The organism is Pontibacter sp. JAM-7, assembly GCF_048548695.2.
Taxonomy (GTDB): Bacteria; Pseudomonadota; Gammaproteobacteria; order Pseudomonadales; family Balneatricaceae; genus Neptuniibacter.
Genome location: NZ_JBLYIF020000007.1, coordinates 1 through 57,671, shown reverse-complemented (window position 1 = coordinate 57,671; position 57,671 = coordinate 1). Strand labels below are relative to the sequence as shown.

At 52.0% G+C, this 57,671-nt stretch carries 56 protein-coding genes (1 of these 56 running past the window's edge); 47 read left to right on the top strand and 9 right to left on the bottom strand.

Annotated features, from left to right (window positions below):
• The 6 genes from ACFVYJ_RS10620 to ACFVYJ_RS10595 form a co-directional block, all read right to left on the bottom strand.
• On the bottom strand, positions 1-276 hold the beginning of the coding sequence (locus ACFVYJ_RS10620) for a sigma-54 interaction domain-containing protein (RefSeq protein WP_419415003.1). 1,098 nt of this gene lie to the left of the window's left edge; 276 of the gene's 1,374 nt are visible here — the first part of the coding sequence; its start codon is at positions 274-276; the stop codon falls past the left edge of the window.
• Between the two features lie 78 nt (positions 277-354).
• The gene (locus ACFVYJ_RS10615) at positions 355-702 is read right to left on the bottom strand and encodes a hypothetical protein (RefSeq protein ID WP_419415004.1); all 348 of its coding nucleotides are present in this window, start codon (positions 700-702) and stop codon (positions 355-357) included.
• Positions 695-1,105 (bottom strand): flagellar export chaperone FliS, encoded by a 411-nt coding sequence (gene fliS / locus ACFVYJ_RS10610; RefSeq protein ID WP_419415005.1) that lies wholly within the window; start codon positions 1,103-1,105, stop codon positions 695-697. The genes ACFVYJ_RS10615 and fliS overlap by 8 nt, the downstream gene beginning before the upstream one ends.
• A 14-nt stretch (positions 1,106-1,119) precedes the next feature.
• On the bottom strand, positions 1,120-2,526 hold the full coding sequence (gene fliD, locus ACFVYJ_RS10605; RefSeq protein WP_419415006.1) for a flagellar filament capping protein FliD: 1,407 nt from the start codon (positions 2,524-2,526) through the stop codon (positions 1,120-1,122).
• Between the two features lie 31 nt (positions 2,527-2,557).
• Positions 2,558-2,932: a flagellar protein FlaG gene (locus tag ACFVYJ_RS10600; RefSeq protein WP_419415007.1), complete on the bottom strand. Its 375-nt coding sequence runs from the start codon at positions 2,930-2,932 to the stop codon at positions 2,558-2,560.
• Between the two features lie 65 nt (positions 2,933-2,997).
• On the bottom strand, positions 2,998-4,440 hold the full coding sequence (locus ACFVYJ_RS10595; protein ID WP_419415008.1) for a flagellin: 1,443 nt from the start codon (positions 4,438-4,440) through the stop codon (positions 2,998-3,000).
• Positions 4,441-4,804: 364 nt separating this feature from the next.
• On the opposite strand from ACFVYJ_RS10595, the gene ACFVYJ_RS10590 reads away from it, so the two are divergent.
• From ACFVYJ_RS10590 to ACFVYJ_RS10570, 5 genes are all read left to right on the top strand, one after another.
• On the top strand, positions 4,805-6,211 hold the full coding sequence (locus tag ACFVYJ_RS10590; RefSeq protein WP_419415009.1) for a sigma-54 dependent transcriptional regulator: 1,407 nt from the start codon (positions 4,805-4,807) through the stop codon (positions 6,209-6,211).
• Positions 6,212-6,213: 2 nt separating this feature from the next.
• Positions 6,214-7,338, top strand: coding sequence for a sensor histidine kinase (locus ACFVYJ_RS10585; protein WP_419415010.1), 1,125 nt, complete (start codon positions 6,214-6,216; stop codon positions 7,336-7,338).
• Positions 7,339-7,351: 13 nt separating this feature from the next.
• On the top strand, positions 7,352-8,725 hold the full coding sequence (locus tag ACFVYJ_RS10580; protein ID WP_419415011.1) for a sigma-54-dependent transcriptional regulator: 1,374 nt from the start codon (positions 7,352-7,354) through the stop codon (positions 8,723-8,725).
• A gap of 184 nt (positions 8,726-8,909) precedes the next feature.
• Positions 8,910-10,862: an acetate--CoA ligase gene (acs, locus tag ACFVYJ_RS10575; protein WP_419415012.1), complete on the top strand. Its 1,953-nt coding sequence runs from the start codon at positions 8,910-8,912 to the stop codon at positions 10,860-10,862.
• Between the two features lie 144 nt (positions 10,863-11,006).
• Entirely contained in the window at positions 11,007-11,672 is a 666-nt protein-coding gene (locus tag ACFVYJ_RS10570; RefSeq protein ID WP_419415013.1) for a response regulator, read from the top strand.
• 26 nt (positions 11,673-11,698) lie between these two features.
• Here ACFVYJ_RS10570 and ACFVYJ_RS10565 read toward each other — a convergent pair whose 3' ends face one another.
• Entirely contained in the window at positions 11,699-15,640 is a 3,942-nt protein-coding gene (locus ACFVYJ_RS10565; RefSeq protein WP_419415014.1) for a NahK/ErcS family hybrid sensor histidine kinase/response regulator, read from the bottom strand.
• 351 nt (positions 15,641-15,991) lie between these two features.
• Between ACFVYJ_RS10565 and ACFVYJ_RS10560 the strand changes: the two genes are divergently transcribed.
• The 32 genes from ACFVYJ_RS10560 (at position 15,992) to ACFVYJ_RS10405 (ending at position 47,276) form a co-directional block, all read left to right on the top strand.
• The gene (locus ACFVYJ_RS10560) at positions 15,992-16,252 is read left to right on the top strand and encodes a DUF4212 domain-containing protein (RefSeq protein WP_419415015.1); all 261 of its coding nucleotides are present in this window, start codon (positions 15,992-15,994) and stop codon (positions 16,250-16,252) included.
• Positions 16,253-16,282: 30 nt separating this feature from the next.
• Entirely contained in the window at positions 16,283-18,082 is a 1,800-nt protein-coding gene (locus tag ACFVYJ_RS10555; protein WP_419415016.1) for a sodium:solute symporter family protein, read from the top strand.
• Positions 18,083-18,162: 80 nt separating this feature from the next.
• A complete protein-coding gene (locus ACFVYJ_RS10550) occupies positions 18,163-19,992 on the top strand; it encodes a putative nucleotidyltransferase substrate binding domain-containing protein (RefSeq protein WP_419415017.1) in 1,830 nt (609 codons plus the stop codon).
• 2 nt (positions 19,993-19,994) lie between these two features.
• Positions 19,995-20,624 carry a 3'-5' exonuclease gene (locus ACFVYJ_RS10545; RefSeq protein ID WP_419415018.1) on the top strand — a complete coding sequence of 210 codons (630 nt, stop codon included), beginning with the start codon at positions 19,995-19,997 and terminating at the stop codon, positions 20,622-20,624.
• 177 nt (positions 20,625-20,801) lie between these two features.
• Positions 20,802-21,158: a flagellar hook-basal body complex protein FliE gene (gene fliE, locus ACFVYJ_RS10540; protein ID WP_419415019.1), complete on the top strand. Its 357-nt coding sequence runs from the start codon at positions 20,802-20,804 to the stop codon at positions 21,156-21,158.
• 17 nt (positions 21,159-21,175) lie between these two features.
• The gene (gene fliF, locus ACFVYJ_RS10535; protein WP_419415020.1) at positions 21,176-22,843 is read left to right on the top strand and encodes a flagellar basal-body MS-ring/collar protein FliF; all 1,668 of its coding nucleotides are present in this window, start codon (positions 21,176-21,178) and stop codon (positions 22,841-22,843) included.
• The gene (fliG, locus tag ACFVYJ_RS10530) at positions 22,833-23,846 is read left to right on the top strand and encodes a flagellar motor switch protein FliG (protein WP_419415021.1); all 1,014 of its coding nucleotides are present in this window, start codon (positions 22,833-22,835) and stop codon (positions 23,844-23,846) included. The genes fliF and fliG overlap by 11 nt, the downstream gene beginning before the upstream one ends.
• 91 nt (positions 23,847-23,937) lie before the next feature.
• Positions 23,938-24,714, top strand: a complete 777-nt coding sequence (locus ACFVYJ_RS10525) for a FliH/SctL family protein (protein WP_419415022.1) — start codon at positions 23,938-23,940, stop codon at positions 24,712-24,714.
• Positions 24,698-26,056 (top strand): flagellar protein export ATPase FliI, encoded by a 1,359-nt coding sequence (fliI, locus tag ACFVYJ_RS10520; RefSeq protein ID WP_419415023.1) that lies wholly within the window; start codon positions 24,698-24,700, stop codon positions 26,054-26,056. The genes ACFVYJ_RS10525 and fliI overlap by 17 nt, the downstream gene beginning before the upstream one ends.
• Positions 26,057-26,059: 3 nt before the next feature.
• Positions 26,060-26,503, top strand: coding sequence for a flagellar export protein FliJ (gene fliJ, locus ACFVYJ_RS10515; RefSeq protein WP_419415024.1), 444 nt, complete (start codon positions 26,060-26,062; stop codon positions 26,501-26,503).
• 79 nt (positions 26,504-26,582) lie between these two features.
• Positions 26,583-28,307 carry a flagellar hook-length control protein FliK gene (locus tag ACFVYJ_RS10510; RefSeq protein WP_419415025.1) on the top strand — a complete coding sequence of 575 codons (1,725 nt, stop codon included), beginning with the start codon at positions 26,583-26,585 and terminating at the stop codon, positions 28,305-28,307.
• A gap of 145 nt (positions 28,308-28,452) precedes the next feature.
• Positions 28,453-28,980: a flagellar basal body-associated FliL family protein gene (locus ACFVYJ_RS10505; RefSeq protein WP_419415026.1), complete on the top strand. Its 528-nt coding sequence runs from the start codon at positions 28,453-28,455 to the stop codon at positions 28,978-28,980.
• Positions 28,981-29,015: 35 nt separating this feature from the next.
• Complete coding sequence (gene fliM / locus ACFVYJ_RS10500) at positions 29,016-29,996, top strand: flagellar motor switch protein FliM (protein ID WP_419415027.1); 981 nt, start codon at positions 29,016-29,018, stop codon at positions 29,994-29,996.
• Between the two features lie 27 nt (positions 29,997-30,023).
• Entirely contained in the window at positions 30,024-30,467 is a 444-nt protein-coding gene (gene fliN, locus ACFVYJ_RS10495; protein WP_419415028.1) for a flagellar motor switch protein FliN, read from the top strand.
• Positions 30,468-30,508: 41 nt separating this feature from the next.
• On the top strand, positions 30,509-30,904 hold the full coding sequence (fliO, locus tag ACFVYJ_RS10490) for a flagellar biosynthetic protein FliO (protein ID WP_419415029.1): 396 nt from the start codon (positions 30,509-30,511) through the stop codon (positions 30,902-30,904).
• Complete coding sequence (fliP, locus tag ACFVYJ_RS10485) at positions 30,897-31,634, top strand: flagellar type III secretion system pore protein FliP (protein WP_419415030.1); 738 nt, start codon at positions 30,897-30,899, stop codon at positions 31,632-31,634. Before fliO ends, fliP begins: the two co-directional genes overlap by 8 nt.
• A 29-nt stretch (positions 31,635-31,663) precedes the next feature.
• Positions 31,664-31,933 carry a flagellar biosynthesis protein FliQ gene (gene fliQ / locus ACFVYJ_RS10480; RefSeq protein ID WP_419415031.1) on the top strand — a complete coding sequence of 90 codons (270 nt, stop codon included), beginning with the start codon at positions 31,664-31,666 and terminating at the stop codon, positions 31,931-31,933.
• Between the two features lie 3 nt (positions 31,934-31,936).
• Positions 31,937-32,716 (top strand): flagellar biosynthetic protein FliR, encoded by a 780-nt coding sequence (fliR, locus tag ACFVYJ_RS10475; RefSeq protein WP_419415032.1) that lies wholly within the window; start codon positions 31,937-31,939, stop codon positions 32,714-32,716.
• Between the two features lie 3 nt (positions 32,717-32,719).
• The gene (gene flhB / locus ACFVYJ_RS10470) at positions 32,720-33,865 is read left to right on the top strand and encodes a flagellar biosynthesis protein FlhB (protein ID WP_419415033.1); all 1,146 of its coding nucleotides are present in this window, start codon (positions 32,720-32,722) and stop codon (positions 33,863-33,865) included.
• A 154-nt stretch (positions 33,866-34,019) separates the two neighbouring features.
• Positions 34,020-36,131, top strand: coding sequence for a flagellar biosynthesis protein FlhA (gene flhA, locus ACFVYJ_RS10465; RefSeq protein ID WP_419415034.1), 2,112 nt, complete (start codon positions 34,020-34,022; stop codon positions 36,129-36,131).
• A gap of 39 nt (positions 36,132-36,170) precedes the next feature.
• Positions 36,171-37,574: a flagellar biosynthesis protein FlhF gene (gene flhF, locus ACFVYJ_RS10460; protein ID WP_419415035.1), complete on the top strand. Its 1,404-nt coding sequence runs from the start codon at positions 36,171-36,173 to the stop codon at positions 37,572-37,574.
• Between the two features lie 15 nt (positions 37,575-37,589).
• A complete protein-coding gene (locus ACFVYJ_RS10455; protein ID WP_419415036.1) occupies positions 37,590-38,420 on the top strand; it encodes a MinD/ParA family protein in 831 nt (276 codons plus the stop codon).
• Positions 38,421-38,431: 11 nt separating this feature from the next.
• Positions 38,432-39,142 carry an RNA polymerase sigma factor FliA gene (locus tag ACFVYJ_RS10450; RefSeq protein ID WP_419415037.1) on the top strand — a complete coding sequence of 237 codons (711 nt, stop codon included), beginning with the start codon at positions 38,432-38,434 and terminating at the stop codon, positions 39,140-39,142.
• A 68-nt stretch (positions 39,143-39,210) separates the two neighbouring features.
• A complete protein-coding gene (gene cheY / locus ACFVYJ_RS10445) occupies positions 39,211-39,597 on the top strand; it encodes a chemotaxis response regulator CheY (RefSeq protein ID WP_419415038.1) in 387 nt (128 codons plus the stop codon).
• A 13-nt stretch (positions 39,598-39,610) separates the two neighbouring features.
• Positions 39,611-40,408 (top strand): protein phosphatase CheZ, encoded by a 798-nt coding sequence (locus ACFVYJ_RS10440; protein ID WP_419415039.1) that lies wholly within the window; start codon positions 39,611-39,613, stop codon positions 40,406-40,408.
• A 12-nt stretch (positions 40,409-40,420) separates the two neighbouring features.
• Complete coding sequence (locus ACFVYJ_RS10435) at positions 40,421-42,517, top strand: chemotaxis protein CheA (RefSeq protein ID WP_419415040.1); 2,097 nt, start codon at positions 40,421-40,423, stop codon at positions 42,515-42,517.
• A 21-nt stretch (positions 42,518-42,538) separates the two neighbouring features.
• Complete coding sequence (locus ACFVYJ_RS10430; RefSeq protein ID WP_419415041.1) at positions 42,539-43,621, top strand: protein-glutamate methylesterase/protein-glutamine glutaminase; 1,083 nt, start codon at positions 42,539-42,541, stop codon at positions 43,619-43,621.
• 1 nt (position 43,622) lies between these two features.
• The gene (locus tag ACFVYJ_RS10425; RefSeq protein ID WP_419415042.1) at positions 43,623-44,366 is read left to right on the top strand and encodes a flagellar motor protein; all 744 of its coding nucleotides are present in this window, start codon (positions 43,623-43,625) and stop codon (positions 44,364-44,366) included.
• 3 nt (positions 44,367-44,369) lie between these two features.
• Positions 44,370-45,296: a flagellar motor protein MotB gene (locus ACFVYJ_RS10420; protein ID WP_419415043.1), complete on the top strand. Its 927-nt coding sequence runs from the start codon at positions 44,370-44,372 to the stop codon at positions 45,294-45,296.
• 3 nt (positions 45,297-45,299) lie between these two features.
• On the top strand, positions 45,300-46,085 hold the full coding sequence (locus ACFVYJ_RS10415; protein WP_419415044.1) for a ParA family protein: 786 nt from the start codon (positions 45,300-45,302) through the stop codon (positions 46,083-46,085).
• Positions 46,082-46,843 (top strand): chemotaxis protein CheW, encoded by a 762-nt coding sequence (locus tag ACFVYJ_RS10410; protein ID WP_463255250.1) that lies wholly within the window; start codon positions 46,082-46,084, stop codon positions 46,841-46,843. The genes ACFVYJ_RS10415 and ACFVYJ_RS10410 overlap by 4 nt, the downstream gene beginning before the upstream one ends.
• A 28-nt stretch (positions 46,844-46,871) precedes the next feature.
• On the top strand, positions 46,872-47,276 hold the full coding sequence (locus ACFVYJ_RS10405; protein ID WP_419415047.1) for a DUF2802 domain-containing protein: 405 nt from the start codon (positions 46,872-46,874) through the stop codon (positions 47,274-47,276).
• Here ACFVYJ_RS10405 and ACFVYJ_RS10400 read toward each other — a convergent pair whose 3' ends face one another.
• Together ACFVYJ_RS10400 and fliK are read right to left on the bottom strand one after the other, a co-directional pair.
• Entirely contained in the window at positions 47,277-47,585 is a 309-nt protein-coding gene (locus ACFVYJ_RS10400) for an EscU/YscU/HrcU family type III secretion system export apparatus switch protein (protein ID WP_419415048.1), read from the bottom strand. It abuts the gene before it with no gap.
• Positions 47,582-49,549: a flagellar hook-length control protein FliK gene (gene fliK, locus ACFVYJ_RS10395; RefSeq protein ID WP_419415049.1), complete on the bottom strand. Its 1,968-nt coding sequence runs from the start codon at positions 49,547-49,549 to the stop codon at positions 47,582-47,584. Before fliK ends, ACFVYJ_RS10400 begins: the two co-directional genes overlap by 4 nt.
• Before the next feature lie 235 nt (positions 49,550-49,784).
• Between fliK and ccmA the strand changes: the two genes are divergently transcribed.
• From ccmA to ACFVYJ_RS10345, 10 genes are all read left to right on the top strand, one after another.
• A complete protein-coding gene (gene ccmA / locus ACFVYJ_RS10390; RefSeq protein ID WP_419415050.1) occupies positions 49,785-50,426 on the top strand; it encodes a cytochrome c biogenesis heme-transporting ATPase CcmA in 642 nt (213 codons plus the stop codon).
• A complete protein-coding gene (ccmB, locus tag ACFVYJ_RS10385) occupies positions 50,423-51,139 on the top strand; it encodes a heme exporter protein CcmB (RefSeq protein ID WP_463255248.1) in 717 nt (238 codons plus the stop codon). Before ccmA ends, ccmB begins: the two co-directional genes overlap by 4 nt.
• A 9-nt stretch (positions 51,140-51,148) precedes the next feature.
• Positions 51,149-51,913 carry a heme ABC transporter permease gene (locus ACFVYJ_RS10380; protein WP_419415051.1) on the top strand — a complete coding sequence of 255 codons (765 nt, stop codon included), beginning with the start codon at positions 51,149-51,151 and terminating at the stop codon, positions 51,911-51,913.
• Between the two features lies 1 nt (position 51,914).
• Positions 51,915-52,091: a heme exporter protein CcmD gene (gene ccmD / locus ACFVYJ_RS10375; RefSeq protein WP_419415052.1), complete on the top strand. Its 177-nt coding sequence runs from the start codon at positions 51,915-51,917 to the stop codon at positions 52,089-52,091.
• Complete coding sequence (ccmE, locus tag ACFVYJ_RS10370; protein ID WP_419415053.1) at positions 52,091-52,552, top strand: cytochrome c maturation protein CcmE; 462 nt, start codon at positions 52,091-52,093, stop codon at positions 52,550-52,552. Before ccmD ends, ccmE begins: the two co-directional genes overlap by 1 nt.
• Complete coding sequence (locus ACFVYJ_RS10365) at positions 52,549-54,501, top strand: heme lyase CcmF/NrfE family subunit (RefSeq protein ID WP_419415054.1); 1,953 nt, start codon at positions 52,549-52,551, stop codon at positions 54,499-54,501. The genes ccmE and ACFVYJ_RS10365 overlap by 4 nt, the downstream gene beginning before the upstream one ends.
• A gap of 22 nt (positions 54,502-54,523) precedes the next feature.
• Positions 54,524-55,069, top strand: a complete 546-nt coding sequence (locus tag ACFVYJ_RS10360; protein WP_419415055.1) for a DsbE family thiol:disulfide interchange protein — start codon at positions 54,524-54,526, stop codon at positions 55,067-55,069.
• Positions 55,066-55,533 carry a cytochrome c-type biogenesis protein gene (locus ACFVYJ_RS10355; protein WP_419415056.1) on the top strand — a complete coding sequence of 156 codons (468 nt, stop codon included), beginning with the start codon at positions 55,066-55,068 and terminating at the stop codon, positions 55,531-55,533. Before ACFVYJ_RS10360 ends, ACFVYJ_RS10355 begins: the two co-directional genes overlap by 4 nt.
• Positions 55,530-56,762 (top strand): c-type cytochrome biogenesis protein CcmI, encoded by a 1,233-nt coding sequence (ccmI, locus tag ACFVYJ_RS10350; RefSeq protein WP_419415057.1) that lies wholly within the window; start codon positions 55,530-55,532, stop codon positions 56,760-56,762. The genes ACFVYJ_RS10355 and ccmI overlap by 4 nt, the downstream gene beginning before the upstream one ends.
• Positions 56,763-56,870: 108 nt before the next feature.
• Positions 56,871-57,671: hypothetical protein (locus ACFVYJ_RS10345; protein ID WP_463255245.1), on the top strand; the 801-nt coding region annotated here is incomplete at its 3' end.

Sequence of the window (57,671 nt, the reverse complement as noted above, 5' to 3'; positions counted from 1 at the left end):
TCGGGTGACGACGCACCAGCGACCGTTAATCTGCATCAAGTCAACAAAGCTGGGTTTGCCGCTTTGGACGATGCGTGGCAATTGGGTGGTAGGCAGAATCTCTTCTACCGGGATGCCGGTATAGTCGGTATCCGGATCAAGGCCGATCAGTTCACGATACGCCTGACTTAACCAGATAATACGACTGGACTCATCAACCGCAATAGAGACCTGACATAGCTGGGTGAGCAAATCAAAAAGTTTGTCGTGTTGGCGTAAGTTAGCTAAAGAGTCCATAACCGGCAGTTACTGGCTGTTGGTCTTTTTAACCTACGCCTCTCCGGGGGTAGTGCCAAGTGGTTTTTGCGATGTGTCTTATATGTCTTGGGTCTGGTGATAGGCTTTTATGCTGCGACCGCTGTGTTTAAGTTTACTGGATTGTTGCTGCAGCTGTTGCCGGGCCTGAATAAAGAGCGCAAGTAAGGTTTGGTGGTCTTGTTGCAGTTGCGAAATTTGCGGGCCTAGTTGGTCAATATCAGCCGCCGTTAGTGCGTCAAAGGGCAGGGCGCGGATCGCCTGATCCTGTTGTTGAACCAGTTTTTCCAATTCCGGCAGCAGATTCTCGTCCTGCTGCCGGATGGTAGAGATGATCGCCTGCTGGAGTGTGGTGATTAATCGATACTGCTCCAGCCAGCGGGCTTGTGCAGTGGACGTGTCAGGCATCAGGGGCGCGAGTATTATGGTGTTCCTGTGGGATCTGCTCCCAGCCGTTTTTAATATCAATCAATAGCTTAGCGACTTCATTCAGCTGATCAATGGAAGAGTGGGTGTTCGCTTTCATCAACGTTTCGTACATATAGGTGTAGAGTCGATCCAGGTTCTGCGAAACTTCATTATTATCTAAATCAGTCAGCGAAGCCTGTAAGCCGCCAATGATGCTGATGGCTTTACCGATGCTGTTTCCTTTCAGTTCGATGTTGTTGTTATCAATTGCGCCTTTGGCAGTTGCAATGCGTTCCAGTGCGCCATTAAGCAGCATTAAAATCTGCTGGTGCGGTGTGGCGTGGGCCAGGGCGGAATTAAGGCCGACTGACTTGTATTGATTAAGTGCTTTGTTGGGGTTCATAAGAGGGCCTTAAGTTAGTCTTTCTTGCTATAGGAGCCGGGCAGTGTCGCCAAGGTCGACTCCAGCCAGTTACCGGTTTGGTTGAGGCTATATACCAAGGCATCCATCGCATTGAATTGGGATAATAAACGCGCTTCCAGTTTAGACATACGGAAGCCGAGTTGCTCGCGTTGTTCGTTTATAGCTTCAAGTTTGCTATTGATCGAGTCGGTTCTACCGTCAAAGCTGCCATCCGATACAAGGTAATTTTTTATCAGTGTGTCAACGGCAACGGCAATACCCTGGGTCTCATCAGAAAACAGCGTTGTGATCGCGCTGTAGTCGTTATTCAAGGCGCCCGTCAATTTGGCATTATCAACTTTCAGCGTGCCATCGCTTTGCGTGGTAATGCCAATGGCGGATAAGGACGTATATTCTGAGTCGGGATTGTCGATTGCCCCGGTGAGCGCGTTGCGTAGCTGGCGCTCCAGGCTGTTGATCAGCGAATCGCCGAACAGAACGGCTGCGGTCTGGCTATCTGCGCTATAAGCGGTCTGCTCATTGACCAAATTAATCAGCTCGTTGTAACCCTCAACCAATGTGTCGATTTGGGTTTTAATCTGGGTATTAAATTGGTTGATTTCGAGGGTGATCGGGCTCCCCGGATTGGGCTCCTTCAGGGAGATAGTGGCATCTGGGATAACATCTGTGACGGTATTGGTAGCACTGTACATCAGCTGGCCGTCGACCATAAATTCAGCGTCTGCGGCTGCAGTCACCTGGTCGTAGAAGCCGGCCACATCACCATTCACATCCGGCGTGGCGGTGCCAGTGTTGTAATCATAAATATCCAGATCACCACTGGTGGTGGTGCCGGTAATGGTTAACTGGCTATCTGCGCCGGTATCATCGGTGGTGAAAACTAACCGTTCGTTGCCATTGACGTTGAGTATGGTGGCGGAGACACCGATGTTGTCTGACGCGTTGTTAATGGCGTCACGGACGTCTTGAATAGTGGCGTTGTTGTCGGTGTCGAGTGTGACTGTAAAGCTGCCACTGGCATTGGCAAATTCTAAAGTGCCTTCGCTGACAACATAATCCTGTTGGGTCACCAATTTTTGCGCGCTGGCAAGGCTGTTGATTTCTAGACTATAGCTGCCTGTTGCGGCGTTATTATCAGCGCTGATAGATGCAGTGGCAATGTCAGAGGATTTACCAGTACGATTGCTAAAGGATTCCGCATCCTTGAGCTCGCCCAGCTTGCTCTGGAACTCTGATAATGCGCTTTTGAGTAAGCCAATAGCGGATAGCTCCGCCTGAAGATTGGCCTCTTTAGTGGCAAGGCGTGAAGTCGTAGGCTGGCTTTCGGCCTGAATGAGTCCGGCCACCAGGTTGTTAATATCAATGCCGGAGCCAAGGCCTGTTGAAGAAATACCTGCCATAGTGAGTCACCTCTAACACTGTTGCGCGAGGTTAAGCTTTCTCGCTGAACAGCAGATTTTGCATTTGTTCAATATGTTGCGTGATTTTCAGGAAATCCTCGCTAGGGATTTGCCGGATCAGTTCATCATTGGACTTATCTATCACGCGAATCACGGTTTGGCCAGCTTCATCGTCAACCGAGAAGTTCAGGGTGCGTTGAAATTTACCCATAAAATCGTTGATCGCGGCCACAGCTTGCTGAATCGTCTCTGTGGTCTCTTGGGTAATTTCTTTGACTGCCTCAGTATCTACTTTTACGGGCTCTCTGTCAGGTGCTTGAGCTTTACGCGATTCCTGAGCAGGCTGTTGCGGTTGAGCGGGTTTTAGAGATGCCTGGCTGGAAACCGCTTGTATTTCACTGGACATCGTTTTACTCCTTGCTGACAAAAAAGGGCGGGCAAAGCCCGCCCTCTATTCGTCAAGCTGCTGTATTACTGTAGCAGAGACAGAACGCTCTGTGGCAGAGTGTTGGCCTGAGCCAGCATCGCAGTACCCGCCTGCTGCAGGATCTGGTTACGGGTCAGGTTCGCAGTTTCTGCGGCGAAGTCTGCATCCTGAATCCGAGACCGTGCAGCTGATACGTTTTCAGAAATGTTGCTGAGGTTGGAAATGGTCGCTTCCAGACGATTCTGCAGCGCACCAAGGTCTGCTCGGTTGGCATCGATAAAGGCAATTGCACCATCAATGACAGAGATAGCATCCTGAGCGCCGGTCGCTGTGGAAACATCGACGTTATCGATAGTTTCCAGAGTAGATGCGGTTGCTCCGAAGATTTCACCTGGAACTGCAGTTGCTACAGCAGCAACAGTAAAGGAATCTGTAGAGTTCAGTTCCACTGTGCCCATGGTAAATGTTGTGCCTGCAGTAGCGTCTACTGTAGCGGCCGCAGCTGTTCCATCGATTACCGAGTCAACAGTAAAGGTTGCTGCACCGTTTACAACCTGAGTTGTATTGATGTCCAGGCCTTCAGAAGATACTACGCGAACCAGGCCGGTTTCAGCGTTGATTGAAGCACTCAGTCCTGTGCTGCCGCTATCAGCGTTGATAGTGTCAACCAGCTCCTGAGCGTTGGTTACACCTGTCAGGTCAGTGGTGCCGCTGCTGGTGGTAATGGTGCCGGCAGTAATTGCTGCAGCAAAGTCAGAAGCAATCTGAATTTCTGTATTGGCGTTGGCGGTTACACCGGTAGAAGAAGACAGGGCATTGATGGCTGATGCGACATCGCTGGCTTCATCCGTGGCGGCAACAGCAAATACACCTACCTGACCACTGGATGAATTGGTCACGCTTAGTGTGCCTGCGGTCAGACCAATTGCAGCATTGCTGGTGGTGCCTGCAGCAGAGCCTGCGCCAGTTACGCTCTGGCCACCAATTGCGTCAGCAGATACGTTCTGCAGGGAGATGGCGATGGTTTCGTTTGCCTGAGAGCCCACCTGCAGTGCTTTGGAGCCAAAGCTGCCGTCCAGCAGTTTCAGACCACCGAATGCAGAGGTATCAGAGATACGAGTCAACTCAGACTGCAGTGCAGATACTTCTTTTTGCAGCGCTGCACGGTCAGAGGAAGAGTTGGAACCGTTAGCAGACTGCAGGGCCAGTTCACGCATACGCTGCAGGATATTGGTGGATTCCTGAAGTGCGCCTTCTGCCGTCTGGGCGATGGAGATACCATCGTTGGCGTTACGAACCGCAACATTCAAACCGCGGATCTGTGAAGTCTGACGGTTGGTGATTGCCAAGCCAGCAGCATCATCTTTCGCGCTGTTGATGCGCAGGCCAGATGACAAACGCTGCAGTGAAGTCTGTAGGTCGCCCTCAGAGCGCATCAGGTTACGCTGAGCGTTAAGAGAGGCAATGTTAGTATTGATGACAGCCATTTTCTTATCTCCTTAACCTGGTCGGATCTTTGCACCCTGACCGGTTTTTTGACAGGTGGGTTACTCTAAGCAACCCGTTGTATGTTGTTTCGCGTAATGTTTCGCGTAAAACAGTTAACGGCGTGGCCAATCGATACTTTAGAAATAATTAGGTCAGCTTAGCTTGACTCAGATAAACGATTGTTTTAATGCTGGCAACTTTCTGATTTTTAAGAATTCTTTTTTGGTGTTTCTGGGGTTAACTTTTTGTGAATACGGGGCTTTGATGCTAAATGCCAAAAAATTGGCGCAAAAGTCACTGTATTGCTTGCCTGCTTGACTCTTCCTGTTAATATGTCAAAAAAATGGCATTTGGCATGGTTTCATGAAAGAAGCACGCATAAGTATCGTATTGGTAGAGGATGACCCGCAGCAGGCGAGTAACCTGCAGGCGGCGTTTTCTTTCCTTGGTTACCGGCTTGATGTCATTGGTTCGGCATCCTTTATTGCGCCGGATGCTGAGCCTGACTGGCCAGTGCTCGTGCTGATTGGCTCTGTAGTGGATCAGCTTGGAACACTGGATAAAGTCAGACTGTGGTCTGCACGGGCGCCCTGTTCATTGTTTTGTCTACTTGCTTCTGTCATTTCTCAGGATGCTGCCGTCAGGGTTTCAGGCATCCAGCAGACCGACAACCTCAGAATATTAACCTCTCCGTTAACTGAAGCTGTCTTGCTTGACCTGCTGCATGAGTCACAAATATTGCAGCGATTGCATCAGGATAATATTGAAAATGGCATTTTCCCGTTACTGATTGGCGGCAGCGATGCGATGCTGCAACTGAAGAAGATGATGGCCCGTGTGGCGGATCGGGATGTCAATGTATTGATTACTGGAGAGTCCGGTACTGGCAAAGAACTGGTGGCCAGAAGTCTGCATGAAAACTCACGCAGAGCGACAGGTCCTTTTGTGCCGGTGAACTGCGGGGCTATTCCGGAAGAGTTATTGGAAAGCGAGCTGTTTGGCCACGAGAAGGGGGCGTTTACCGGTGCGGTACACAGCCGACCAGGCCGGTTTGAAATGGCGGATGGCGGCACCCTGTTTCTGGATGAAATCGGCGATATGCCACTGGCAATGCAGGTGAAATTGTTGCGAGTGCTGCAGGAACGCAGTTTTGAGCGGGTGGGTGGGCATAAAACCATCGCTGTGAATGTCCGGATTATTGCGGCCACGCACAAAGATTTAGAGCAGATGATTCCTGCAGGTCAGTTTCGGGAGGATCTGTATTACCGGATCAATGTTTATCCGGTAGAAACGCCACCGTTACGTGACCGTACAGATGACATTGAGCTGCTGGTAAAGAATTTGGCGGAGCGCGCTAACGAGCAGGGGTTGGGTTTGGTTAGGTTACATCCCGCTACCGTAGAGTCGTTAAAGCAACATGACTGGCCGGGTAATGTGCGTGAACTCGCGAATTTGATTGAGCGGCTTTCTATTATGTATCCGGATGAAGTGGTGGGGGTGTCTGAACTGCCGGCACGTTTCAGATATACAGCTGAACCGAACCCTGAGCGTTATGAAGCAGCCGCGGAGCGTTCAGCAGAATCAACCTCGCAACTGTTGCCGACGGAGGGTATGGATCTGAAGGCGTACCTTGAGGCCATTGAGCAATCATTGATAGCCCAGGCGTTGGAACAGAATGAAGGGGTGGTGGCGCGTGCTGCGGAGCAGCTCCAGATTCGCCGTACTACGCTGGTAGAAAAAATGCGTAAGTTTGGCCTGCAGCGGAAATAGTTATGAGTGATATTTCAGAACTGGAGCAACTGCGTCAGCACATCAACGCATTGCAGGACGAGTTATCGGAAACCCGGTCACAGCTGGCCCGCGAAACTCAGAAACGCCAGGATGTCGGTTCTGAAAATGCGGGGCTGTTGGATCGTATGGCGCATCTGCTTAGCCTGTTACCGGCCGGCGTTATTTTGCTCAATGGTCGTGGTCAGGTAAGTGAAGCAAACCCCGCAGCAGAAAATTTATTAGGCCTGCCGTTAAAAGGTGAGGCTTGGGTGAGCATTATACAGCGCAGCTTTGCACCGCGGGGTGATGATGGTCATGAGGTGTCGCTAAAGGATGGACGCAGGGTAAGCCTACAGACACGTGCCATGGATCATGGGCCTGGACAGTTGATATTGCTGACCGATCAGACCGAGACCCGTTTGTTGCAGGGGCGCTTGGCACATTATCAGCGTCTGTCTGAGATGGGACGCATGGTGGCATCGCTGGCGCACCAGATACGTACCCCTCTCTCTGCCGCCCTGCTTTATATCGATCATCTCAACCGACCGGATCTGGCCATCGCGCAGCGGCAAAAATTTGCGGGCAAGATTAAATCTCGCCTGGTGAATTTGGAACAGCAGGTTCGGGATATGCTGATTTTTGCTCGCGGTGAAATGCGGTTGGATGATCAGCTAACATCTGAAGCGTTGTTGGAAGCGCTAGAGGATCAGTTGGATTTGCCGCTGGTGAATTACGATGCTGACTGTGATTGTATTAATGAAGCACCTGAGCTGGCAGTGCAGTGCAATCAGGAGGCATTGCTGGGCGTTTGTATGAATCTGGTGGAGAATGCACTGCAAGCCTGTGGCCAGGGCAGTGAACTGCAGATCAGGTTGACACAGCAAGATAGCATGTTGCGGCTGGATATTATGGATCAGGGTCCGGGCATGGATGAAAATACGCTCAAACAGGCACTGCAGCCGTTCTTTACCACCAAGTCGCATGGTACTGGGTTAGGTCTTGCTGTTGCTCAGGTTGTTGCGCATGCCCATCATGGGCGATTTGAATTGCATTCCGTGCTGGGTTCCGGAACTACGGCCAGCTTACTGCTACCCTGCCTGGATCAAACAACCCAGTCATCCCCATAATAAGAGGTTAGAAATGTCGCAACGGATACTGATAGTTGAAGATGATCACCAGCTGCGTGAAGCGCTGTGTGACACCCTCGAACTGGCGGGTTTTGCGTATCTGGAAGCGGCGGATGCCGAAGTGGCTCTCTCTCTATTGCAACAGGAAGCGGTTAATATGGTCGTGAGTGATGTCAATATGCCGGGGATGGACGGACATCAGTTGCTGGCCCAGATTCGTCAGCACTATCCGGGACTGCCGGTGGTGCTAATCACTGCATTTGGGCAGGTTAGCCGTGCGGTGGACGCGATCCGTGCCGGAGCGGTTGATTACCTGATGAAGCCGTTTGATTCCGACACGTTGATCAGAACTGTTAAACGATTTGCCGGTGGCGAAATTAATGAGCAGGCGGCAGAAGAGCCGGTGGCGGAAGAGCAGAGCAGTCAGCAACTGTTGCAACTGGCACGCCGGGTCGCCGCCAGTGATTCAACGGTACTGATATCCGGCGAGTCGGGCACTGGTAAAGAGGTATTGGCACAATACATTCATCAACACTCTGCCCGCGCCAAGCAGCCTTTTATTGCCATTAACTGTGCGGCCATTCCGGAAAATATGCTGGAAGCGACCCTGTTTGGTCACGAAAAAGGGGCCTTTACCGGGGCTTATGCCAGTGTGCCGGGTAAATTTGAGCAGGCCAACGGCGGCACGTTGCTGCTGGATGAGATTTCAGAAATGGACCTGGGTCTGCAAGCTAAATTGTTGCGGGTATTGCAGGAAAATGAGGTCGAGCGGGTCGGTGGCCGTAAAACTATTACGTTGGATGTCAGGGTGCTGGCAACAACAAACCGGCAGTTGGAACAGTATGTCGAAGCGGGGCGTTTCCGAGAAGACCTGTATTACCGGCTGAATGTGTTTCCTCTGCAATGGCGGCCGCTACGCGAGCGTTCTGCCGATGTTGTTCCGCTGGCGGAGCGGTTGTTTCGCAAACATTGTCAGAAAATGCGCCGTCCTCATGTGGTGTTATCCGCAGAGGTTAAGTTGGCGCTGCAGCAGCATGCATGGCCCGGAAATGTTCGGGAACTTGATAATGTGGTGCAGCGTGCTCTGATTCTGCAGCCGGGAACTGAGGTCGGCTCAGCGGATCTGATGTTGCAACCCGGGGAGCTGCCAAATGGCCTTGTTGATAGCACTGAAGTCGTCGTTCCCAGCCCGAATGAAGATAACGGTATTTTGGGTGCGGGTGTGCGCCAGCATGAATATCAGTTGATAATTGAGGCGTTGCAGGCAACGCGTGGCAGTCGCAAAGACGCTGCAGAAAAACTCGGTATCAGCCCGCGCACATTGCGCTACAAGCTCGCTAAAATGCGGGAAGAAGGGATATCAGTGGAAAAGATTAAAGGGATCTGATTATATCTTGTCGGGACTAAGGTCTAACAGCGGATATACCAATGTCTAATTCAGGCGTTTGTAGGCCGTTCTGTATAACCTTAGTTCGTAAAATTAACTCCACCCCTGCTGCTTTACAATAATTACATCAAATCGACAGACAGGGCATTGAGCTAACTACAACAACTAAGCTAAGGGCATCACGATGAGTGAAAAGGTATATCCAGTTAATCCGGAGTTTGCGGCAAAGGCCCATATCGACAACGCCAAGTATCAGGCAATGTATGAGCAGTCGATAAACGATCCGGATACTTTCTGGGGTGAGGCAGGTAAACGTCTGGAATGGTTCAAGCCTTACACCAAAGTAAAAAACACTTCATTTGATCCACATAACGTTGACATCCGTTGGTATGAGGACGGCACTCTCAACGTTGCTTACAACTGTCTTGACCGTCATCTGGAAACCCGTGGTGACCAGGTTGCTATCATTTGGGAAGGTGACGACCCAAGTGAAGATGAAAAAATTACCTACCGTGAACTACACGAGCGAGTATGCCGTTTTGCTAACGCGCTGAAAGCGCAGGGCGTACAGAAAGGTGACGTGGTTACCCTGTATTTGCCAATGATCTCTGAAGCTGCTGTTGCCATGCTGGCATGTGCACGTATCGGTGCGGTTCACTCTATTGTCTTCGGTGGTTTCTCTCCTGAAGCTCTGGCTGCGCGTATCGAAGGTGCTAACTCTAAAGTCGTTGTGACGTCTAACTACTCGCTGCGTGGCGGTAAAGTTGTGCCGCTGAAAGCCAACGTCGATAAAGCGCTGAACCAGCCTGGCGCCGCCGCGTGCATCGAAAGCGTGATTGTTGTGAAGCGTGTTGATCAGGATGTTGCCTGGGATGACTCGCGTGACAAGTGGTATGAAGAGCTGTGCGCAGAAGCGTCTACTGATTGTCCTGCAGAAGAGATGAACGCCGAAGATCCACTGTTCATCCTGTACACTTCCGGTTCTACCGGTGCGCCTAAGGGCCTGAAGCACACTACTGGTGGTTATCTGGTATATGCCTCCATGACTCATGAGTATGTGTTTGACTACCATGAGGGAGACATCTACTGGTGTACAGCTGACGTTGGCTGGGTGACCGGTCACAGCTACATCGTATATGGCCCGCTGGCTAACGGTGCTACCACTCTGATGTTCGAAGGTGTGCCTAGCTATCCGGATAACAGCCGTTTTGGCCGCGTTATCGAAAAACATAAAGTAAACCAGTTCTACACTGCACCGACTGCAATCCGTGCGCTGATGCAGCAAGGTGAAGATGTACTGGGTGATTCTGATCTGTCTACCCTGAAGCTGCTGGGTTCTGTGGGTGAGCCAATCAACCCTGAAGCTTGGGAGTGGTACAACCGCATTATGGGTAAAGGCAAATGCCCAATTGTTGATACCTGGTGGCAGACTGAAACCGGCGGCATCATGATTGTACCTCTGGCGGGTGCGACAGACGCCAAGCCGGGTTCTGCTTCCCGTCCGTTCTTTGGTGTGCAGCCTGCACTGCTGGATGCCGATGGTAAAGCGGTTGAAGGTGCTGGTGAAGGTAACCTGGTTATCACCGATGCCTGGCCTTCCATCGCGCGTTCTATCTGGGGTGACCACGAACGTTATATTCAGACCTACTTCTCCACCTACAAGGGTGTATACACCACCGGTGACGGCGCTCGTCGTGATGAAGACGGTTACTACTGGATTACTGGTCGTGTGGATGACGTTATCAACGTATCCGGTCACCGTATGGGTACTGCCGAAGTTGAGTCTGCGCTGGTAGCTCACCCTGCAGTTGCTGAAGCGGCGGTAGTAGGTTATCCGCATGACCTGAAAGGTCAGGGTATCTACGTATATGTGACCCTGCAGTCTGGTTTTGAGCAGTCTGATGAGCTGATGAAAGAACTGCGTACCCATGTACGTACTGAAATCGGCCCAATTGCTTCTCCGGATCTGATCCAGTTCTCGCCAGGCATGCCTAAAACGCGTTCTGGTAAGATCATGCGCCGTATTCTGCGTAAGATCGCTGAAGATGATTTCGGTGCTCTGGGTGATACATCCACCCTGGCTGACCCATCTGTGGTGGATGATCTGATCGAAAACCGCATGAATCGCAAAGGCTAAAACGCCTAAGCAGTAAAAAACTCCCATCGAATAGAATAAAAACCTTCTATTCGGTGGGAGTTTTTTTGTTTACGGTATATGATTAATGGAGATGAACCGCCGTAGAGCGGATCTCTGCTGGCTGACAGGGGGAGAGTAGAGCACATGCAGTTAGCCCAAAAAATCATCATTGCTGATGACCATCCGCTGTTTCGAGCAGCACTCAAGCAGGCCGTTTCGCAAGCTGTGCCTGGTGTTCAAATGATTGAAGCCGATTCTTTGGCTGCCGTACAAGAGGCTGTCGACCAGCACTCCGATGCAGATCTTATTCTGTTGGATATCCATATGCCCGGCACTAATGGTTTCTCTGGACTGATCTTCTTGCGAGGTCAAAGTCCCGGCATTCCGGTGGTTGTGGTGTCAGGCAGTGAGCAAACCCACGTCATGCAACGGGCGATGGATTATGGTGCGTCTGGTTTTATTCCCAAGTCAGCGCCACTGGAAACCATTTCCGAAGCGATTGTCACTGTGCTTGAGGGTGAAGAGTGGCTGCCTCAAGAGCTATCTGACCAGCCGGTCGATGTCAGTGAGGAAGATCACAAGTTTGCGTTGGCATTAGCGTCTCTGACTCCACAGCAGTTCCGGGTACTTACCATGCTGACGGAAGGGCTGTTGAATAAGCAGATTGCTTATGAACTGAATGTCTCCGAAGCTACCATTAAAGCTCATGTGACAGCCATCCTGCGTAAGCTTGGTGTGCACAGCCGGACCCAGGCAGTTATTGCTGCTCAGCGGTTAGGTGTTGAGCCTCCTCGCACCGAGATGCAATAAAGTCGTTATCAAATCAACCGGCTAAGTCAGCCGGTTTCTGTCACTCGTGTCTGACTCAACAGTTTGCTGATCATCGCTCGGAGGGCGGCGGGTTTGACCGGTTTTGTCAGCAGTAGTGCACCACAGGCCTCTACTTCTTGTTTGACTTCGTCTGTTCGGTCAGCCGTGATTACAATGGCCGGTATTTCGTGTTGCCAGTGTTTGGCCAGTGCATTAAGGGTCATCACACCTGTTTCTGTTTCTGATAGATGGTAATCGGCCAAAATGATATCTGGTGGCGCTGCCAGTGTATGGGGTAGATTCAGGGCCGCCTGCATGGATGCCGCAGTGCTGACTTCGCAAGACCAGCCCTGCAGCAGAGCTGACATGCCCTGCAAGATTTTAGTCTCGTTATCGATCACCAGTATATGTATCCCGTTGAGGCCTTTGCTGCGAATCCAGCCACGTTGTTCTGGTTTTGGTTTGCTGGCTTTTGCCGGGTCTCCCAAGGGCACTTCAATGCTGAATACTGTGCCTTTACCGGGCCAGGAACGGACATTGAGTTTGTGTTTCAGTATCCGTGCGATACGCTCGGTAATGGCGAGTCCCAGACCTAGTCCTTTTACTTCAGAGTGTTTCGGGTTGTCGATTCGGCGAAACTCTTCAAAAACTTCCTGTAGTTTATTCTCTGGGATGCCAACGCCGGTGTCCCATACTTCCAGGCGCAGCTGACCTTTCAGTAAACGGCAGCCCAGTAAAATGCGGCCGTGCTGGGTATAACGGACCGAGTTGGAGAGAAAGTTTTGCAGTACCCGACGCAACAGCTGCTGATCTGAGCGGATCACCTGATGGCTGGTGACACTGCGGAAGTTTAGGAATTTTTTCGCTGCCAGTGCTTTGTAGTCCTGACTGAGACCATTTAGCAGCTCGCTCAAACAGAAATCTGTGATGTTTGGCTCTAGTGCGCCGGCATCGAGCTTGGATATATCCAGTAGCGCAGTGATAAGTTCTTCTGCTGCTTTGAGTGAGCCATCCAAGTTGTCTACCAGTTCCTGTGTTTCTCCACTGTGACTTTGCTGCGCCAGAGCAGCAGCGAATAAGCGTGCGGCATTCAATGGCTGTAAAAGGTCATGGCTGGCCGCGGCTAAAAAGCGGGTTTTACCCAGGTTGGCATCATCAGCATCGCCCTTAGCCTGTCGCAGTTCATCCTCCATAAGCGAGCGAATGGTGTTCTCTTTGCGTAGCTCTTTGTTGACCACAGACAGGGCGTGGGTACGTTCTCGAACCCGCTGCTCAAGCGTTTCGTTGGTTTCCTGCAGTGCGAGCTCAGCTTGGCGGCGTTCGGTTATGTCCTGATACAGCGTGAAATAGCCAAGCACATCACCGTATTCGCCGATATGCGGGATATAGGTGACTTCGACATAACGCATGCTGCCGTCAGGTTTGAATAGTTTGGTTTCAAAGCGCTGGCGTTTGCCTTCCAGCGCTGCGGTAATAAACGGGCTACGGTAGGCATATTGTTCAGCCGGCAATATCTGGTTGCAGGGTTTGCCTATAATCTGATGCCGTTCCATGCCAAAGGCATTGGCATATGCGCGATTGACAAACAGGTAGCGCCGTTCAGGATCCAAGTAAGCGATCAGTACCGGCACATTGTCGGTGTAGATACGAATGTTCTGCTCGCTTTCGCGCAGTGCTTCGGCAATATCTTTGTGCTCAGTGATATCCATATAGGTATTGACGTAACCGCCGTTAGGTAGCGGGTTGCCGCGTACTTCCAGGACGGTGCCGTCAGGCCGAAAACGTTCGTAACTATGCCGTTTGCCGGACTTGAGCAGTTGCAGTCGTTTACGTACCTGCTCGTCCGGACTGCCCGGGCCATATTCCCCCTTAATGGCGTTATAGCGGAAAACTTCTTCGATCGGTCGGCCCACACAAACCAGTCCGTCCGGGTAGTTGAAGATGTCGATATAGACCCGGTTCCAGGCAACCAGTCGCATCTGCTGATCTACCACGCTGATGCCCAGACTGATATTTTCGATAGTGGATTGCAGCAGTGAACGGTTGAAGCGCAATGCTTCGGAGGCTTCATCGACAATGCTAACCACATCACCTAGTTGCATATCCTTGCCGCGCAGGGTGGAGGCCAGCACGATACGGGAAGAGGAAGAGCCGATGACGCCAGCCAGCAGGCGTTCACAGAACTGCACCAGTTCCGGGGTAGCCTTGTCGCCAGACAACGGTGGTTCTTCACCCCGCTGCAGGAAAAATCCGGTCAGGGAGTGCTGAGTGCGGCTGATGCCGAGAAAGCGTTCAGTCAGTAGCTGTAGGTCGCCAACAGTTACCTGGCCATACTGCTGTGGTGTTTCCAGCAGGCTGTTGTTGTAGATGTCGACAAACGCGCTGGCCTGCATGCGATCTTCAAGGCGCAGGTTTGAGCGGCGTGATATCAGAATATACAGCGCGGTATTTACCGATAGGCTCCAGAATACGCCATGTGCCAGCGCGTCAAAACCGGATAAACCAAAGAGTGCAGTTGGCTGTAGCCAGTCGATGCCAAAGATGCCGCTACCTAAAAATTGTGGGCCGATCAGGCCAGCTTCACTGAAGGCTGGTAATACGAGAGTATAAAGCCACAGGGCAAAGCCCCCGGCAAGGCCTGCAAATACGCCATACCGAGACCCGCCTTTCCAATAGATGCCGCCTATGATGGCGGGCAGGAACTGGGTGGTGGCAACAAACGCCAGCCAGCCCAGGGAGGCCAGTGGAAATTGCTCACCCAGTATGCGGTAGTAGAAATAAGCCAGTAGCATCAGGCCAAGAATGGTGATGCGGCGAACCTTCAGCAGCAGGGCGCCAAGGTCTTGATTGCCATTAAGGTGTAGCCAAGAGATGCGCAGTAGTAGCGGCATAATAATGTCGTTGCAGACCATAATGGCCAGGGCAATACTGGCCACGATCACCATGCTGGTGGAAGCGGATAGACCGCCAATAAAAGCAAAGGTTGCCAGTTCGTTCGCGCCTAGGCTAAGTGGCAGCATCAAGACATAGGTGTCCGCATCAATACCGCTACCATCCAGTTGTTGCATGCCAGCGACAGCAATCGGCAGCACAAACATCGCCAGGACAATCAAGTAGAGGGGGAATAACCAGCGGGCGACTTTCAGGTGGCTGGAGTTGGTGTTTTCAACGATCATCACATGGAACTGGCGCGGCAGGCAGATGATGGCGGCGCAGGCCAGCAAGGACTGGGTGAAGAAACTCTCTTGTAGCATGCCGCTGTATTGTAGGTTGGTGCTAAGTTGGTGGCTGACCTCTAGCAGGGTGTCCTCCACGCCATCAAATACCTGAAACACAGCGAATAAGCCGACCGCGATGAACGCAGTCAGTTTGATGATCGACTCAAATGCAACAGCGAGCACCAAGCCCTGGTGGTGCTCTGTCGCATCAATATGGCGAGTACCAAACAGGATGGCGAACACGGCCATCAGTAGCGCCACAAACAGAGCGGTGTCGCTGCCTTTACTGAGGGCAGCATCAGTTGCGGGGGTCAGGGCATTAAAACTGATTGCTACGGCTTTGAGTTGCAGTGCCAGATAGGGCAGGGTGCCGATGACCGCAATGACTGTCACTAATACGGCTAGGGCTTGGCTTTTGCCATAGCGAGACGCAATAAAGTCGGCAATGCTGGTGATGTTCTGCTGTTTGCTGATCAGAATCATTTTTTCCAGCAGGTGCCAGCCAAAGATAAAAACTAATACTGGACCAAGGTACGTGGCCAGAAACTCCCAGCCATGCGTAGTGGCTCGGCCAACCGCACCGTAAAAGGTCCAGGACGAACAATACACCGCTAATGACAGGGAATAGATAATAGGGGAGCTGATGATGCGGTTATGCTGTTGCGCTCGATTATCACCGTAATAGGCGATCGCAAACAGTAGTCCCAGGTAGGTCAGGGAGATCAGAATAATTGACCAGCCGGAAAGCATAGAATCCACCTGTCAGCAGTGCGCTGGGCATGGCCAGCATCAAAATAATAATGTCCAAAGACGGCTAAGTGTACCTGTTTTGCAGGCGCTACTTTGAGTTTTACGGCAGGAAGGTATCCGAGCACAAGGGCTTTAGACTTATGTATAGCTTGTCGGCGGCTGGGCGGCCCTCTAATGTCACACATTCAGGCCGCATTAGCGTGGTGCTGAGAGTAGGCCAGGGCAGGCCGTTATCATCCATTAGTCGTTGAATCGACTAAAGTTGTGCTTTGTTTGATCAATGCCTTTGATAATCTCTGCGTGTCTTCTCTAAATTCATCTAAGTTAGATAAAAAAAATAAGGATGGTGTCATGTCAATTAGTAATGAACAGGCGCAAGCCTATTGGCGCGAAAATCTGCGCATCATTATGACTCACCTCGTGATCTGGTTCGCAGTCTCCTATGGCTGTGCAATCTTGTTTGTGGAACAGCTTAATGAGATCCCGTTCTTCGGTTTCCCACTGGGTTTCTGGTTTGGCCAGCAGGGTTCCATCTTCGTTTTCGTCATCTTGATCTGGACCTATGTGTACAGCATGAACAAGCTTGACGAGAAGTATGACGTTCACGAATAACAATAAAAGTTCTGATAGGACGGCATTGCTATGAGTCTTGATGCATTAACATTTTTGTTTGTCGGTGGTTCTTTTGCACTCTATATCGGTATTGCGATATGGGCGCGTGCTGGATCCACTAAAGAATTCTACGTTGCTGGCGGTGGTGTGCCGCCGATTGCCAACGGTATGGCGACTGCTGCTGACTGGATGTCTGCTGCATCGTTTATCTCCCTTGCGGGCCTGGTGTCTTTCATCGGCCGCGACGGTTCTGCTTACCTGATGGGCTGGACCGGTGGTTACGTGCTTCTGGCACTGCTGCTGGCGCCTTACCTGCGTAAGTTCGGTAAGTTCACTGTGCCTGATTTTATCGGTGACCGTTACTACTCCCAGACTGCACGTACCATCGCGGTTGTCTGTACTATCGTTATCTCCTTCACCTATGTGGCAGGTCAGATGCGTGGTGTAGGTATCGTGTTCTCTCGTTATCTGCACGTTGATATCAACACCGGTGTCATCATCGGTATGGCGATTGTATTCTTCTACGCCGTACTGGGTGGCATGAAAGGTATTACCTACACTCAGGTAGCTCAGTACTGCGTACTGATTCTGGCATTCACCGTACCTGCTCTGTTCCTGTCTGCGCAGGTTACCGGTCACATCTTGCCGCAAATTGGTCTGGGTGCGACGTTGGACAACGGTATGTCTGTTCTGGCGACGCTGGATCAGTTGTCAATGGACCTGGGTTTTGCCCAATACACGGCCGGTAAGAAATCCACGCTGGATATCTTCTGCCTGACCGTTGCACTGATGTGCGGTACTGCGGGTCTGCCACACGTTATCGTACGTTTCTTCACTGTGCCTCGTGTTAAAGATGCGCGTATCTCTGCTGGCTATGCGCTGGTGTTCATTGCGCTGCTGTACACCGCGGTTCCAGGTGTTGCTGGTTTTGGTCGTGTAAACCTGATCCAGACCCTGAACGGTACAGATAACTCAGGTACTGCTTACGCTGAAATGCCTGCCTGGTTTAAAAACTGGGAAAACACCGGTCTGCTGGCATGGCAGGACCGTAACGGTGATGGCAGAGTACAGTATTCTGCTGGTGCGGCATTCGCCGGCAAGCCTAGCTTCATCGACGGTCGTGGTGAGAATGATGAGCGTCTGACTGACAACGCTATCTCTGATCCAGGTTTCGATGCGTCTAAACAGCCATTTGCCAACGAAGTCTATGTTGATCGTGACATCATGGTACTGGCTAACCCGGACATCGCACAGCTGCCAAACTGGGTAATCGCCCTGGTTGCTGCAGGTGCGGTTGCTGCGGCATTGTCGACGGCGGCGGGTCTGCTGCTGGTAATCTCCACGGCGATCGCGCATGACTTGATGAAGAAAACCATTAATCCGAATATCAGTGAGAAGCAGGAGCTGCTGTATGCCCGTCTTGCGGCGATCGTTGCGATCTGTATTGCGGGTTACTTCGGTATAAATCCGCCAGGGTTTGTGGCTCAGGTAGTGGCGTTGGCGTTCGGTCTGGCATGTGCCTCCGTATTCCCAGCTATTATCCTGGGTATCTTCTGGAAGCGTCATAACTCTGCGGGTGCAATCGCTGGTATGTTGGTAGGTCTGGTTTCAACTATGGCTTACATGTACTACTTCGCCTTCGCCGGTGGTACGCCTGCCGAGTACTTCATGGGTATCTCTCCAGGTGGCTTCGGTACTGTGGGTGCAGTTCTGCACATCGTTGTTGGTGCTGTGGTTTCCATGGCAACAGCTGAACCACCACAGGAAATCCAGGATATCGTAGAAGATCTGCGTATCCCACGTGGTGCTGGTGAAGCACACAGTCACTAAGTATGTAGCTAGTCTATAGCCTGACAAGGGCGCCCAGCATAGGTTGGTGCGCCCTTTTTTAATCTTTGCGGAGGATGTAGATGTCTGATTCTTTCAAAATGACAAATTTGCCGTTTAGTTTGCTGGATCCGCGCGAGCAAAAGCTATTGGCTTCCAGTCTGGACATCAGCTACTACCAGAAAGGTGAAACCCTGCTGGCAGCAGGGGATGAGCCAGAGGGCGTGTTTGTTATTTTGAAAGGAAAGGTGGTTGAAAGTGAGGTGGCTGAGCCGGGTGAAGAGGCAGCTCAGCATGTGTTTATGCACTATACCAATGAAGATTATTTTGGCGCCTGGTCGGCCATTCGAGGTCAGGCGATCCATAATTTTATCGCCGAAGAAGAGACTATCTGTCATCTTCTGCCGACCAAAACATTGTTGGACCTCATGTCCAGCAACAGTATGTTTGCTGATTATTTTCAGCAAAACCTGACGGCAAAATCAGAGATTGTCGCGCAGCACGGCAGTGATCAGGATATGGCGGAGTTTATGCTTGCCAAGGTGTCTGACAGCCTGGTGCGGGAGCCGTTAATTATTCTGGAAGGTACTTCGATCCGTGAGGCGACCATGCTGATGCGGGAGAAGAAATCCGACTGCCTGTTGGTTAAAAAAGGTAACCGTTATGGCATGGTTACCGGGACCGATTTGCTGGACGCAATCATCGTCCAAGAGTTGCCGTTGGTGACGCCTGTGGCGGATATTGCCAGCTATCGCTTGATCACTATTAAGCCTGGTGACTATCTGTTTAATGCGTTGATTTTGATGACGCAGCAGCAGATTGAACGCTTAGTGGTGATGCAGCATGACATTCTCAGTGGTGTCGTGGAGCTGACAGATGTCTTGAGCTATTTCTCCAGTCACTCCCATGTGATTGGGTTGCGTATCGAGCGGGCTCAGACCATTGACGACCTTAAAGAGGCGGCCTTTGGCCTGGATGACTTAATTCGGGCGCTGGTGTCTCATGGCGTTAAAACCCGTTTTGCCATGGACCTGCTGGCAGCCATGAATGGTCGTATTATGGCTAAGCTGTTTGATCTGACAATTCCCGCAGATATGCAGCCGCATGTGTGTCTGGTAGTGATGGGGTCCGAGGGGCGGGGTGAGCAGATCATGAAAACGGACCAGGATAATGCGGTGATATACCGTGATGGCTTGGTGTGGCCCGGGATGCAGGAGGCGTTAAATAATTTCAGTCGGACCTTGATCGATTTTGGTTTCCCGCCTTGTCCCGGCAATATCATGGTTTCCAATCCGGCCTGGGTTAAATCGCTAAGTGAATGGACCGCTATGCTGGCTGATTGGGCCGGTAAGTTTGATGGTCAGTCGCAGATGAATCTGGCCATTGCTGTGGATGCCAAACCTGTGGCGGGTAATCCCGCTATTTTTAAGGCGGCACGAAACTGGTTTATGCGTCATTTACGTAATAATGATGTGTTTTTTTCGCACTTTGCCAAGGCTTCGCTTGAGTTTGATACGCCATTGACCTTTTTCGGTAACCTGAAAGACAAAGGGCAGCTGGATATTAAAAAAGGGGGGATTTTTCCCATTGTGCACGGTCTGCGGACCATGGCATTGGAGTGCCGGATTCGGGCAACGAATACCTTTTTTCGATTAGAAGAGATGGTCGAGCAAGGGGTGTTGGAGACAAGGCAGGGACAGGATCTGACCGAGGCCTTAAGCCTGTTTATTCAGTTGCGATTGAACCAGCAGATTAAACGCATGGAAGCCAGTGAAGATGGCCAGGATAAAACGCCAAATAACATCGACTTGCAGGAGCTAAACAAAATGGAGCGTGATCTGTTGCGTGATGCTCTGCATGTTGTGAAAAAATTTAAGAAGCATCTTGAATTGAGGTATCACCTGGGGAATTGATTATGATCATTCCAAGAACCTTCCAGAAGATCAAAGACCGCTACCAGCATAAAACCGGTCCCTATGCGCATCTATTTCAGCCTTATGATGGTGACGAAGTTGTCTCGTTGGATTGTGAGACGACCAGTCTAGATGTCAGTAAGGGTGAAATAATCTCCATTGGCGCGGTGAAAATAAAAGGTCGGCGGGTGCTGACCAGTGACCGGCTGGATCTGAAATTAGAGCCGCCTGAGTCACTGGATGGCGAGTCGATTAAGATTCATAAATTACGTGGTACTGATCTTGTAGGGGGTATTGCTCTCGAAGAAGCGCTGGAAAGAGTGTTGGACTTTGTTGGTAATCGTCCGGTGCTCGGTTACTACGTTAATTATGACATTCGGATGTTGGATAAGTATTTGCGGCCTAAGTATGGCTTTGGCTTGCCGAACAAGTCTATCGAGTTGTCTCATGTATACCATGACATCATTAAGTGGAAGTCGGTGGGCGGTAATATTGATCTGCGTTTTGATACGATCTCCCGCAAGTTGGATGTGCCGATGATGGAGCGGCATACGGCGATTGGTGATGCATTGACAGTGGCATTGATGTTTTTACGGTTGAAGTATGGTGAACCGCCAGAAGCCGATTGTTAAGTTTTAACTATTCGTCAAAAAATAAACGAGCTATGGCTCGTTTTTTGCATTTTCTACCCTTGTTGAGGAAAAGTTCTTCCTCATTAGCCAAAAAAATGACATTCTAGAGTCGTTTTAGGCTTGTAGCCCCATTTTAGCGAATTATAATGTCAATAAATTGCCGTTTTGGTGGATGTGATGGTAGATAGAGCAGATATTAATAGTGTTCTGGCCCAGATGCGGACGATTCAGTCGCAAGTTCAGAGTGCATCGTCGGCGGTTGCACCCATCCAGTCTCCGGCTGGTCAGCCGGGTATTCAGCAGCCAGAGCGAACTGAATTTGGCACCATTCTGAAGAATGCGGTTGATCAGGTTAATGATGCGCAACAGACTGCCAAAAATTTGGCGCAAGCGTTTGAGCGTGGTGACCCTATGGTTGATCTACCACAGGTAATGCTGAGCGCGGAAAAGGCGTCTGTGTCCTTTCAGGCAATGACGCAGGTTAGAAATCGTTTGGTTACGGCCTACGAAGACATCATGAAAATGTCGATCTGATAGGGAGTAATTGATCAGTGGCTGATAGTGCAAATCTGAAAGGCAGTCCGCTCCAGGGCTTCAACCGTCTGAGTATCATGCGGCAGTTTGGTCTCATGGTCGGTCTTGCAGCCAGCGTAGCAATTGGGTTTGCGGTGGTATTGTGGTCGCAGAAGCCTGAGCAGCGGGTGTTATTCAGTAATCTTAACTTTGCCGATGCCAATCAGATTATTGAGCAGCTGCAGATGTTTGGTGTGCCCTATCAGTTTGATGCTTCGGGTCGTGCAATCCTGGTGCCGGAAGAGTATGTGCATAAGGCCAGACTGAAGCTGGCAGCAGAAGGTTTTACAGCCGATAAGACAGTAGGGCTGGAGATTCTGGATCAGGAGCAGAGTCTTGGCACGAGTCAGTTTATGGAAACGGCGCGTTATCGTCGTGGTCTAGAGGGTGAGTTGGCGCGCACTATCGCCAGTATCACTGCAGTACGCAATGCCAGGGTTCATCTGGCGATCCCTAAAGAGTCGGCATTTATACGTCAGTCACGCCGACCGAAAGCATCCGTGTTTTTGGAGCTGTTCTCCGGTCGGCGACTGGAGCCGGACCAGGTTGCTTCTATTGCTAACCTGGTGTCCACCAGTGTCCCTGAGCTGGATGTTAAAGATGTAACCGTGGTGGACCAGAAAGGGCGTCTGCTTAATAGTCGGGATAAAGATATTGATGTGGTGCTGGCCGCCAAGCAGATGGAATATACCCGCAGCATGGAGGAGACTCTGCTCAACCGGGTAAACAGTATCTTGCAGCCGGTAGTGGGCATGGGGAAATTTCGCGCCGAAGTATCCGCTGATGTTGATTTTACGGCGATCGAGCAGACCGACGAACTGTATAACCCTGATCTGCCTGCGCTGCGCAGTGAGCAGACGCTGGATGAGTCTAAAGTGGGTGCTAATGCAGCAGGTGGAGTGCCGGGGGCACTGTCCAATCAGCCGCCAGGGCCTAGCTCAGTGCCAGAAGTGGCTAATGCTGCAACAGGTGGTCAGGGGGCTGCTGGTCAGCCGGAGTCCGCGCGAAAACAGGCAACGCGTAATTATGAATTGGATCGAACCATCAGTTATACCAAGCACCAAATGGGTAAAATCAGCCGTCTGACCGTTGCTGTGGTGGTGGATGATCTGTCCCGCGCCAATCCGGAGAGTGGTGAAGTTGCGCGAGTGCCCTGGGATGCTAACGAGCTGGCGCGGCTTAAAATTCTGGTGCAGGATGCTGTAGGTTTTTCTGCGTTAAGGGGCGATAGCGTTAATGTGGTAAATACACCCTTTGTGGTGGAGCAGCCTATTCAGGTTGAAGATGCGCCATTTTGGAAGCAGGACTGGATCTGGGATCTGAGTAAGCAGCTGCTTGCAGTGGTGTTTGTGTTGTTGTTGGTGTTCGGTATTTTGCGGCCGATTATGCGTAATCTGGCAGTGGCAGGTACCGCGAACCGTACCTCTGGGCTGGGTTCGGCAGGGGATGTATCCGCCGAAATTGAAGGCCTGGAAAGTGGTGAGTTCTCCTCCGAGCAGGTGACCTTTGGTAGTGACGACGATCTGCTGCCAACGCCGAATGAGAGCTATGATTACCAAATCAATGCAATTCGTAGCATGGTGGCAGAAGATCCGGCTCGTGTAGCGCAGGCCGTTAAACAGTGGGTTACTGTTGATGAGCGATGACGTTAAAACCGAAGCTCTGGGTGATATTGAAAAAGCCGCCATTCTGCTGATCAGTTTGGGTGAAACTGATGCGGCGGAAATTCTTAAGCATATGGGGCCAAAAGAAGTTCAGATGATTGGCCAGGCAATGGCTCAGCTGAATAATGTGCCACAGTCCAAAGTCGAATCTGTTGTTGGTGATTTTCTTGGTTTGGTCAGTGACCAGACCGGTATAGGTATCAATAACGATGTATATATCCGGGCAATGCTGAACCAGGCGTTAGGTGAAGAGAAAGCCAAAACTCTACTTGATCGTATTCTGTTAAGTACCAACACTTCTGGCCTTGATACATTGCGCTGGATGGAACCGCGTCAGATCAGTGAAATTATTCGTTATGAGCACCCGCAGATTCAGGCGGTTGTGGTGGCGTACCTTGAACCGGATGCCGCCGCCGGTGTGTTGTCCTGTTTTGATGATAAGGTGCGACTCGATATTCTGATGCGTGTGGCGGCGCTGGATCGTATTCAGCCGCAGGCCTTGCAGGAACTGAATGATATTCTGGAACGGCAGTTTGCCGGCGCTGGTGGTGCGAGTACTGCTACGCTGGGCGGGGTGAAGTCTGCCGCCAATATCATGAACTTTATCGATTCCACGCTTGAAGCTGAATTGATGGATGCGATCCGTGAAACCGATGAAACTCTGGCGTCTACTATCTCTGACATGATGTTTGTGTTTGACAACTTGATGGATGTTGAAGACCGAGGCATCCAGGCAATTCTGCGTGAGATTGCAACTGACGTGCTGGTGGTGGCCCTTAAGGGGGCGGATGTGCAATTGCAGGAGAAAATCTTCCGCAATATGTCTAAGCGTGCGGCTGAATTGTTGCGTGATGATCTTGAAGCGCAGGGTCCGGTGCGTGTTAGCGAAGTTGAAACCGCCCAGAAAGAGATTCTCGCAGTGGCCCGACGCCTGGCAGATGACGGTGAAATTGTGCTGGGTGGCGGTGGCGAAGAGATGGTCTGATCGGCCATCCTCTGGCATTATCAGTGTCTGACCTGGGGTGCCCGAAAGGGGTGCCGTTAAACCTTCCTGATTGTGTGTTGTCCGTAAAGTGATGTCCCAAGAAGATAGCAAATACAAACGAATTCGTGCTTCTGAGGCGGTTGCTGTTCAGGGCTGGGAGCTGCCTGATATGGCTAGTCCGTTGTCAGTCGGGCTGCAGCAGGCAGGTACAGGTGGATCTGTTAAGGTCACAGAAGGCGAGTTTAGCCAAGACCGAGTGACCCTGACTGAGCTTGAATCTATTCGGGAAAATGCCCGCCTCGAAGGGTTGGTTGCTGGATTGGAGGAGGGGCGCGCTCAGGGGCTGGAAGAAGGCCGTCTGCAAGGTATCAAACAGGGTCAGGATGAAGGTTATCAGGCTGGATTGTCTGCTGCAGAGAGTGAAATCAGGCAACATCATGCACAACTTGAGCAGATGTTGCAGCAGTTGCTGGCACCTGTCACAGGCCAGCAAGCCAGTATGGAAACCTTGCTGTTAAATCTGGTGTTGCAGTTGTCGCGTACGGTGGTTGGGCATGAATTGGCGACTAGGCCGAGCGTGATTGCCAATGCTATTCGCGAGGCGCTCACGCAAATTCCAGAACCTCTGGGCGAAGTTGAGCTAGTGCTAAATCCGAAGGATATAGAGTGGATTAAACCATTGAGCGACAGCCTGACCGCCGGTTTGCAGTTACTCCCCGATGAGTCGATGCAGCCGGGTGGCTTTCGTTTGAAAACTCTGAACAGTCTAGTGTCGCACGAAGTTGAAACACGTTTCACTCAGGTTGCCGAACAGTTGTTGGCTCAATTAAGCAGCAAGGCAGATCAGGCTGATGACACCTCTGCTTGAGCGCCTGCAGCAACTGGCCGCTGTGCCGTTGCAGCCTCCCCGTCCTCATGTGCAGGGGCGTATTACCCGTATGATTGGTTTGACCCTTGAAGCCGTTGGTATTCGTGCCGCTGTTGGTGAGTGTTGCTATATCGAACGTCCGGGTGGCGGCCAAATAGAAGCGGAAGTAGTGGGTTTTTCCGGTGATCGTATCTATCTGATGCCGCTGTACCCCGTGGAAGGTTTGCATGCAGGTACGCGTGTTGTTGCCGGTCATGATAGTGGTGCGGTGCCAGTGGGTATGAACCTGCTGGGGCGAATTTTAAACGGTGTTGGTAATCCGATAGATGGTCTCGGTGCGCTGCAGTCTGAGGCTAAAGTTGCTCTGGGTGGTGAGATTATTAATCCGTTGCAGCGAGCCCCCATTGAACAAACTCTGGACGTCGGTGTTAGGGCGATTAATGCATTGCTGACTGTCGGTCGGGGTCAGCGAATGGGCTTATTTGCCGGTAGTGGTGTCGGTAAATCGGTGCTGCTGGGCATGATGACCCGCTTTACCGAAGCCGACATCATTGTGGTAGGTCTGATCGGTGAGCGTGGCCGTGAAGTCAAAGAGTTTATTGATCACAGTCTGGGTGCCGAGGGCTTGAAACGCTCGGTGGTGGTGGCCTCTCCTGCCGATGATTCGCCATTAATGCGCCTCAGAGCCTCGCAGTTGGCGACTCGTATTGCTGAATACTTTCGCGACCAGGGCAAGAATGTTCTGCTACTTATGGACTCGCTCACCCGCTATGCCCAAGCGCAGCGTGAGATCGCACTGGCCGTTGGTGAACCGCCCGCTACCAAAGGTTATCCGCCTTCCGTTTTTGCCAAAATACCCAAGCTGGTCGAGCGTGCCGGGAATGGCAAAACCGGAGGTGGTTCAATCACTGCATTTTATACAGTGCTGACCGAGGGCGATGATCAGCAAGATCCGGTAGCCGATGCTGCCCGGGCGATACTTGATGGGCATGTGGTGTTGTCACGGCAACTGGCAGAGCAGGGGCATTATCCTGCAATTGATATCGAAAGCTCGATCAGTCGTGCCATGCCGCAGATTGTGGCGCCAGAGCATCTGGCAACGGCGTTGCGCTTCAAGCGCCAACTATCCCGCTATCGCCAAAATGAAGACCTGATTAATGTGGGTGCTTATGTGCCGGGCAGTGATCCGGATACCGATTTTGTGATGCAGACCTTGCCTGCAGTGCGTGGCTTTTTGTGTCAGGGAATGCAGGAGAAAACGCCGTTATTGGACTCGCTGCAGCATTTGGTCAATGTATTAACGCCACCACCAGAGCCTGAACCAGCGGCGCCGGGAGGCTAAGCCATGACACAGCGATCACGTCGCCTTGAATTGGTACTTAACCTGGCGGAAAAAAAGAAGCAGCAGGCCGAACAGTTTCTGGCTAATAGCCGGCAAAGCCTGATCAAAAGCCAGGCTACGCTGGAGCAGCTTGATCGCTATTTGCTGGAGTATCGTGAACTCTATATGGGTAACAATGCCGCCGGAGCGACCGGTGCTCAGCTGCAAATCCAGCAAGCTTTTATTCAAAAGCTGGAAGCTGCGCGGCAGGCCCAGGTTCAGGCTATTGAGCATCAAACACGAGAACTTGAAGCGGTAGAAAAACATTGGCAGGCGATGTATGCCCGTTTCAAAGGGATCGAGAAATTGACTGATCAGGTGCGCAGTGCAGAACAGAAAGCGCACGATAAAGCCCTGCAGAAGCAAATTGATGAACGCGCTCAGTTGCATCGCCCAGACTTTATTTAACCTCTCTATTGCCTAACCTGTAAACAGTTGGCCTCTTTTTTGCTGATTTATTGGCAGGTTTGTCAAATGGGAAACGGCAATGAATCAGCAGGTCTCTCTTCCAGCGCTTGGCGGTTTGCTCTCACTGGATCTATCAATGTTAAGTCAGTCGCAGAGTGGCGGGGCTGCAGCGACCGATCTTGTCACGGGATTTGGCGCGTTATTGAATCAGATGGTGGCCGAGGGGCAGTTGCCTGCAACCTTGGTGAACGGCGAAATGTTGCCGCAAGGTGGCGCTGGGTTGCCGTTATCGGAACTGCCGCAGCCTGAGTTATTGCAGCAACAGCTTGAGCAGCTTGCCTTACTGCTAGAGCAGCAAGGAGCAAAGGGCGCTGATGAATTAGCTGGACTTGCCGCTGAAATTTCCCGGCTGTTGCAGCAAACGACTGCGCCAGCGTTAGATCAAGCCGCTGATGCGGTGCCGTCGCTTCCTGAATTGCCGGATGTCGCCGGTCAGCCAGCTGCTGCAGTTTTACGGGATGATCTGGTGACTCCTGCTGCCGGAGCTCTGCGAGATGCTGCTGCCAGACCAGACTCTGAAGCACAATTGCCAGGTACTCCTGAGGTACCTGCCCCGGTTGTGGTGGCAGAGCCAGAGGTATTAACGCCAATAATGGGGTCTGAGCAGCCTGAAGGTAGTTCAGAGCGGCCGAATGTTTTGCTAACCGCTGAGTCACAAACGTCTGTGCCACCCGAGGGTGATGATCAGCAGGTTTTAAATAATGCCGCCCAGTCAGGTGCAGATACTGCGCCCGAAGTGGTGCCGCAATCACCGTTGCCGGGAAATGCTCAGGCTGTAGCTGATGATGCTGAGGCAGAACCTCCCATTACTCGTGAGCGCCCGTCGCAGGCACCTTTGCATGCTTCCGAGCAGGCGGTAGCCGCATTGACAACTAAAGCTAATGAACAGGCTGCACTGCATAGTGCTGTGCTGGCGGCTGGCCGAGAAGCGGCTGCTCAGCCCCAGGTCTCTGCTCAGGCGTCCGAGTTGGTGAAAGGCCAGGTCCGGGAATCGGGTGTTACCCAGATTGTGGGTGAGCAAGTGGTCACTGGCCGCCAGGAGGGTGACGCTAATAGCCGCGTGTCGGCGAATACTGTGTCATCTGATCTGCCGGTACTGCCTACTCTGGGCAAAAAGCTGGAGCTGAACTTGGAAAATAGTCAGGCATTGCTGCGTAGTGTGGCGGCAATGAAACAGGCTGCAGATACGGCGACTTCCCAGCAACGAACAGAAGCGGGTTCTGTGGTGGCGGTAGACACCTATACTTCAGCCGGTCTGGGCCAGCCAACACAAACGCAGAAGACGCTGACGGAATCGCATACGTTGATGATGCCTAATCAAATGCGTATGAATACCCCGGCTTGGCAGAATGCGCTGGGTGAAAGGGCTATGTTGCTGGTCGCCAATGGTGCCCGTACTGCCGAGATTCGTCTTGACCCACCAGAGCTTGGCGCGCTTCAGATACGAGTACAGATGAATCAGGATCAGGTTAGCCTGAGCTTTTCTTCACCCCATGCGCATGTCAGGGATGCGGTAGAGCAAAGTTTGCCGCGCCTGCGTGAGATGTTTGCAGAGCAGGGGTTGGCATTGCAGGATTCATCGGTGTCTGATCAGTCCTCAGGTGAAAGCCGAGGCGAGGCAGCACAGCAACTGGCTGAACAGTCTTATGCCGGTGCAGATTCCGGCAGTCAGGATGGTGATGAGTTGGCGGATGTGCCGCTACAGGCAGCACGTAATGTGAGTTTGGTCGATTATTACGCCTGAATCATTGCATTCGTTACACTAAGTGAGCATCAATTTTTTACTTTGTTCAGCCGTAAAATCAGTGTGTTATAGTAGGCTGAAATTCTACCGCTTGCGGTAGGTATTAGTTCGCGATAACCAGATTAAAGGTTGAAGGTAACGGGTAATGGCGGAAGCAGAAGAAGCCACCGAAGACGCAGGCGGGGAAGGCAAGAAAAAATCCAAGCTGCTGCTGATTATAGCGTTGATTGTGGGAATATTGTTGGTGGGTGGTGGCGGTGCCGCTGTGGCTTTTTTTCTGCTGGGGTCTGAGCCGGAGACCGCAGAAAATATGGAGCCCGCCAAGCCTGAGAAAGCCGACGCAATTTACACCAAGGTGCGGACTAAAGAAGGTAAGCCGATGTTTGTGGTAACCCTGCAGTCTCAGGATCAGCGGCCACATTACATGCAGCTGTATGTGGAAGCGAAAAGTCGCGAGCAGCAGGTTGCGGATGCCTTGGAATTGCATATGCCATTGGTTGTTGCTCGACTGAATGCCCTGTTTCAAACCCAGCGCTTCCAAGAGTTACAGTCGATTGAGGGTAAGATTGCCCTGCGTCAGGCGGCGACTGATCTGGTGCGTGAACTGATGCAGGAAAAAATCGGCAAGCCCGGGGTGGAAACCATTCTCTTTACCAATTTTGTGATGCAATGAGGTTGCCCATGGCGGTTGTTGGGGGTTTGGCCTAAATGTCGGTTAAAGATCTGCTGTCACAGGACGAGATCGATGCGTTATTGCATGGTGTCGATGATGGCGATGTCGATACTTCTGAAGAAGTAGAAGATCTCGATGATGGCGAGGTGCGCGTATATGACCTTGCCAGTCACGAACGTATTGTTCGTGGCCGTATGCCGACCCTGGAAATGATCAACGAACGGTTTGCCCGTTATACCCGCATCAGTCTATTTAACCTGTTACGCCGCGAAGCCGATGTCACCGTCGGCGGTGTCCAGGTGATGAAGTACGGCGACTATATCCATACCCTGTATGTTCCCACCAGTATGAACCTGATCCGAGTACCGCCATTGCGCGGGACCGGATTGTTTATTATGGATGCCAAGCTGGTTTTTAAACTGGTGGACAGCTTCTTTGGTGGTGATGGTCGGCATGCCAAAATTGAAGGGCGAGAGTTTACCCCGACTGAAACCCGGTTGATTCAGAAAACTCTGGAACAATTTTTCCTTGATCTTGAAGACGCTTGGCGGCCTGTCAAAAATCTGTCATTCGAACATATGGGTCATGAGATGAACCCGGCAATGGCCAACGTCATCAATCCCACTGAAGTGGTGGTGGTCAGTTCATTCCAAGTCGATCTTGAGGGGGGGTCCGGTGAGTTCCATGTTGCGATGCCTTATTCGATGCTGGAGCCCATTCGAGACCTTCTGGTTTCTGGTTTCCAGAGCAGTGAAGATGAACGTGATGAGCGTTGGCAGACTGCTTTGCAGCGTGACATTTTAATGGCGCATCTGCCGGTTGAGATGACAATAGCCCATCAGGAGATGACTTTGCGGGATGTGCTAGAACTGGAAGCGGGTGATATTATTCCGGTTGAATTGCCGGAAATGTTTGAGCTTAAAGCCAATAAAGTACCGGTTTTTACCTGTAAACTCGGTCAGTCTCGTGGCAATCTGGCGCTGAAAATTCAGGGTCAGGTGGTACGTCGAAAATAAGCCTGTAAGGCAATAAGGGTGTGATTCATGAGTGATGATGCAGATCAGGACCAGCAGGCGCTGGCTGATGAGTGGGCCGCTGCGCTGGAAGAACAAACTGATGATGGCGCGCAGGAGCAGATTGATCCTGATGAGTTGCTCAAAGCCACTGGCGTGAGTGACGAAAAAGTACAGCTGGCCGAATTAAAAGATGAAGGTGCGCCGGTTTCAGATCCGAAGCTGGACGTTATTCTGGACATACCGGTCACCTTATCCATGGAAGTCGGTCAGACAGATATTCCTATTAGTAACCTGCTGCAGCTCACACAGGGTTCAGTGATTGAACTTGATCGGGTAGCAGGTGAGCCTCTTGATGTGATGGTAAATGGCACCCTGATTGCCCATGGCGAAGTCGTGGTGGTGAATGATCGCTATGGCATTCGTTTGACCGATGTTATCAGTCCGCAAGAGCGGATCCGTCGCCTGAAATAACACTGATGCGGATAATAACCTTTCTTTTCTCTGTGCTGCTCATGCCGCTGGTGTTGGCAGAAACAGCTTCAACTGCAGTCAGTGCTAGGCCTGCCTATCAGGAGCCTTTTTCAGCCGCAGCGATTACTCAGTTATTGCTGGGGTTAGGTTTGGTGCTGGGTATGATTCTGCTGCTGGGGTGGCTGGTTAAGCGTTTCTCCGGTCTGGCCCCGATGAATCGTCAGATGCGAGTACTGGCGGTGTTGCCGCTTAGCAGTCGGGAAAAGGCCGTGTTGGTGGAGGTCGGTAAGCAGCAACTGTTACTTGGTGTAGCGCCGGGCCGGGTGAATCTGTTGACCCAATTCGATGAGCCGGTGATTACTCAGGCAGAGCCGGTCACGCCCGCTTTTGCGGCAAAATTGGCCGAAGTGATGCAAAGGCGAACACCGCATGATTAGAGTTCTGCTATTGCTGCTTGGCATGCTGCCTATGCTGGTGCAGGCGGCCGATGTGGGTATCCCAGCTGTCAGTGTTACCACCACAGAGGATGGCGAGACAAACTACAGCGTAACGATTCAGATCCTTGCGTTGATGACTATGCTGACGTTCCTGCCAGCAATGGTCATGATGATGACGTCATTTGCCCGCATTATTATTGTGTTTTCTATTTTGCGTCAGGCGCTCGGCTTGCAACAAACGCCTTCCAATCAGATTTTGGTAGGTATTGCGCTGTTTCTGACCCTGTTTATCATGACACCGGTGTTGGATCAGGTATATGAGGGTGCGGTGCAGCCCTATATGAATGCAGAGATCGGTTTGGTGGCTGCGCTTGAGCAGGGTAGTGGCCCGTTCCGGGAATTTATGATGATGCAAACCCGGGAAAGTGATCTGGAACTGTTCATGCGCATCTCTGATACCCCGGCAGTTGAGAATCCTGACCAAGTACCTTTTAGTGTGTTGGTGCCGGCATTTGTTACCAGTGAGTTAAAAACGGCATTTCAGATCGGCTTTATGCTGTTTGTCCCCTTCCTGATTATCGACCTGGTTGTGGCCAGTATTTTGATGGCGATGGGTATGATGATGCTGTCGCCGGTGATTATCTCGTTGCCGTTCAAAATTATGCTGTTTGTGCTGGTCGATGGCTGGGCGCTGGTGATTGGTACATTGGCTGCGAGCTTTGGGCTATAGTGGGATAACTGCAATCCGGGAGAGCTGCTATGACCCCAGAAGTGGTACTGGGTATATTCGGAGAGGCGTTCTGGCTGATCGTGCTGCTGGTCACCATCATTATTTTACCTAGCCTGATGGTGGGTTTGGTGGTGTCTACTTTTCAGGCAGCTACGCAGATTAACGAGCAGACCCTGAGTTTCTTGCCGCGTTTGATTATTACCCTGCTGGTGATTATGTGGGCAGGACCCTGGATACTCACCCAGTTAACCGAGCACTTCATTCGGTTAGCGAAAAACATTCCCTATCTGATTGGATAACCCATGTTTGATATCAGCCTGCTGCAGATCGAACAATGGGTGGCAGTTTATCTCTGGCCGTTATTCCGTATAGCGGCTTTTTTTATGGCGGTACCGCTAATAGGCGGGCAGATGGTGGCGGCTCGAGTGCGCCTGATGCTGGCGCTGTCTATTACCTTAATTACCGCGCCTCTCTTGCCAGCGATGCCGCCTTTTACCGGCCTGGATGCGCAATCCTGGATCATCATTGCGCAGCAGATTCTGATCGGCGGAGCGCTGGGGTTCATGTTTCAGTTGTTCTTTCAGATATTTGTGCTGGGCGGGCAGATGATTGCAACGCAGATGGGTTTGGGTTTTGCCTCTGTGAGTGATCCGGCCAATGGCGTACCCGTGGTGATGCTAAGCCAGTTTTATATCACTATGGTGATGATGTTGTTTATTGCGCTGAATGGTCATCTGGTACTGGTTGAGGTGATTGTGCGCAGCTTTGATGTGTTGCCGGTAGCGATGAGTGGTCTGACTGGGCCGATGCTATGGAAGATTGCTATATCGGGTAGCTGGATGTTTTCTGCGGCATTGTTGATGGCGCTGCCTGCGGTGACGGCGTTGCTGGTGGTGAATATGACGTTTGGCATTATGTCGCGAGCGGCACCTCAGTTGAACATTTTGGCGATAGGCTTTCCGTTCACTATGGTGTTGGGTTTGTTTATTAACTGGATCAACCTGGGCGGTTTTCTGGGGCAATATATGCGGATTTCTGGTTTTGCTCTGGATTACATTGAACAACTGCTGCACGGGGTGTGATCAGTGGCTGAAGAGACGGGTCAGGAAAAAACAGAACAGCCCACGCCAAAACGAATAAAAGAGGCGCGGGAAAAAGGAGATGTTGCCCGTTCCAAAGAGTTGACCACTATGTTGGTACTGATGGCTGCTGTGCTCAGTGTATTCATCTTTGGTGGTCAATTGGCTGAGCGCATGATTGGCATGATGGAGCGCAACTTCCTGCTTGACCGGGTGGAAGTGTTTGATGTGAACATGATGTTTGCGCATCTCGGCATGTCGGTGAAGGAAGCTGCGCTGGCGCTGATGGGGATTTTTATACTGATAGCATTGGCAGCGTTTATCGGGCCAATTGCGCTGGGTGGATGGAATTTCAGCACTAAGGCGTTGCAGCCTAAAGGCAGTCGGATTGATCCGATTGCCGGGATAAAGCGCATGTTCTCCCTCAAGTCTTTGGTTGAACTGTTCAAAGCGTTGGCGAAGTTTGCCTTGGTGGGCGGTTTTGCCATGATTATTTTGTGGCAGATTCGGGGTGACATCATTAGTTTGGGTAATGCACCCGAGCGGCCTGCCATAAAAGATGCTCTAGAGACCATTATCTGGGTGTTTATGTTTCTGAGTGCGGTGTTGATTATTATCGCTGCGGTAGATGTGCCCTATCAGATGTACGACTACACCAAAAAAATGAAGATGACGCTGCAGGAGGTGAAGGACGAGCTGAAAAATACGGAAGGTAAGCCAGAAGTAAAAGGGCGTATTCGGCAGTTGCAGCGTGAAATTTCGCAGCGCCGCATGATGAAGCAGGTCCCTGAAGCTGATGTGGTGATTACCAACCCGACCCACTACGCTGTGGCGATCCGTTATGACGCTGAAAATCGAAATGCACCTATTGTGGTTGCTAAAGGCGTGGATTTCGTCGCGTTGAAGATTCGTGAAATAGCCTCAGAGTATGATGTGCCCCAGCTACAGGCGCCGCCACTGGCGCGTGCTATCTATCATTCCACCGAAGTTGATGAAGAGATTCCGGCCGGCCTATTTATGGCGGTGGCTCAGGTCTTGGCTTATGTGTTTCAGTTGCAGCGCTACCGCGATCATAAAGATGTTTCCCCTCCATCGCAGCCTGATCTGGCGCAGCTTGAAATTCCAGACGAGTTTAGAGACGAAACTGTCTGAAAAATCAATTTCTTGGCGTGAAAATTGCAATTTCCTGAAGGTTTTGGCTTTGTCCGTCAAAATACCGACATATTAGGCTGTCTTTACTGACAGTTGTTCAGGTATTATCGATGAAGCTGTCTTTGGTGATGTTTTTTTGACGCATAGGTTTTGAGTGGATAGAGCAGTGATTCTGCAAAACATACGCAACCTCGGTCAGGGTAACCTGGGCGTACCGTTGTTGCTTATGGCTATTTTGGCGATGGTGACCCTGCCGGTCCCACCGTTTTTGCTGGATACCCTGTTTACGTTCAATATCACCCTGTCCATCGTTGTACTGTTGGTCTGTGTTTATTCATCACGCCCGCTCGATTTTGCCATCTTTCCATCCATTATTTTGATCGCCACTCTTATGCGTTTGGCGCTGAATGTCGCGTCTACCCGTGTGGTTTTGCTGTATGGGCACGAGGGCGGTGATGCTGCCGGTAAGGTGATCCAGGCCTTTGGCGAGGTGGTGGTTGGTGGTAATTATGTGGTCGGCTTCGTGGTGTTTCTGATCCTGATTATTATCAACTTCGTGGTGGTGACTAAGGGTGCAGGCAGGATTTCTGAAGTTAGTGCACGATTCACCCTGGACGCCATGCCAGGTAAGCAGATGGCGATCGATGCGGACCTTAACTCTGGTCTGATTGATCAGGAAGAGGCGAAAGCGCGGCGTAAGGATGTCACTCAAGAGGCGGATTTCTATGGTTCTATGGATGGTGCGTCAAAATTTGTCCGCGGTGATGCGGTAGCCGGTATCCTGATTTTGGTGATCAACCTGCTGGGTGGCCTGGCTATCGGCATGCTGCAACATGATCTCGATTTTGGTACCGCAATGCGCTTTTATTCGTTGTTAACCATTGGTGACGGTCTGGTGGCGCAGTTACCTTCGCTGCTGCTTTCCACTGCTGCGGCCATTATGGTGACGCGTCAGAATGTGTCTCATGATATGGGTAGTCAGGTGCTGGGGCAGCTATTTGCGTCGCCTAAGTCTTTGGCTATTGCTGCAGGCATTCTGTTTGTCATGGGCGTCATTCCGGGTATGCCACACTTTGCATTCTTGTCGCTGGCTGTGGCAGCGGGTGGTGGTGCATGGTGGATTTATCGTAACCATCAGAAGCTTGAGTCAGAACGGCTGGAACAGGCGCAACAGAAACAGCAGCAACCTGCGGCAGCGGATGAAGCCGAGAAGCGCGATCTTGACTGGGATGATGTGATGCCGGTGGATATGGTTGGCTTGGAGGTGGGTTATCGGCTGATTCCCATGGTGGATAAGATGCAGGGTGGTCAGTTGCTGAGCCGCATCAAAGGTGTGCGCAAGAAACTGTCGCAGGATTTGGGCTTTCTGGTGCCATCAGTGCATATTAGGGATAACTTGGATCTATTGCCTGGCGCCTATCGCATTACGCTGATGGGGGTCATCGTGGGAGAGGCTGAAGTCTACCCCGATCGTGAGCTGGCGATTAATCCGGGGCAGGTTTTTGGCACGCTGCAGGGTATTGAAGTCAAAGATCCGGCATTTGGCCTGGATGCGGTGTGGATCGAGCAGCAGCATAAAGAGCAGGCGCAGTCGTTGGGTTATACCGTGGTTGATGCGTCGACAGTGGCTGCTACACACCTGAATCAGTTGTTGCAGGTGCATGCGCATGAGCTGCTGGGGCATGAGGAAGTACAGCAGCTGCTGGATATGCTGGCTAAAACCTCGCCTAAGCTGGTGGAAGAGTTGGTGCCGGGTAAGGTGTCCTTCAGTGCCTTGCTTAAAGTGCTGCAGAATCTACTGAAAGAGCATGTGCCGTTGAAAGATTTTCGTACTATCGCCGAATCGTTGGCTGAAGCGGTGGCGCGCACCCAGGATCCATTGGCACTGACCGCCTCGGTACGTATCTCGCTATCGCGGCTGATTGTGCAGAATATCAATGGTTCAGAACCTGAATTGCCCGTCATAACGCTTGAGCCTCAGCTGGAACAGCTGCTGATGAATTCGGTGCAGCAGGGCAAGGATGCAGGGCTGGCGCTGGAACCGGGGATGGCTGAGCGATTGCAGACTTCGCTGGCGGATGCGGCCAGCCAGCAGGAGATGATGGGTCGTCCGTCTGTGTTGCTTGTGGCGGCGCCGATTCGGCCATTGTTGGCGAAGTTTGTACGTTATGGCCAGCATCAGATACATGTGCTCTCCTATCAGGAGATCCCGGAAAATAAAAAAATTACTATCGTTGCCTCAGTGGGTGGGCATGGGAATGGTTAATACAGTCAATGCAGTGGGTTGGGCTGATGGGGAAACTTTATGAAAGTTAAACGCTTCTTTGCACCGGATATGCGGCAGGCGATGCGTCGTGTTCGTGAAGAGATCGGTCCCGATGCGGTGATCCTTTCTAATCACCGTGTCTCCGGTGGAGTCGAGGTGGTCGCCGCCCATGAAAATGATTACGAAGCGGCTAAAGCGGATTTTGAGCAACGCAAGCGTCCGCAACCGAGTCCTGAGCAACCGCTGGATGTGGTCACTGGTAATCAGAGTGCAGGGCTTAGCGACGAACTGCATCGGGCGCGTATGCGTATTGCTGATGCGCAACAGCGTGCGGCGACACCAGAAGATGAAACGGCGACGGTTAATCGTCAGTTAGGTCGGGATGATGAAGACGATCTGCGGATGATCCTTAGCTCGCTGAAGCAGCGTCGGCGCGAGAGGGCTGATGAAGCGCACGACAACTTTGTGCGCCAGCAAGTGCCTGAATTGGAGACTCGTCAGCCGGCGCCTGCGCCAGCAACCCTGATGGATAGCGGCTTGATCCGTTCGATGCAGGACGAGATTCAGCAACTAAAAGAGATGTTGCAGCAGCAGGCAGTCTCGCCATCTCCAGCGGCGCGTCCAGTCTCACCATTGCAGCGTAAGCTAGAGCTATTGGGCCTGAGTCCAGGATTAACTGGTCAGTTGCTGGCGGGTGTTGAACCTGATTTGGCGCCGGAAAAAGCCTGGCGCAATATGCTGGCAAAATTGGCTGAAGCGATTCCAATGGTTGGTGAAGAGTATATCGAACGGGGTGGCATGGTCGCGTTTGTCGGCCCCACCGGCTCTGGTAAAACCACGACTATTGGCAAGCTGGCAGCGCGGTATGTGTTGCAGCATGGTAGTTCAGGTATCGCATTGGTTACGACGGATACTTACAGGATTGCAGCGCATGAGCAGCTACGTACCTTTGGCCGGATTCTTGACGTGCCGGTACGGGTGGTGGATGAAAACAGTTCGTTGGAAGCGGTCTTGCAGTCATTGAAAAATAAGCGCCTGGTATTAATTGATACAGCAGGCTTGTGTGCTGATGAGCCCCACAGTGAATCGCAGATGAGTATGCTGGACAGTGTTACGTTGCGTTTGAAAAAACTGCTGGTGGTGTCTTGCAGCAGTCAGCGTCGGGTAGTTGAGCAGGCCTATCAGGCTTATCGAAGTCTGGGCTTGAATGGTTGCGTACTCAGCAAGATGGATGAGTCAGGTAGTTTGGGTGAAGCTCTGTCATTGATTATTGAAAAACGCCTGCCCGTTGCTTATATGGCCGATGGTCAGCGGATTCCGGATGATATTCAGTTGGCCAAGCGGCATGATCTGGTCAGTAGGGCGGTTGTGTCAGCGCAGAAAGCGCTGGTGAATGAACGGCAGGCCGATGATGATAGCGCTACCTTGTTTAAGGTGGTCTAGGATGGAATTAGCAACATGAGTCAGCCAAGGCCGATCAAGGTCATCGCCGTTACTGGGGGTAAAGGGGGGGTTGGTAAAACCAACGTCTCGGTTAACCTTGCCACTGCTATGGCTGAAATGGGGCATGAAACTGTATTGCTGGATGCCGACCTGGGGTTGGCTAACGTTGATGTTTTGCTCGGCTTGCGGCCGAAAAAGAACATTTCCGATGTGCTGGATGGCAGTTGCAGTCTTGAAGATGTGATGCTGCAGGCGGCGCCACGATTGCGCATTGTGCCAGCGGCATCGGGTACCCAAGAGATGACATCGCTGTCAGTGCATGAGCATGCTGAATTGATTCATGCTTTTAATTCCATTGCCGATAATCTGGATGTACTGATCGTTGATACTGCGGCGGGGATTTCCGACTCAGTTGTCAGTTTTGTCAGGGCGGCGCAAGAAGTGCTGGTTGTGGTGTGTGATGAACCGACATCCATCACCGATGCCTATGCGTTGATCAAGCTGTTAAACCGTGATTTTCAGATGATGCGGTTTAAGGTGCTGGCTAATATGGTGCTGACTGAGCAAGAAGGGCGCAACATGTTTAATAAGTTACTGACGGTAACCGACCGGTTTCTTGATGTGACCCTTCAATATGTAGGTTCAATCCCTTATGATGAGAGCGTACGCAAGGCTGTACAAAAGCAAGTGCCTGTTTTAAAAGCGTTTCCGAAGAGTAAAGTTGCACTTGCTTTCCGCCAGTTGGCCAATAAGGCTGACAGTTGGCCGGTACAGTCATTACCCCGGGGCCATCTCGAGTTTTTTGTTGAGCGGCTTGTCAGGGGTACGCCCCCATCGGATAGATAAATAGAGGCAGTATGTACGATCAGCTGCAATTGCAAACAGCCGACGAATTGATTGAGCGGTACGCTCCTTTAGTAAAGCGCATTGCCCATCATTTAATGGCTCGTTTGCCTTCCACTGTATTGTTGGATGACCTGCTGCAGGCTGGAATGATTGGCCTGCTTGAAGCAGCAAAAAAATATGACACCTCCAAGGGTGCCAGTTTTGAAACCTATGCTGGAATTCGTATTCGTGGTTCCATCATAGATGAAGTGCGGCGCGGAGACTGGACGCCACGTTCGGTTCACCGTAATAGTCGCCGGGTGACTGAGGCGATTCATCAGCTTGAGGGGCGCTTAGGGCGCGATGCTTCTGATGCCGAGGTGGCTGCTGAAATGGATCTTAGCGTGGCTGAATATCATCAGCTGCTTAAAGACTCCATGGAGAGCCGTCTGTTCAGCTTTGAAGAGATGACGGATCCCCGGGAAGATGGGCCATCAGAGTATGTGGCCAATGATGATCCGGGTCCCAGTCGGCATTTTGAGCGTTCGTCATTTCAGGAAAACCTGTCAGCGGAAATTGCCAGACTGCCCGAACGTGAGCAGTTGGTATTGTCGCTGTATTATGATGAAGAACTGAATCTCAAGGAGATTGGCCAGGTGCTCGGTGTGAGCGAGTCCAGGGTCAGTCAGATTCACAGTCAGGCAGCATTGCGATTGCGGTCCCGTCTGACGGAGTGGGGATAAGCTTGGCTACCGGAACCGAACCGGTGGTTGGATATATACAGAGTTGCGTAGCTTGAGGGGATTCTGTCTTGAAAAAAGACATCAAAATACTTGTGGTTGACGATTTTTCTACCATGAGACGTATCATCAAAAACTTGTTGCGGGACCTCGGTCTGACCAATGTTGAAGAGGCAGATGACGGGCAGACCGCACTGCCGATATTGAAGCGTGGCGACATTGAGTTTCTGATCACCGACTGGAATATGCCAGGCATGACGGGCATTGAGTTGTTGAAAAATGTCCGGGAAGACCCGGCGTTGGCGCATATACCGGTTCTTATGGTGACGGCTGAAGCCAAGAAAGAGCAGATCATTGCAGCTGCACAGGCTGGCGTTAACGGCTATGTGGTTAAACCTTTCACGGCTGCTGTGTTGAAAGAAAAAATCGATAAGATTTTTGAACGTCTGGGCAGCTAAGAGGAGTAATCCCATGGTCTCAGGCCCGGATGCACGGGGCGGCATCAGTCGCTTCGAAGAAGAATTACAAGAACATGCAGAGTCACTGGTTACGGCACTGAAAAGCGGCAACCTGGCTGAAGCCATGGATCTTATCCACCTATTGCATGAGTTTCGTCATAAAACCTTCTTCAGTGAAGTCGGTCACCTGACGCGGGCTCTGCATGAATCAATCAAAGCTTTCTCATCTGACATGGGCGGTGCGTTGGACACTGAGCAGGGAAATCTGCCTCAGGGTGCCGATGCTACCGAGCGCCTTAATTACGTCATTGACCTGTGTGAACGAACTGCTCATGACACCATGGACCGGGTGGACAGTGCCCTGAATATGGTTGATCAGCTTGATACGCAAAGCACTCGCTTTGCTGATTTGCTGTCACTGGTGGGTCAGTTAGAAGCAGAACACCAGGGCTTGCGTGGTGTTTATGATCGTACCTGCGCATTAAAAGAAGAATCTGAGCAGACGATCGAGACCTTGCGTACCCAATTGACTGATATTGTGGTCTCGCAAAGTTATCAGGATATAACCGGCCAATTGATCCGCCGGGTTATTAATCTGGTCAGTAATGTTGAAACGCACCTCATCAGCCTGATGGACATGGCCGCGAAGGTGGAACGTCTGTCGGGTATCGAAACAGATACCGAAGAATCCGGGCAATCACGTAAAAAAGATCCGATCCAGGCAGAAGGCCCTCAAATTCGCAAGGATGGGGCCGATATAGTCAGCGGACAAGACGAAGTAGACGATCTTTTATCCAGCCTGGGTTTTTAAGAGGAGTGCCCTATGAGTTTGGATGTAGACCAGGAAATCCTAGGTGATTTTCTCGTCGAAGCCGGGGAGATTCTGGAACAGCTATCTGAACAGCTAGTTGATCTGGAACAGTCACCGGGTGACACCGACCTGCTCAATGCTATCTTCCGCGGTTTTCATACCGTCAAGGGTGGTGCTGGTTTTCTGCAGCTTGAGGCGATGGTGGAGTGCTGCCATACCGCCGAAAACCTGTTCGATATGTTGCGTAATGGTGAGATCAGCGTCACGCCTGAATTAATGGATGTTGTGCTTCAGGCGCTCGATGCGCTGAACTTAATGTTCGAATCGGTGCATGCCGGTGAAGACCCCCAACAGGCTGATCCCCAGTTAATTGCGACCCTCGGCGCTTTTGCCGCAGGTCAGGCCCCGGCGGCTTCGTCAGCCCCGGCAAGTGCTCCTCCGGTAGCTGAAACCTCAGCGGCTGCGGCTGAACAGGCAACCATGCCGACTGACGATTTTGGCTCTCCTGGCGACGAATTTGAGATGTTGCTGAACGACATGGGGGCGCCCACTGAGAGTGCGCCTGTGGTTGAAGCCGGTGGCGATGAGCTGATTACTGAAGATGAATTCGAAGCCTTGCTCGATCAGTTGCATGGTGCTGGCAAAGCGCCTGTCGCAGTGGCTGAAAACAGTGCTCCGGCTGCTGCACCAACCCCAGAAGCAAACGCTGAACCGGCGCCAGCCACTGCTGCCACTAATGATTTAATCACTGATGATGAATTTGAGTCTTTGCTGGATGACCTGCAGGCTCAAGGCAAAGGAGCATTCTCTCCCGCTCCTCCAGAGCCAGTCGCTGCTCCTGTTGCCGCTCCCGTTAAACCAAAATTGCCGGAACATGCCGAGCTGGCACCGAAGAAAACCGAGCCGGCTAAACCTCCTGTATCCGGTGGACATGCTAAACCCGCGGCTGAGAGTAATGTACGGGTAGATACCCGGTTGCTCGATAAAATCATGAATATGGTGGGTGAACTGGTGTTAGTACGTAACCGGCTGGTAAGGCTGGGAGTACGGCATGAAGATGAAGCCATGGGTAAAGCCCTCGGTACGCTGGATATGGTGACAGCCGATCTGCAGATGTCGGTGATGAAAACCCGTATGCAGCCGGTGAAAAAAGTTTTTGGTCGCTTCCCGCGGTTGATCCGTGACTTGTCGCGTAACTTGAAAAAAGAAGTGCAACTTGAGTTGCGTGGCGAAGAGACTGACCTGGATAAAAATCTGGTTGAAGCACTGGCCGATCCGTTGATTCACCTAGTACGAAATTCGGTAGACCATGGTATTGAGTCACCGGAGGTTCGTGAATCACAAGGCAAGCCTCGTGAGGGACACGTGCTGCTGTCGGCCGAGCAGGAAGGGGATCATATCCTGCTGGTGATTCAGGATGATGGTGCCGGTATGGACCCGGAAAAACTCCGTAAACTGGCGATACAACGCGGCATGATGGATTCTGAAGCCGCCATGCGTCTGACGGATCAGGAGTGTTTTAACCTGATCTTTGCGGCTGGCTTCTCAACTAAACAGGAAATCTCTGACGTCTCGGGTCGTGGTGTCGGCATGGATGTGGTGAAAACTAAAATCACCCAGCTGAACGGCACGCTGAGTATTGATTCTGTGCTGGGACAAGGGACGCGCATCGCAATTCAGGTGCCGCTGACATTGGCCATCATGCCGACCTTGATGGTGATTCTTGAGCAGCAGGCGTTTGCCTTGCCGCTGGTTAATGTGAATGAGATCTTCAATCTGGATCTGACTAAAACCAACACGGTTGATGGTCAGCAGGTGATTATTGTTCGTGACCAGGCGTTGCCACTGTTCCATCTTAAACGTTGGCTGATCGATGGCCAGCAGTGTGCTGAAATTCCTCCGCAGGGACATGTGGTTATTGTCACTGTCGGTACTCAACGGGTTGGTTTTATTGTCGACCAACTGGTGGGTCAGGAAGAGGTGGTGATCAAGCCGCTGGGCAGTATTCTGCATGGTACTCCCGGCCTTTCCGGGGCAACCATCACGGGTGACGGGCGCATTGCATTGATTCTGGATATTCCGAATCTGCTTAAACGCTATGCCTCCTGAGGCTGATCACACGAGGCGGATATGCCGTTAAGGGTACTCATCGTTGATGACTCCGTTTTTTTTCGTAACCGTATTAGTGATCTGCTAGCGGGTGACAGTCGCCTGCTGGTTGTTGGTCGCGCTCAAGACGGCCGGGAAGCGGTTGATCTGGCCCGACAGCTTAATCCCGATGTAATCACCATGGATGTCGAGATGCCTGGCATGAATGGCATTGAAGCGGTCAGGCTGATTATGCGAGAGTCGCCGACCAATATCCTGATGTTATCCTCCCTAACCCAAGAAGGTGCTCAGGTCACGCTGCAGGCACTGGACGCGGGTGCCATCGATTTCCTGTCCAAGGATATGCGGGCCTGGATGGATCGTTCTGAGTCACTCAAACGCCAGCTATGCGACAAAATTGTTGAGATTGGTCAGCATAAACAGCGGCCGCGCAGCAGTATCTTTGGTCGTCAACCGGGCAGCACTGGTAAAACCATGGTGTTTCGCGGTGATGATGCACCTGTCTCGGAATCGAAAAAACCGCTGGCGCGGGGTGCGCCAGGCAGTCTGGTGGTGATTGGTGCCTCTACTGGTGGTCCGGTGGCCTTGCAGCAGGTGTTGATGTCTCTATCAGCCGATTTTCCCTATCCGATCTTATTGGTGCAGCATATGCCCAATACCTTCACACCGGTGTTTGCCAAGCGACTCAATCAGTTATGTCGCATCGAGGTGCGCGAAGCGGTAGATGGCGACCTGTTGAAGCCAGGGGTGGCATTGCTGGCACCGGGCGGAAAACAGATGATTATTGATCCACGCAGTCGAGACCGAGTGCATATTCTGCCAGGTGACGAACGGTTAAATTACAAGCCCAGCGTTGATGTGACCTATGGCTCTGCGGCACGTACCTTTGGTTCCAGGGTGTTGGCTATTATTATGACCGGTATGGGAGCCGATGGTTGTGAGGGTGCTCGTTTGTTGAAACAGGCGGGCGCACATATCTGGGCGCAAAATAAAGACAGTTGTACGATTTACGGGATGCCTCAAGCGGTGGTGAATGCGGGGCTGGCGGATAAGGTCCTGGATCTGGAAGAAGTCGGTCCATTATTAGCGCAGAGCAGGGTGTAAAATGGGTTTTTCAGCTATTTTTGGTGTGATTCTGGCGCTCTCCTCCGTTGGTGTTGCGCACTATCTGGATGGTGGTTATCTCAGAGAACTGGTCAATCTACCTGCAGCAACCATTGTGCTTGGCGGTACCTTGGCTGCGGCGTTCATTCAGTTCCGAAGCGCTGATGTGCGCCGGGCGGCGGTGTTGCTGCGTTGGGCATTCAGCCATGGTCGCCAGCCACACAAGGAAACGTTGGAGAGTATTTTGCGCTGGTGCGTGATTGCCCGGCGCAAAGGGTTGCTTGGCCTTGAAGCAGAAGCTGAAAAGCTGTCGGATGAGTTCATTAAAAGTGGTTTGCAGTTATTGGCGGACGGTAAAGGCCGTGACAACCTCCGTAGTACTCTGGAAGTTGATATGGTCATGCAGGAGCAGCGTGATCTGCAGGCTGCACGTGTGATTGAAAGTATGGGTGGTTATGCCCCGACCATGGGTATTATTGGTGCGGTACTGGGTTTGATTCATGTCATGGGCAACCTGTCTGACCCGGAAAGTCTTGGCCGGGGTATTGCTACTGCCTTTGTCGCAACCGTGTATGGTATTGGTCTGGCGAACCTGTTATTGCTGCCTATTGGTAATAAGATCAAAGACTTGGTGCAAGCACGTTACCGCCATCAGGAAATGGTACTGGAAGGCCTGATGCTGATTGCTGACGGACATGGACCTAAAGCGATTCAGCAGCGCTTGCAGGGGTACTTGGGAGGGTAACGCATGCCACGACGACATGCCCAACAAGATGTTGTACGTAATGATCGCTGGATCCTCTCCTACGCGGACTTTATTACCCTGCTGTTTGCGTTTTTTGTAGTGATGTATGCCATTTCATCCGTCAATGAAGATAAATACCGAAGTTTGTCGGAGGCGCTGACCGGTATTTTTATCGGCCTGGATGATTCCGGGGAGCGCCCCGATACTGGCGAAGGCCATAATTTACGTGGCTTAGGTCTGTTTATGGGCGGCACCACGGACAATGATGCGCCCCGTGTAACCCTGGCACCGCCGAATCAGACTGAAACTCTGACCATGGAAGCCCTGAAACAAGCACTCCAGGTGAACTTCTCTCAGCCGATTTCGGCCGGGACGATGACCGTGACCGGCGATGATTTGTGGATAGCTATTGAGTTACGCTCCAGTGAGTTGTTTGAGTCAGGTGGTGCTCTGCCTAATGAGCTTGCTGACCGGTTACTGGAACCTCTGGCACAGTTTCTCAATGGCAGTAACAACCCAGTACATGTTGAAGGTTTTACGGATAATCGGCCGTTGGCCAGTAATCAGTTCCCCTCTAATTGGGAATTGTCTGCTGCCCGTGCTGCGGCCGTAGTAAGGTTATTGGCGCAATTTGGGGTTGAGCCGGAGCGCCTGGCAGCCGTGGGTTATGGGGAATACCAGCCAGCCTATAGCAACCGTACTCCGCGAGGCCAGCAGTTAAACCGCCGCGTGGTGATTGTGATATCACGGGATGAGAAGGTTCGGCGAATGGTGACGGCTTTTGGTAGTCAGAATGTCAGCTCAGATGCTATCTCTACGTTATTTTCTGAATCTGAAGCCGCGTCAGAACCGGAAGTAGAGCAGGTTAATAAAGCTGATGGTGGCGTTCTATTCAGGCAGGCAGAGCCTGATTCAGCAGGAGATAGATAAGCAATGCGTGTTTGGGCAGTTGCCAATCAGAAAGGGGGGGTAGGTAAAACCACTACAGTGGTTAGCCTGGCTGGGTTACTGGCCGAGGTTGGCTACAAGGTTTTGCTGATTGATCTGGATCCGCATGGCTCCCTGACCAGTTATTTTGGATATGATCCTGATGAAGTAGAGCTTTCCGTATACGATCTGCTCAGTGGCGATGTGCCGGTAACGCCGGAAGGGATCAGCGGCCTGCTGTGCAAAACCAGCCATGACGGAATTCAAATGCTGCCATCATCGACTGCCCTGGCAACGCTGGAGCGTAAGGCGGTGACCAGTCAGGGTATGGGACTGATGATTTCCCGAGCCCTGAAACAGGTCAATGACCAATTTGATTATGTCTTAATTGATAGCCCACCGATTCTGGGTGTATTGATGGTGAATGCGCTGGCAGCTTGTCAGCATTTGCTGGTGCCGGTACAGACCGAATTCCTGGCTCTCAAAGGGCTTGAGCGCATGCTACGCACCATTCATATGATCAATCGTGCGCGCAAGAATAAATTGCAGTACACCATTATCCCTACCTTCTATGATCGCCGGACACAGGCTTCAGTCATGAGTCTGCGTGAGTTGCATAACCTGTATCCGCATGAGATTTCCAATACCGTTGTTCCGGTTGATACCAAGTTTCGTAACGCCAGTATCCGTGGAATTGTGCCGTCAGATCTGGATACCAGCAGCCGTGGAGTGAATGCCTATGCGCGTTTACTGCGCACTCTGTTGGAGCAGCAGAAACTGGAGGCGGTATGACAGAAGATATAAAACACAATGGCATGCAGCAGCTGGTGCAGGACTATCTGGAAACACTGCTGATCGATACTGCGCTGGAAGAGTCCGTACATGAGAGTGCAGCGCCAAAGACTGACACGACTGAAACCAAGCTTGAGAACGCTGATGAGGCTGCCGCAGCAGAGGTAATGGAGGAGATTACACCGACTACCGTTTCTGTCGAACCAGAACCAGAACCAGAACCAGAACCAGAACCAGAACCAGAACCAGAACCAGAACCAGAACCAGAACCAGAACCAGAGGTTGCGGCGGTAACGTCAGTGGTGCCACTGGGCGCACAAAAACTGGCAGATAATGGCATGATGCAATGCATGTTGGTCAAAATGCATGGCTTGAATCTGGCGATACCCAGTGATTTTGTGGAGGCAGTGCAGAATCTGGCTAACGTGACTTTGCAGCTGGATGCAGACCACGACTGGTGTCTGGGCACCTTTGGTGGTGACTCCCGGATTACCCTGCTGGTCGATACTGCTCTAAAGTTGATACCGGAGCGCTATGACCCTGCACTTGCACAATATAATGAACTCATTATCCTGCAAGGTAGACTATGGGCATTAGCCTGTGATGAACTGGTCAAGTCTGTGGCATTACCGGTTGAAAAAATTAACTGGTCCAGCACTGATACGGCACGCCCCTGGCTCTGGGGCACCTATATGGAAGAACGTTGCATTGTGTTGAATGTGCGCCAGTTACTATCACAGCTGAATGATGCCCTCTAACTCGACCAAAACAAAGAAGGCATAACAGGTGAGTTCTGATTGGTTAATACCGCTATTCAGCGCCAGTATCCTGGTCATTGGCTTGGTGTGCCTGGTGCTGTTTTTACGCCTTCGCAAATATGTCCAGCAGCAGAAGGCGTTGATTAACGTCCTGCGCAATGAGCTGCATGCTATGACCAATAGCTCTATTGGTATGGGGCGTCGTTTGCAAGATGTCGAGAAAAAGCTCAACGTCACCGCCAGCAAGCAGCAGGAACTGGAAAACCGCGATCCTGATGCTGTGGCCTATAATCAAGCAGCGCGCCTGATGCAGATGGGAGCCAATGTGGAGGATCTGGTACGGGATTGTGGCATTGGCCGACCTGAGGCGGAACTCATGGCGCTACTGCATCGTGAACTGCATGCCGATCGCGCCATCGGGCGTGATAGCTGATCAGGGCTTCTTCTCACCGCTCAGTTGATTGATATCGATCTGTTTCAGACTGTAGGCAAACGCAATGACTTCAGCGATCGCACGGTAAAGTGCCTCCGGGATTTCATCTCCCAGTTCAAGCCTGACCAGTACTTCAACCAGCTCCGGGCTTTCATGGATATGAATTTCGTTCTCTTCCGCCAGACGAATGATCTGGTCGGCAATCTCGCCCATGCCCTTGGCTAGCACTAATGGGGCACGGCCCTGCTCCCGGTCATATTTAAGGGCGACAGCTTTCTGAACTTGATCGGGTGGGTTATCTTGCTTCATGTGTGCAGGTCTATTAGCTCTTTATGGACAGGTGCATGTTGCTTCGGGGCCTGACCACGTTGTGACTGAATCTCGGTATCGCTAAAGCCGCACTGTTGCAGTCGCTCCGCAAAGTCATCGGCTTTTTGCTGCAGCAGCTGAGTTGTTTCCGGTTTTTCACACCAGAATAGCGCACTGATCTGATGTTGATCGGTTAGCCGGATTTCAGCATCCAGCGCACCCAACTGCTCAAGATCAAAATGCAGTCGTACCCGCCACTGACTAATCAACTCGCCTGCAGTGTTATGGCGCGCCTCGCGGCTGAGTCTAAGCTCGAGGTTTTCCCAGCGTTCCCCCTGTCTGACCGGCAGGTCCAGCTGCATCACGCGCTCAAAGCTGCCGTCTGGCATTTCGCGCCATTGTTGTAGTGAGTTCAGTTGTTGACTGGTTACCCGCGAATGTAAGCCTCGGACCAACTGCTCTAACCGTTCCTTCTGATCTGCGGGTAACTGCTCACTCAGGCGTGATAGCTGTTGTAACTGTTGTCGCATATCCATGGGGCTGGGCAGAATGCCTCTGCTTAAGCGCTGCTCTGCAGTCATTCCGCCTAGTTCAATATTCTGGCGAATCTGGCCTGCGGCTTCGGCGGTACCCGGTCGTATACCAAATAGTTGCAGCAGTGAACGCACCACACTGGTTATTTGCGCCGCTTGGGCGGTATCGGAGCGGTTGCTCAGTTGTGCCAGTTGGTTAAAGGCATCTGCGACGGGCATTTGGCTGGGGAGTACATCACGTAGTGCTTGTTTGACTGCAGTTCGGTCCAGCGCAGATGTGGGCTGTTCTGTGCTCGGCTTGAAACTGCTCGCTTGCACCGTTTCCTGGGTCCGGGTGAGCTGCAGTTCGCTGCCTTGTGGTAAGGCTTGATTGGCGATGACCTGAATCTGGCGGCCATTCGGTAACAGCATAGTCACAACATATTCACGCGGCGCCGGATTGTTATTCGGGCTGGTAGCAGAGTTTGTGGCGGGGTTACTGGCAGGCGGTGGTGGCGTTTCTCTATTCGGTACGGTCGCGGTTCCTCTGACTGGCTGCTGTGGCACGGTTTCGCGGGTTGTTACGGCCGATGTTGGGCGGGTTGCTGCTGCGGCCGGATTGGTGGTGATAGCGGTGGCGTTTTGTATGGTGTTGCGGTTGGTCGTTGCCGCAGGCACCTGCGGTGACACAGGTGCGCTGTTTACATTGGTGTTGGCCTGGGGCTGGGCTGGAGCTGTGTTACCTGGGGCAGGCCCGCTGGCTGGATTGCTACTGCCAGTTTGCGCTGGCGTTGTGGCGGGTCGGTTGGTTGGTGCAGCAGATTGTCCGCTGTTTTGTGTCGGTGCGGAGGGTGCGGCTTGTTGTGTTGTTGCAGGGTTGCGGTCAGTAATAGCCGCAGGGTTAGCCGCTGCGGCGGCGCTGGTTTGCGTAGCCAGACCCGGGGATGCTGCTGTTGCGGTAATGAGCGGCCGGCTGCTGATGACGGTGGCCTGTATGGGCGTTTGTTCAGGCAGAATACTGATGGCCTGACCCGGCGCGGGTCTCAGTTGGGGTTGTTGGTTATTGGCAGTCGGTTGCGGTGTGGGCACCTGCTGTTGGTTGGTGTTCGGTAGCGGTGCTTCAGCGCGGGCTGCCATCGCTGCGTTACCGGTATTACCCGGTGCCTGGCCCGTGGTGGGCAGTTGTATCTGGATCTGCCCGTTTTCGCCGCGGCTGACATTGATTTTTTGCCCGACCTGCAAGGCCTGAAAAACACCCATCTGAATCAGACGGTTATTGATTTCCAGTTTTAGTCGGAAAATTTCAGGCTGGACCTGATCCCGACTGACTGCGATAACGGTTGCACTGACATTCTGGCCCACCGGCAGGGCACGGTTAAGCGCCACCGTATTACTGGTGCTGGTGCTATTGTCGTTGGCCGGCAGTGGAATGCCGGTGATCTGTGCTAACACGCTTGTGCTCCTGCAGAACTCAGGTAAGGTTTGCTATCTGCATATTGATAGGCATCAATGCCAGCTGGTTGATTCCTGCTGTCTGTAGTTCAGGGGCATGACGGAATCATATATAATGCCTCGTTTACAAAATCGGCTGGTACTGGGAAAAGTATAGTGGCATAACCGCTGCGACAAGCCGAATCAGGATGATAGGCAAGTATCGTTGCTGCTGTGAACCGAATTGGGAGTCCGCTTGAGCAAAGCGCTATTACAGGCCAACGCGCTGTTCTGTGAACGGGATGAGCGTGTGCTGTTTGAAAACCTTAAATTTGAACTGCATCGTGGTGATGTGTTGCAGATTGAGGGGCAAAATGGCAGCGGTAAAACCACCTTGTTACGCATTCTTAGCGGGCTGTCCAGTCACTATGAGGGCGAACTCTACTGGTGCGGTGAGCCACTGGCTGATGTGCGGGAGTCATTTCAGGCGCAAATGCTGTATTTTGGCCACCATCCCGGTGTCAAGGCGATGCTGACGCCGGAGGAGAATTTGCGTTGGTATACTGCTGTGCACCCGGCGCTCGATGCGACATCTATCAGCAGTGCGCTGGACAAGGTCGGTTTGCGTGGTTTTGAAGATGTGCCTTGTCATAGCCTTTCAGCCGGTCAAAATCGGCGCGTCAGCCTGGCCCGGCTGTATCTAAGTCAGGCACCGCTGTGGATTCTGGATGAGCCGTTTACCGCCATTGATAAACGTGGTGTTGCCGAGAAAGAAGCTCTGATCCGGCAGCATGCCGAGCAGGGCGGCGCGGTGATCCTGACAACCCACCATGAACTGGCGGACTATGACGGTCTGCGTCGTATCAATCTGGATCAGCTGGCGGGAACTAATTCATGAGTCAGCAGACAAATCAGCAGCTTGAAATTAGTGAGCCTTCGGTGATGGCCGGTTTTGTCGCGGTGCTGAAGCGAGATTTGATGCTGGCATATCGACGTAAAAGTGATCTGCTGAATCCGTTGATCTTTTTTCTGATGGTGGCAACGCTGTTTCCACTGGGCGTTAGCCCGGAGCCGGCGTTCCTGGCCGAAGTGGCACCGGGTGTGGTCTGGGTGGCTGCTCTGCTGGCTACTTTACTGTCGATGGATGGTTTGTTTCGCTCCGATTATGAAGATGGCACTCTGGAGCAGATGCTGCTTTGCCCTCAGCCGCTGTTTCTGACGGTGATGGCAAAAGTGCTGGCACACTGGATGATGACCGGGCTGCCATTAACACTGATGGCACCTTTGCTGGGTGTGATGCTGTTTCTGCCCGGAGAGGGGATGACTGGCCTGATGCTGAGTCTGTTGCTCGGCACACCGACATTGAGTCTGGTGGGTGCTATTGGTGCTGCATTAACAGTGGGTTTGCGCAAAGGCGGGGTACTAATCTCCTTGCTGGTGTTGCCGCTGTACATCCCGGTGTTGATTTTTGGCACCGGCGCGGTGCAGGCGGCGGTTACCGGCCTGCCGCTGGTTGGGTTCCTGGCGTTGTTGGGTGCCATGCTGGTGTTGGGTATAGTGCTGGCACCTTTTGCTATCAGTGCAGCACTGCGCATCTCTGTAAGCGGATGAGAATGAATAATGAGTGAAAACAAAAAATGGTTGCCACGCTGGTTCTTTCAGCTAGCCTCGCCACGCTGGTGTTACGACATTACCGGTAAACTGCTACCGGGTTTTGTTATCGTCATGCTGTTGCTGTTGGTGACCGGGCTGGTCTGGGCTTTGTTGTTTGCCCCAGCGGATTATCAGCAGGGTAATAGCTTTCGTATCATCTACATTCATGTGCCCTCAGCGATTTTGGCGCAATCCTGTTACATGATGATGGCAGTCGCGGGCGCTATCGGCCTGATCTGGAAAATGAAAGTGGCAGATATGGTGGCGAAAAGCTGTGCGCCCATTGGCGCCTCTATCGCGATTCTGGCACTGGCGACTGGCGCGATCTGGGGTAAACCCACCTGGGGTTCCTGGTGGGTATGGGATGCGCGATTGACCTCAATGCTGATACTGCTGTTTTTATATCTGGGTGTGATAGCGCTGCATTCGGCGATTGAGAATGAAACCACGGCCGCTCAGTCCGCCGCAGTGCTGTCATTGGTTGGGTTGGTGAATATTCCGATCATTAAGTACTCAGTAGAGTGGTGGAATACGCTACATCAGCCAGCAACCTTCACGTTGACTGAAAAACCGGCCATGCCTGCAGAAATGTGGGTGCCGTTGCTGGTAATGGTGATTGGGTTTTATTGTTTTTTTGCCGTGTCACTGATGCTGCGGCTACGCAATGAAATACTCCGGCGTGAACGTCGTGCCGGATGGGTGCGTGAATTGATCGAGAAACAGCGAGGCTGATGTGAGTTTTTCAAGTCTGTCAGAATTTTTTGCCATGGGTGGTCACGGTCTTTATGTCTGGCTGAGTTATGCCATTGCCCTGGTGGTCCTGATTTTAAATGTTATTAACCCGGTGATGCAGAAGAAAAAAGTTCTAGCTGATCTGTCTCGCCGCCTGCGCAGGGAGAAAACTACCTGATGAACCCGAAACGCAAACGCCGCCTGCTTATTGTTCTGTTTCTGGTGTTTGGTGTCTGTGTCGCCGTGGGCCTCACACTCTATGCCCTGAGTCAGAACATTAACCTGTTCTATTCTCCCAGCCAGATTGCGAAGGGCGAGGCACCAATTGCGACCCGTATCCGCGCCGGTGGCATGGTGGTTGATGGTAGCGTAAAACGTGATCCGCAAAGTCTGGATGTCACCTTCGCAATTACCGACTACGAGCACAGCACCACGGTGAAATTCAGTGGCATCCTGCCTGACCTGTTCCGCGAGGGGCAGGGTATTGTGGCGCAGGGTGAACTGGACGAAAACCAGGTTTTGCAGGCCAGTGAAGTACTGGCAAAACATGATGAAAACTATATGCCACCAGAAGTGGCAGAGGCGCTAAAGGCCACTGGCAATATGCCAAAACCTGAGGCTGAGGTGTTTAATAAATGATCCCTGAACTAGGGCAATATGCCCTGATCCTTGCCCTCTGCTTTGCGTTGTTGCTTTCAACAGTGCCGATGACAGGTGCGTTTACCGGTAACCGGTTATGGATGAGCTATGCCAGGCCGCTTGCGGTTGGTATGTTTGTCTTTCTGCTAATCAGCATGATCTGTCTGGGGTATGCGTTTGTCACCGACGATTTTTCGGTGGTTTATGTTGCCAGTAACTCCAATACCAAGTTACCAATCTACTACAAGGTAAGTGCGATCTGGGGTGGTCATGAAGGGTCACTGCTGCTGTGGGTGATGATTCTGGGTGCCTGGACAGTGGCGGTGGCGCTGAAGAGCGATAACCTACCGCAGGATATTGTTGCCCGGGTATTGTCGGTCATGGGCATTATCAGCGTAGGCTTTATTTTGTTTACCCTGCTTACCTCCAGTCCGTTTGATCGGCATCTGCCAAGCTTCCCCGATGAAGGCGGTGACTTGAACCCGTTGTTGCAGGATTTTGGTCTGATTATTCATCCACCTATGCTGTATATGGGCTATGTAGGTTTCTCAGTGGCGTTTGCGTTTGCTATTGCTGCCTTGCTGAGTGGCCGTCTGGATGCTGCCTGGGCACGCTGGTCACGCCCCTGGACCAATGTGGCCTGGGCTTTCCTGACGCTGGGTATTGCGCTGGGAAGCTGGTGGGCCTATTACGAGCTTGGCTGGGGTGGCTGGTGGTTCTGGGATCCGGTTGAAAACGCCTCATTTATGCCTTGGCTGGTGGGTACCGCGTTGGTACATAGTCTGGCAGTGACGGAGAAGCGCGGTGTATTCAAAAGCTGGACCGTATTACTGGCAATCTTTGCTTTCTCGTTAAGCCTGCTGGGGACTTTCCTGGTGCGTTCCGGTGTGCTGACTTCAGTACATGCGTTTGCTACTGATCCCGAGCGTGGCTTCTTTATTCTGGCGTTGCTGGCAATCAGTATTGGTGGTTCGCTGTTGCTCTATGCCATCAAAGCTGCCCATGTTAAGAGCGAGTCCAGTTTCCAGTTGTTATCCCGTGAAACCTTCCTGTTAGGCAACAATATCCTGCTGGTTGTGGTTGCGCTGATGGTGTTGCTGGGCACATTGTATCCGCTACTGATTGACGCTCTTGGAATGGGCAAAATTTCGGTGGGACCACCGTACTTCAATGCCTTGTTTATACCGTTGATGTCAGTGATGGTGGTGTTGATGGGGTTTGGTCTGATTTCCCGCTGGCGTCATACCCGGGGCAAGGTATTGAAACCTTTATGGTTGCCTGCGGTATTAAGTATTCTGCTGGCGGTGGCCTTCCCCTATCTATACGGCGGCAGCCTTGAGCCTGCGGTTGTGCTGGGTATGTTGCTGGTGTTCTGGATTGTATTCAGCTGTCTGCGCGACATGATCAACAAGGTCGCCAACCGGCGCTCGCTGTGGCAGGGGCTGAAGTCCTTGTCGCGCAGCTATTACGCCATGCAGTTAGCGCATATTGGTGTAGCCGTAGCGATTGTCGGTATGACGCTGGTGTCGGTTTACAACGAGGAACGTGATCTGCGTATGGCCCCGGGCGACCGGCTGGAATTTAAGCAGTATCAGTTTATTTTTGACGGTGCACGCCATAAAGAGGGACCCAATTACGTTTCTGATCAGGGCGTGATCCGGGTGCTGAAAAACGGTCAGGCATACGGTGCCCTGTACCCGGAGAAGCGGCTGTATACTGCACGCGGTAATGTGATGACTGAAGCGGCAATTGATCCGGGTTTGTTCCGTGACCTGTACGTCGCTATGGGTGAGTCCCTGGGTGATGGTGCCTGGGCAGTGCGGGTGCAACACAAGCCCTTCGTGCGCTGGTTATGGCTCGGGGCTTTGTTGATGACGGCAGGCGGGTTACTGGCCGCCTCCGATCCACGCTATCGCAAGCAGGCGGCTCGCCGCGTGCCTGCAGCCTGAAGTCGGATTTATAGGAAGGTATATGCGTCGTTTTATTCTGTTTATTCCTCTGTTGATATTTTTTGTCATGGGGATTTTTCTCTGGCGGGGCCTGCAGCTTGACCCATCTAAGCTGCCATCGGCTTTGTTGGATAAACCGGTACCTGCGTTCAGTTTGCCGACATTACAGCAGCCAGAGCGCGTGCTCACCGAGCTAGATCTGCAGGGCCAACCAGCGTTGCTTAATGTCTGGGCGACTTGGTGCCCGGCCTGCAAACAGGAACACCCGCAGCTTAACCGGATCAAAGATGAGGGCTATCGCATCATAGGGCTGAACTACAAGGATGAGCGTGTTAAGGCGCTGGCCTGGCTTGAGCGTTACCTGAACCCCTATGCCGAAGTGATTTTTGATGAGCAGGGCAGTTTGGGGCTGGATCTTGGCGTGTATGGCGCGCCTGAAACCTATCTGATCGATGCCAGTGGCACCATACGTTACAAACATGTAGGGGTGGTCGATACGCGAGTCTGGCAACAGCTGAAAGCTATGTTGGATCAATTGGCGAGCGGAGAAAAGGTGACGCAACCATGAGTAAAGTTTGGTTACTGATACTGGCTCTGCCGCTGCTGGCGCACGCTGCGATTGATACCTATGAATTTAAGGACCAGGCTGATCGGGAGCGATTTAATACGCTTGTGTATGAGCTGCGTTGCCCTAAGTGTCAGAACCAGAACCTGGCAGATTCTAACTCGCCAATCGCTGCGGATCTGCGCCGGGAAATTCACCGAATGCTGGAAGAGGGTAACAATGATGCGGAAATTATCGACTTCATGGTTGCCCGTTACGGGGATTTTGTACTTTATCGTCCGCCGATAAATCATGTCACCTATGTGCTGTGGTACGGTCCGTTTGGTCTGTTGTTACTGGGGGTGATTGTCATATTGTTGTTGCCAAAACTGCAGCGTAAACGATCCGCAGACCAGTCTGAAACCAGTCTTACCTCAGATGAGTCAGATCGACTCAATCAGCTTCTTGAGCAGGAAAAAGATCAATGACGCAGTTATGGTTTGCAATGGCGGTACTCACTGTGATCGCTATGGGATTTGTGTTTTTCCCGGCCTGGCGTGGCAGTCGGGTGAAAGAAACCGCTGAAGATCGTCGTCACCAGAACGTGGATATTTTTCGTGAACGGTTAAGTGAGCTGGAGCAGGAACGCGATAATGGCAACCTGGATAATGATGACTTCGACAGCCTGAAAACCGAGCTGGAACGTAATCTGCTGATTGATGCGGATGAACCCGAACAGGCTCAGGAAGCAGTCAAGCTAACCGGTGCTACCCGGGTAACCATTATGTTATTGGCGCTATTGATCCCGGCGATCAGTATTGGCCTGTATGCAGACCTGGGCCGTTCAGGTGACCTGGAACAGGCGTTGAACGACCCATTTGACGGGCGTCAGCCCACCATGGAGCAGGCGGTTGCTGAACTGGAACGGCAGTTGGATCGTAATCCGGATAATGCAGAAGGCTGGTTTTTGTTGGCAACCAGCTATCTGAATATGGAACGCTATACTGATGCGGTGACTGCACTGGAAAAAGTGCTGAAAATCTTGCCGCAGGATGCCCCGCAATATGCTGGTGTGATGGGCCAATATGCGCAGGCTCTGTATTTCGCTAATGGTGGCCAGATGGATGACACTGTTATGCAACAGGTCGAAAAGACTCTGGCGCGTGAGCCATATGAAATTACCGCGTTGGGCTTGCTGGGTATCAGCGCATTTGAACAACAAGAATATGAAACGGCGATCACTCATTGGCGTAAGGCTCTGACCAATGCTGATGGCGCTTCGCAACAGTCCTTGCTGTCAGGTATTCGCAGTGCACGTGACCGGCTGGTGGAGTTGGGTAAACCAGTGCCTGATCTGCCGGAGCTGGTCGATGCGGCGATCCCGGTGTCGGTGTCCATTGCCGATGCACTCAAAGCGTCAGTGACGCCTGATCAGACCGTGTTTGTTTTTGCCCGTCCAGTGGGCGGCCGTATGCCACTTGCGGCCGTCAAGCTGACTGTCGCGGATTTGCCGGTGTCTCTGGTGCTAGATGACTCACTGGCGATGAATCCTCAGATGACGCTATCTTCCGTGACTGAGGTGGAAGTGTCAGCACGGATCTCTGTCGCAGGCCAGCCTCAGGCTCAGCCTGGCGATATGTTTGGTGTCATTGCGCCGGTGACAGTGCAGGGGCAGGCAGAACCGCTGCAATTGGTGATTGATCAGGTTGTGGAGTAAAGCTGCATCGTTTTATAGTTAAGCAACGGTTTTAAGCACAGGACAGTGCTTCAACGGTGGTCATGGCGTTTTTGCTGTTCTTGCTAAGCACTCTATTGCAGGTTGTGTATGGATATCGGTTTGCGTGATTGGTTGATTATTGGTGGAGTCATTCTGATTTTGCTGATCATCTTTGATGGCTGGCGTCGGATGAAAGGGCGTGGTGGCGATCTGAAGATGCAGATCGACAAGCGGTTTTCTGATCTGCCGGAAGTACAGGACGACGGTTATAATCCAGAACTGCCTGGTGGCGGTGCCAGAGTTATTGGCCCTGAAGGTCGCGATGTCATGGTGGCAGAGCGTTCGATCGACCCCGCTCGTAATACATCTGCGCCGCATGAGCGGGTCGAACCACATTTTGATGAGCACTCGTTTGATACGCCGCCAGCCAGCGCTGCTCAGTCTGATCAAGAGTGGCATGATCCGGAGATATTGGGGCCTGCCCGAGTGGTCACGGGTTCTACTGATCAGCCACAGGATGCCCATCAAGCCTCTTCTTGTAGCCAAGACCCTAACGAATCTAAGCATTATCTTTCTGCAACAGCTGAGCCTGTAGATGCTTTTAACGGGTCAGACGGTTTGCCAGAAGAGGATGGCGTGTTAAGTACTGCCCGTGTGGTGAAGTCGGAGCTCATTGAAGATCAGCAGACGACAGCTGAGTTTGATGAATGGACGCCAGAATCTGATCCTTTGTTGGATGGCTTTGACGAAGCCGCTGCATTGGAAAAAGCTGCAGAGCCAGAGCCAGAGCCAGAGCCAGAGCCAGAGCCAGAGCCAGAGCCAGAGCCAGAGCCAGAGCCAGAGCCAGAGCCAGAGCCAGAGCCAGAGCCAGAGCCAGAGCCAGAGCCAGAGCCAGAGCCAGAGCCAGAG

Bases quoted from the DNA above. Each gene is read 5' to 3' on its own strand.
- ACFVYJ_RS10510 (WP_419415025.1), top strand. From the start codon at position 26,583: ATGAATCAGCAGGTCTCTCTTCCAGCGCTTGGCGGTTTGCTCTCACTG.
- ACFVYJ_RS10590 (WP_419415009.1), top strand. From the start codon at position 4,805: ATGAAAGAAGCACGCATAAGTATCGTATTGGTAGAGGATGACCCGCAG.
- ACFVYJ_RS10580 (WP_419415011.1), top strand. From the start codon at position 7,352: ATGTCGCAACGGATACTGATAGTTGAAGATGATCACCAGCTGCGTGAA.
- ACFVYJ_RS10545 (WP_419415018.1), top strand. From the start codon at position 19,995: ATGATCATTCCAAGAACCTTCCAGAAGATCAAAGACCGCTACCAGCAT.
- ACFVYJ_RS10450 (WP_419415037.1), top strand. From the start codon at position 38,432: ATGTACGATCAGCTGCAATTGCAAACAGCCGACGAATTGATTGAGCGG.
- fliN (WP_419415028.1), top strand. From the start codon at position 30,024: ATGAGTGATGATGCAGATCAGGACCAGCAGGCGCTGGCTGATGAGTGG.
- fliO (WP_419415029.1), top strand. From the start codon at position 30,509: ATGCCGCTGGTGTTGGCAGAAACAGCTTCAACTGCAGTCAGTGCTAGG.
- ACFVYJ_RS10505 (WP_419415026.1), top strand. From the start codon at position 28,453: ATGGCGGAAGCAGAAGAAGCCACCGAAGACGCAGGCGGGGAAGGCAAG.
- fliQ (WP_419415031.1), top strand. From the start codon at position 31,664: ATGACCCCAGAAGTGGTACTGGGTATATTCGGAGAGGCGTTCTGGCTG.
- ACFVYJ_RS10420 (WP_419415043.1), top strand. From the start codon at position 44,370: ATGCCACGACGACATGCCCAACAAGATGTTGTACGTAATGATCGCTGG.
- ccmB (WP_463255248.1), top strand. From the start codon at position 50,423: ATGAGTCAGCAGACAAATCAGCAGCTTGAAATTAGTGAGCCTTCGGTG.
- ACFVYJ_RS10550 (WP_419415017.1), top strand. From the start codon at position 18,163: ATGTCTGATTCTTTCAAAATGACAAATTTGCCGTTTAGTTTGCTGGAT.
- ACFVYJ_RS10570 (WP_419415013.1), top strand. From the start codon at position 11,007: ATGCAGTTAGCCCAAAAAATCATCATTGCTGATGACCATCCGCTGTTT.
- acs (WP_419415012.1), top strand. From the start codon at position 8,910: ATGAGTGAAAAGGTATATCCAGTTAATCCGGAGTTTGCGGCAAAGGCC.
- fliJ (WP_419415024.1), top strand. From the start codon at position 26,060: ATGACACAGCGATCACGTCGCCTTGAATTGGTACTTAACCTGGCGGAA.
- ACFVYJ_RS10365 (WP_419415054.1), top strand. From the start codon at position 52,549: ATGATCCCTGAACTAGGGCAATATGCCCTGATCCTTGCCCTCTGCTTT.
- ACFVYJ_RS10400 (WP_419415048.1), bottom strand. From the start codon at position 47,585: ATGAAGCAAGATAACCCACCCGATCAAGTTCAGAAAGCTGTCGCCCTT.
- ACFVYJ_RS10600 (WP_419415007.1), bottom strand. From the start codon at position 2,932: ATGTCCAGTGAAATACAAGCGGTTTCCAGCCAGGCATCTCTAAAACCC.
- fliI (WP_419415023.1), top strand. From the start codon at position 24,698: ATGACACCTCTGCTTGAGCGCCTGCAGCAACTGGCCGCTGTGCCGTTG.
- ACFVYJ_RS10455 (WP_419415036.1), top strand. From the start codon at position 37,590: ATGAGTCAGCCAAGGCCGATCAAGGTCATCGCCGTTACTGGGGGTAAA.
- ACFVYJ_RS10440 (WP_419415039.1), top strand. From the start codon at position 39,611: ATGGTCTCAGGCCCGGATGCACGGGGCGGCATCAGTCGCTTCGAAGAA.
- flhF (WP_419415035.1), top strand. From the start codon at position 36,171: ATGAAAGTTAAACGCTTCTTTGCACCGGATATGCGGCAGGCGATGCGT.
- fliM (WP_419415027.1), top strand. From the start codon at position 29,016: ATGTCGGTTAAAGATCTGCTGTCACAGGACGAGATCGATGCGTTATTG.
- ACFVYJ_RS10435 (WP_419415040.1), top strand. From the start codon at position 40,421: ATGAGTTTGGATGTAGACCAGGAAATCCTAGGTGATTTTCTCGTCGAA.
- ACFVYJ_RS10595 (WP_419415008.1), bottom strand. From the start codon at position 4,440: ATGGCTGTCATCAATACTAACATTGCCTCTCTTAACGCTCAGCGTAAC.
- fliS (WP_419415005.1), bottom strand. From the start codon at position 1,105: ATGAACCCCAACAAAGCACTTAATCAATACAAGTCAGTCGGCCTTAAT.
- ACFVYJ_RS10565 (WP_419415014.1), bottom strand. From the start codon at position 15,640: ATGCTTTCCGGCTGGTCAATTATTCTGATCTCCCTGACCTACCTGGGA.
- ACFVYJ_RS10430 (WP_419415041.1), top strand. From the start codon at position 42,539: ATGCCGTTAAGGGTACTCATCGTTGATGACTCCGTTTTTTTTCGTAAC.
- fliE (WP_419415019.1), top strand. From the start codon at position 20,802: ATGGTAGATAGAGCAGATATTAATAGTGTTCTGGCCCAGATGCGGACG.
- ACFVYJ_RS10380 (WP_419415051.1), top strand. From the start codon at position 51,149: ATGAGTGAAAACAAAAAATGGTTGCCACGCTGGTTCTTTCAGCTAGCC.
- ACFVYJ_RS10525 (WP_419415022.1), top strand. From the start codon at position 23,938: ATGTCCCAAGAAGATAGCAAATACAAACGAATTCGTGCTTCTGAGGCG.
- fliR (WP_419415032.1), top strand. From the start codon at position 31,937: ATGTTTGATATCAGCCTGCTGCAGATCGAACAATGGGTGGCAGTTTAT.
- fliP (WP_419415030.1), top strand. From the start codon at position 30,897: ATGATTAGAGTTCTGCTATTGCTGCTTGGCATGCTGCCTATGCTGGTG.
- ACFVYJ_RS10585 (WP_419415010.1), top strand. From the start codon at position 6,214: ATGAGTGATATTTCAGAACTGGAGCAACTGCGTCAGCACATCAACGCA.
- ACFVYJ_RS10560 (WP_419415015.1), top strand. From the start codon at position 15,992: ATGTCAATTAGTAATGAACAGGCGCAAGCCTATTGGCGCGAAAATCTG.
- ACFVYJ_RS10360 (WP_419415055.1), top strand. From the start codon at position 54,524: ATGCGTCGTTTTATTCTGTTTATTCCTCTGTTGATATTTTTTGTCATG.
- ccmI (WP_419415057.1), top strand. From the start codon at position 55,530: ATGACGCAGTTATGGTTTGCAATGGCGGTACTCACTGTGATCGCTATG.
- fliD (WP_419415006.1), bottom strand. From the start codon at position 2,526: ATGGCAGGTATTTCTTCAACAGGCCTTGGCTCCGGCATTGATATTAAC.
- ccmE (WP_419415053.1), top strand. From the start codon at position 52,091: ATGAACCCGAAACGCAAACGCCGCCTGCTTATTGTTCTGTTTCTGGTG.
- ACFVYJ_RS10615 (WP_419415004.1), bottom strand. From the start codon at position 702: ATGCCTGACACGTCCACTGCACAAGCCCGCTGGCTGGAGCAGTATCGA.
- fliG (WP_419415021.1), top strand. From the start codon at position 22,833: ATGAGCGATGACGTTAAAACCGAAGCTCTGGGTGATATTGAAAAAGCC.
- ACFVYJ_RS10555 (WP_419415016.1), top strand. From the start codon at position 16,283: ATGAGTCTTGATGCATTAACATTTTTGTTTGTCGGTGGTTCTTTTGCA.
- ACFVYJ_RS10425 (WP_419415042.1), top strand. From the start codon at position 43,623: ATGGGTTTTTCAGCTATTTTTGGTGTGATTCTGGCGCTCTCCTCCGTT.
- ACFVYJ_RS10415 (WP_419415044.1), top strand. From the start codon at position 45,300: ATGCGTGTTTGGGCAGTTGCCAATCAGAAAGGGGGGGTAGGTAAAACC.
- ACFVYJ_RS10410 (WP_463255250.1), top strand. From the start codon at position 46,082: ATGACAGAAGATATAAAACACAATGGCATGCAGCAGCTGGTGCAGGAC.
- ACFVYJ_RS10355 (WP_419415056.1), top strand. From the start codon at position 55,066: ATGAGTAAAGTTTGGTTACTGATACTGGCTCTGCCGCTGCTGGCGCAC.